The 52,262-nt window shown below is 41.8% G+C and carries 38 protein-coding genes, 1 tRNA gene and 1 pseudogene; 15 read left to right on the plus strand and 25 right to left on the minus strand.

Translation table 11 applies throughout. The features are described 5' to 3' along the window. Together H2O73_RS18500 and H2O73_RS18505 are read left to right on the plus strand one after the other, a co-directional pair. On the plus strand, positions 1-8,581 hold an 8,581-nt coding region (locus H2O73_RS18500; RefSeq protein ID WP_182110404.1), incomplete at its 5' end, for a T1SS-143 repeat domain-containing protein. A gap of 111 nt (positions 8,582-8,692) precedes the next feature. Beyond that, positions 8,693-9,334: a TetR/AcrR family transcriptional regulator gene (locus tag H2O73_RS18505; protein ID WP_182110405.1), complete on the plus strand. Its 642-nt coding sequence runs from the start codon at positions 8,693-8,695 to the stop codon at positions 9,332-9,334. On the opposite strand, the gene H2O73_RS18510 is transcribed toward H2O73_RS18505, so the two are convergent. Continuing rightward, positions 9,331-9,684 (minus strand): DUF3024 domain-containing protein, encoded by a 354-nt coding sequence (locus H2O73_RS18510; protein ID WP_182110406.1) that lies wholly within the window; start codon positions 9,682-9,684, stop codon positions 9,331-9,333. The two genes, H2O73_RS18505 and H2O73_RS18510, sit on opposite strands and share 4 nt — an antisense overlap. A gap of 188 nt (positions 9,685-9,872) precedes the next feature. On the opposite strand from H2O73_RS18510, the gene H2O73_RS18515 reads away from it, so the two are divergent. After that, a complete protein-coding gene (locus H2O73_RS18515; protein WP_182110407.1) occupies positions 9,873-10,688 on the plus strand; it encodes a phosphate ABC transporter substrate-binding protein in 816 nt (271 codons plus the stop codon). A gap of 58 nt (positions 10,689-10,746) precedes the next feature. On the opposite strand, the gene H2O73_RS18520 is transcribed toward H2O73_RS18515, so the two are convergent. After that, positions 10,747-11,424 (minus strand): MaoC family dehydratase, encoded by a 678-nt coding sequence (locus H2O73_RS18520; protein ID WP_182110408.1) that lies wholly within the window; start codon positions 11,422-11,424, stop codon positions 10,747-10,749. Positions 11,425-11,743: 319 nt separating this feature from the next. On the opposite strand from H2O73_RS18520, the gene H2O73_RS18525 reads away from it, so the two are divergent. After that, positions 11,744-11,834, plus strand: a tRNA-Ser gene (locus tag H2O73_RS18525). Between the two features lie 156 nt (positions 11,835-11,990). Here the strand turns inward: H2O73_RS18525 and H2O73_RS18530 are convergent. Both H2O73_RS18530 and H2O73_RS18535 read right to left on the minus strand, forming a co-directional pair. Next, positions 11,991-12,503 (minus strand): peptidylprolyl isomerase, encoded by a 513-nt coding sequence (locus H2O73_RS18530; protein ID WP_182110409.1) that lies wholly within the window; start codon positions 12,501-12,503, stop codon positions 11,991-11,993. Between the two features lie 192 nt (positions 12,504-12,695). Further along, positions 12,696-14,684 carry an LTA synthase family protein gene (locus tag H2O73_RS18535; protein WP_182110410.1) on the minus strand — a complete coding sequence of 663 codons (1,989 nt, stop codon included), beginning with the start codon at positions 14,682-14,684 and terminating at the stop codon, positions 12,696-12,698. A 259-nt stretch (positions 14,685-14,943) separates the two neighbouring features. On the opposite strand from H2O73_RS18535, the gene H2O73_RS18540 reads away from it, so the two are divergent. Then, a complete protein-coding gene (locus H2O73_RS18540) occupies positions 14,944-15,669 on the plus strand; it encodes an SDR family NAD(P)-dependent oxidoreductase (protein WP_182110411.1) in 726 nt (241 codons plus the stop codon). Positions 15,670-15,915: 246 nt separating this feature from the next. After that, positions 15,916-19,482: an ATP-binding protein gene (locus H2O73_RS18545; RefSeq protein ID WP_182110412.1), complete on the plus strand. Its 3,567-nt coding sequence runs from the start codon at positions 15,916-15,918 to the stop codon at positions 19,480-19,482. A gap of 119 nt (positions 19,483-19,601) precedes the next feature. Here the strand turns inward: H2O73_RS18545 and H2O73_RS18550 are convergent, their stop codons facing one another. The 14 genes from H2O73_RS18550 to H2O73_RS18615 all read right to left on the minus strand — a co-directional run bounded on the left by H2O73_RS18550 (position 19,602) and on the right by H2O73_RS18615 (position 36,961). Then, on the minus strand, positions 19,602-20,234 hold the full coding sequence (locus H2O73_RS18550; protein ID WP_182110413.1) for a LuxR C-terminal-related transcriptional regulator: 633 nt from the start codon (positions 20,232-20,234) through the stop codon (positions 19,602-19,604). 127 nt (positions 20,235-20,361) lie between these two features. Then, positions 20,362-21,729, minus strand: a complete 1,368-nt coding sequence (locus H2O73_RS18555; protein ID WP_182110414.1) for a phosphohexomutase domain-containing protein — start codon at positions 21,727-21,729, stop codon at positions 20,362-20,364. 13 nt (positions 21,730-21,742) lie between these two features. Then, positions 21,743-23,215, minus strand: a complete 1,473-nt coding sequence (locus H2O73_RS18560) for a mannose-1-phosphate guanylyltransferase/mannose-6-phosphate isomerase (RefSeq protein WP_182110415.1) — start codon at positions 23,213-23,215, stop codon at positions 21,743-21,745. 2 nt (positions 23,216-23,217) lie between these two features. Then, positions 23,218-24,324 (minus strand): alginate lyase family protein, encoded by a 1,107-nt coding sequence (locus tag H2O73_RS18565; RefSeq protein WP_182110416.1) that lies wholly within the window; start codon positions 24,322-24,324, stop codon positions 23,218-23,220. A gap of 1 nt (position 24,325) precedes the next feature. Continuing rightward, complete coding sequence (locus tag H2O73_RS18570) at positions 24,326-25,681, minus strand: alginate O-acetyltransferase AlgX-related protein (RefSeq protein WP_182110417.1); 1,356 nt, start codon at positions 25,679-25,681, stop codon at positions 24,326-24,328. A gap of 2 nt (positions 25,682-25,683) precedes the next feature. Next, complete coding sequence (locus H2O73_RS18575) at positions 25,684-26,304, minus strand: alginate O-acetyltransferase AlgF (protein WP_182110418.1); 621 nt, start codon at positions 26,302-26,304, stop codon at positions 25,684-25,686. A gap of 9 nt (positions 26,305-26,313) precedes the next feature. Next, a complete protein-coding gene (locus tag H2O73_RS18580; RefSeq protein WP_182110419.1) occupies positions 26,314-27,363 on the minus strand; it encodes an alginate O-acetyltransferase AlgX-related protein in 1,050 nt (349 codons plus the stop codon). 8 nt (positions 27,364-27,371) lie between these two features. After that, complete coding sequence (locus tag H2O73_RS18585; protein ID WP_182110420.1) at positions 27,372-28,790, minus strand: MBOAT family O-acyltransferase; 1,419 nt, start codon at positions 28,788-28,790, stop codon at positions 27,372-27,374. A 3-nt stretch (positions 28,791-28,793) separates the two neighbouring features. Then, entirely contained in the window at positions 28,794-30,308 is a 1,515-nt protein-coding gene (locus H2O73_RS18590) for a right-handed parallel beta-helix repeat-containing protein (protein ID WP_182110421.1), read from the minus strand. A 3-nt stretch (positions 30,309-30,311) separates the two neighbouring features. Then, positions 30,312-31,646, minus strand: a complete 1,335-nt coding sequence (locus H2O73_RS18595) for an alginate export family protein (RefSeq protein ID WP_182110422.1) — start codon at positions 31,644-31,646, stop codon at positions 30,312-30,314. Further along, entirely contained in the window at positions 31,643-32,974 is a 1,332-nt protein-coding gene (locus H2O73_RS18600) for a tetratricopeptide repeat protein (protein WP_182110423.1), read from the minus strand. The genes H2O73_RS18595 and H2O73_RS18600 overlap by 4 nt, the downstream gene beginning before the upstream one ends. A gap of 2 nt (positions 32,975-32,976) precedes the next feature. Further along, on the minus strand, positions 32,977-34,125 hold the full coding sequence (locus tag H2O73_RS18605; protein ID WP_182110424.1) for a PilZ domain-containing protein: 1,149 nt from the start codon (positions 34,123-34,125) through the stop codon (positions 32,977-32,979). A gap of 45 nt (positions 34,126-34,170) precedes the next feature. Next, the gene (locus H2O73_RS18610) at positions 34,171-35,643 is read right to left on the minus strand and encodes a glycosyltransferase family 2 protein (protein ID WP_182110425.1); all 1,473 of its coding nucleotides are present in this window, start codon (positions 35,641-35,643) and stop codon (positions 34,171-34,173) included. Between the two features lie 7 nt (positions 35,644-35,650). Then, positions 35,651-36,961 carry a nucleotide sugar dehydrogenase gene (locus H2O73_RS18615; protein ID WP_182110426.1) on the minus strand — a complete coding sequence of 437 codons (1,311 nt, stop codon included), beginning with the start codon at positions 36,959-36,961 and terminating at the stop codon, positions 35,651-35,653. Positions 36,962-37,664: 703 nt separating this feature from the next. Between H2O73_RS18615 and H2O73_RS18620 the strand changes: the two genes are divergently transcribed. Both H2O73_RS18620 and H2O73_RS18625 read left to right on the plus strand, forming a co-directional pair. After that, positions 37,665-38,348 (plus strand): hypothetical protein, encoded by a 684-nt coding sequence (locus tag H2O73_RS18620; protein ID WP_182110427.1) that lies wholly within the window; start codon positions 37,665-37,667, stop codon positions 38,346-38,348. A gap of 293 nt (positions 38,349-38,641) precedes the next feature. Continuing rightward, a complete protein-coding gene (locus tag H2O73_RS18625) occupies positions 38,642-39,040 on the plus strand; it encodes an NUDIX hydrolase (RefSeq protein ID WP_182110428.1) in 399 nt (132 codons plus the stop codon). 296 nt (positions 39,041-39,336) lie between these two features. Here H2O73_RS18625 and H2O73_RS18630 read toward each other — a convergent pair whose 3' ends face one another. Further along, a complete protein-coding gene (locus H2O73_RS18630) occupies positions 39,337-40,560 on the minus strand; it encodes an HlyD family secretion protein (protein ID WP_182110429.1) in 1,224 nt (407 codons plus the stop codon). After that, positions 40,554-40,883 (minus strand): MFS transporter, encoded by a 330-nt coding sequence (locus tag H2O73_RS18635; RefSeq protein ID WP_182110430.1) that lies wholly within the window; start codon positions 40,881-40,883, stop codon positions 40,554-40,556. The genes H2O73_RS18630 and H2O73_RS18635 overlap by 7 nt, the downstream gene beginning before the upstream one ends. 108 nt (positions 40,884-40,991) lie before the next feature. On the opposite strand from H2O73_RS18635, the gene H2O73_RS18640 reads away from it, so the two are divergent. Beyond that, a complete protein-coding gene (locus tag H2O73_RS18640) occupies positions 40,992-42,002 on the plus strand; it encodes an AraC family transcriptional regulator (protein WP_182110431.1) in 1,011 nt (336 codons plus the stop codon). Here the strand turns inward: H2O73_RS18640 and yjeH are convergent. After that, the gene (gene yjeH, locus H2O73_RS18645; protein ID WP_182110432.1) at positions 41,992-43,248 is read right to left on the minus strand and encodes an L-methionine/branched-chain amino acid transporter; all 1,257 of its coding nucleotides are present in this window, start codon (positions 43,246-43,248) and stop codon (positions 41,992-41,994) included. The genes H2O73_RS18640 and yjeH overlap by 11 nt on opposite strands. 225 nt (positions 43,249-43,473) lie before the next feature. On the opposite strand from yjeH, the gene H2O73_RS18650 reads away from it, so the two are divergent. The 5 genes from H2O73_RS18650 (at position 43,474) to H2O73_RS18670 (ending at position 46,967) form a co-directional block, all read left to right on the plus strand. Beyond that, positions 43,474-43,923, plus strand: a complete 450-nt coding sequence (locus tag H2O73_RS18650) for an Lrp/AsnC family transcriptional regulator (RefSeq protein ID WP_182110433.1) — start codon at positions 43,474-43,476, stop codon at positions 43,921-43,923. Further along, complete coding sequence (locus tag H2O73_RS18655) at positions 43,916-44,836, plus strand: LysR family transcriptional regulator (protein ID WP_182110434.1); 921 nt, start codon at positions 43,916-43,918, stop codon at positions 44,834-44,836. Before H2O73_RS18650 ends, H2O73_RS18655 begins: the two co-directional genes overlap by 8 nt. 93 nt (positions 44,837-44,929) lie before the next feature. Then, positions 44,930-45,544, plus strand: a complete 615-nt coding sequence (locus tag H2O73_RS18660; RefSeq protein ID WP_182110435.1) for a LysE family translocator — start codon at positions 44,930-44,932, stop codon at positions 45,542-45,544. Positions 45,545-45,549: 5 nt separating this feature from the next. Continuing rightward, complete coding sequence (locus H2O73_RS18665; protein ID WP_182110436.1) at positions 45,550-46,536, plus strand: Gfo/Idh/MocA family protein; 987 nt, start codon at positions 45,550-45,552, stop codon at positions 46,534-46,536. Positions 46,537-46,565: 29 nt separating this feature from the next. Further along, positions 46,566-46,967, plus strand: coding sequence for an OsmC family protein (locus tag H2O73_RS18670; RefSeq protein ID WP_182110437.1), 402 nt, complete (start codon positions 46,566-46,568; stop codon positions 46,965-46,967). A gap of 32 nt (positions 46,968-46,999) precedes the next feature. On the opposite strand, the gene H2O73_RS18675 is transcribed toward H2O73_RS18670, so the two are convergent. After that, positions 47,000-47,497 (minus strand): L,D-transpeptidase family protein, encoded by a 498-nt coding sequence (locus H2O73_RS18675; protein WP_182110438.1) that lies wholly within the window; start codon positions 47,495-47,497, stop codon positions 47,000-47,002. Between the two features lie 386 nt (positions 47,498-47,883). On the opposite strand from H2O73_RS18675, the gene H2O73_RS18680 reads away from it, so the two are divergent. Next, positions 47,884-50,016, plus strand: coding sequence for a GGDEF domain-containing protein (locus H2O73_RS18680; RefSeq protein ID WP_182110439.1), 2,133 nt, complete (start codon positions 47,884-47,886; stop codon positions 50,014-50,016). A gap of 25 nt (positions 50,017-50,041) precedes the next feature. Here the strand turns inward: H2O73_RS18680 and H2O73_RS18685 are convergent, their stop codons facing one another. From H2O73_RS18685 to H2O73_RS18695, 3 genes and pseudogenes are all read right to left on the minus strand, one after another. Next, positions 50,042-50,209 (minus strand): hypothetical protein, encoded by a 168-nt coding sequence (locus tag H2O73_RS18685; RefSeq protein ID WP_182110440.1) that lies wholly within the window; start codon positions 50,207-50,209, stop codon positions 50,042-50,044. Positions 50,210-50,337: 128 nt separating this feature from the next. Continuing rightward, positions 50,338-51,960: a BatD family protein gene (locus H2O73_RS18690; protein WP_182110441.1), complete on the minus strand. Its 1,623-nt coding sequence runs from the start codon at positions 51,958-51,960 to the stop codon at positions 50,338-50,340. Beyond that, positions 51,954-52,262: pseudogene (locus tag H2O73_RS18695) on the minus strand (hypothetical protein); the annotation flags it as partial. The gene H2O73_RS18690 and the pseudogene H2O73_RS18695, both read right to left, overlap by 7 nt.

Raw genomic sequence — 52,262 nt, forward strand, 5'->3', positions numbered from 1 at the left:
GCTGACGTTAAATGCTGATGGCAGCTACAGCTTTGAGCTAAAAGCCCCCATTGACCACGCTGACAGCGAAGCGAGCAAACTACTCAACTTCGCAATTCAAGCGCAAGACCAAGATGGTGACATCAGCAGCATCGTGTTGCCCGTGACGGTTGTTGATGATGCACCAACTTTAAACAGCATCTCTGCGGCGACTGATGTCGATGAAGATGATATACCGGTGGTGGGCTCTGATATTACGCCAGAGTCGAACAGTACCGGTGGCAGTTTTGAATTTACGCCAGGCGCTGATGGCATCAAATCGATTGTTATTGCTAACCAAGCTGATGTACTCGACTCACTTAGCTCGGGTGGTGAAGCCTTAAAGTGGAGTGATGATTCACCTGCGCAAAGTGGTACTCAGTTTACTTACACCGCTCAAACGACCTCAGGTGACAATGTATTCACCATGGTGTTTGATACTGCGAGCAAAACATATCTATTTACGTTAGTTAAAGCGTTAGATCATCCAACAGGTGACGGACAAAATAGTTTAGATCTTGGTTTCGAAATCAGTGTCGTCGATTTTGACAATGATAAAAGCGCGTCACTTCCTCTTGATATCACCATCATTGATGATATTCCAACCATAAATACTGTTCAGCGTCTGGAGGTTAGTGAAGATGACCTTGGTGATGGTTCAAGCCCTAATTCGGCTGATTTAACGGACATTGGTCAATTTGGTACGACTCAAGGTGCTGACTTAGTCGTAAAATATACGTTGGAATCAACCGCGGATCCTGTTGCTGGGCTTAAATCGGGTGGGGTCGACGTGACTATTGGCAGCCCACAAATTGACAGCGCGACCAATCAACACGTTTTTACAGGTAAAGCTGGCAATGTAGATGTATTTGAGCTGACGTTCAATGCAGACGGTAGTTACGATTTTAAACTGTTGGCTCCAATTGACCATGCCAGTGACTCTGATCTGACGACGTTGAGCTTCAATGTATTAGCTCACGACCAAGATGGAGATACGAGCGCTAAAACGCTATTGGTTGATATCAATGATGATAAACCGACTCTTACTGGCGTGACGGGCACGACCAGCGTAGATGAAGATGATATTCCTCGTATAGGTTCAGATGGCAACAAAGAGAGCACTACCATTGGCGGGCAATTTACCGTTGTTGAGGGAGCGGACTCTATTGCTGACTACCAGATCACCAATCTTGATACCTTGCTCGATCAGCTTTCTTCTGACGACCAAGGGCTAGTGTGGGCAACGGTTATCGAATCAGGTGATACGGTTACCCATACCGCAGTGACTGAAACCGATGGTGAGCCAGTGTTTACTCTGGTTTTAAACAGCGACGATAACACCTACTCATTTACGCTGCTTCAGCCATTCGACCATGCGGCAGGGCAAGGGCAAAATCTGCAACCAATTAGTTTTGATGTGAAAGCGGTTGATTTTGACGGCGATGAAACAGGTGAAACCACATTAACCATTAACGTTGTGGATGATGTACCAAGAATCGTTAATCGCTCAATTGAAGTGACGGAAGGTGAAACAAACAGCACCAACACTAATATGTTTGGTAAGCCGGGTGCTGATGGTGCGGAAATTACACTGGTAGAAACCCAAAGTACTGCCGACTCACAGATTCGCTTTAAATTGGCGGATGGAAGCTACGTTGAAAGTTTAGACCCGAATGGTTCAACCACCACGGTCACTGTTGTTGAAGTGAGAACCAATACATCAGGCGTGACTTATTATGAGGACTTAGGTGTACTTGAAATTCGCCCTGATGATTCACAGCGAGGCAAATTCCTGTTCACCCCGGTAACCGATCTGACTCATGACGGCGGTGAACTATCATTTAGCCTCAAAGTGACGGCGACAGACGGAGATATGGATACTTCTGTCAAAGACTATACCGTGACTATTTTTGACCAAGATGCAGAAATAAAAACATCAACAGTAACTAGCTTTGAAGACTCTGGTCGGTCTGATTCCTTGAATTTTAATCCGGCTATCGACAATAGTAATACGCAAGATAACCAATCAACGTTGCCCGTAGAGCCAAGTAAAGTCACGTTAACTGTCGACTTATTTGATATCGATAATGATGAAAAAATCGGCGATGTAGTGATTGGTCCGGGTAACTATAACGGTCAATTCTATTTTTATGATGCTGCTACCGCGACCTACAATGCGCTAACGGTGCAAGGTGATGGCAGTTTGTTGCTAGCGAGTGGTGATGTCGTTCAAACGATAGATGCTTCCAATGTTGCGACGTTAGATAACCTCTATTTTGTGCCTGATCGAAATTATTCGTCATCGTCATCCTCACCTTCATCTGATCCTAGTTTTGAAGTGCCAATTTCTGTTTCCATTTTGAACAATGGAACCGCCGATCACACCATTAGTGCTGATTTGACTATCGATGTTAAGGCTGTGGCGGATATTGCCACCTGGAATGCAACGAACACGCAAGACCGATACACCTTAGTAGAGGATGCTGAAAACGCAACGTTAAAACTTGAGGCTTTAACTCAAGATGGTAGTAACCCAGAAAGCATCACTTACCGATTAGAGGTAACGGCTGGCGAAGGTAAATTCATTCTTGAAGATAGTGCTGGTCAAGAGATTGTCGAATCATCCCCGGGCGTTTACTTGATTGAGGCAGAGGACATTGATGATGTCCAAGTCAATCCAATTGATCATTTTTCAGGTGCCATTACTTTTGATGTATATGCTGAGACTAAAGAAGGCAGCAATGCATACGCTGGCAAAGAAACCGCAGAATCTGCAGTTCAAGAACTGGTTATCAATGTAGAACCTCGCGCGGACCAAGGTTCCTTTAGCGTTAATCGTATTACGATTTTCGAAGATAATGCGGCAAGTCAAAATACGATTGATCCAACGACAGACCATTTAGATTTTACTTTGGATAAAGTGATCGCGTTAGGCTCAACGGACGATATTGATAGCGCCAATGATAATTCAGAAACGCAGTTTGTTCAGTTGAGCAACTTTGTTGAAGAGGGTTCGCCAAATACGCCGCTAGACGGTTACGAAGTACGTTGGATTGGCCAAGGTGATAGCCCTATCGTTGAGGTTTCCCCTGGCGTGTATCAAATTCCTCAATCAGCATTGCCATTTGTTGAAATTCAGCCACCTCTGCACAGCAATGAGAACTTTAGCTTTGATGTTCAGGGGTTTGTGAAAGATACAGCCACATTGATTGATGCATCCGGCAACCCTTATCAAGATGTGAACATTGCAGCAATGGCTGACCCTAAAACAGTCAATGTTACCGTTAAAGGCGTTGCTGATGTTCCGTATTTGCCTGATGTACCAGATGAGCCTGCTGCTGGTCCAGAGCTAGGTAAGTGGTATCAATACGATGATGGCTCAGGGCTATTTGGCGCTCAAGTCACCATTGATGAAAGCACTGAGGCTGGGATTAACTTTGCGGTACTGTCTGGCGAAGAACGTGACGGCATATTTGATCACTCAGAAAGCCTTTCTGTACTGTTGTCTAATATTCCAGCAGGCGTCGAGTTGTTCGATGCCAATGGTGGATCAATTGACTTGGTCTATGCGGGTGGACCAGCAGATGCCCCTATTTACCAAGCAAATATTACCGAAGCGCAATACGATTCAGGTATCACTATTCGTCCACCAAAATACTCTACAGATGATTTTGTTATTGATGCTAAGGTTGTCGTAACAGAAAACGATGGTCACGTTAGAGAAGTGGAGGGTGTTCTAAAGGTTAATATTGAACCTGTCATTGAAGCTGGCGGTGATACCAATACTTATGACACGGTTGAAAGAGGCAGAGAAGACACCTTTATCACCGTGCCTTGGAACGTCACTAATAACCCTAATGCACCATCAAGCATTGATGCACCAGACAGCAAGCCGACAGCGAATGGTCGAGATTATGAGTTTGTTAGCAAAATCGTTATCACAGACTTTCCTGCGGGTAGTGATGTCGAAATTGATGGTAAATCATGGAGTGAATACCCTAATGCGACCTTTGATGGCAGTACCTTAACTATTACTGGGCTGGATCAAAGCTCTATTGCTCCAATTATTAGTGTGAAACCGCCAGTAGATTCAAGTGTTAATTTTAACCTCAATAGCACCATCACGGTCAATGAAGTGGATGAAGATGATCCTACCCTGATCAAAGAGGCTGAAGTTAAAGGCGATATCGCCATCATTGTTGTTCCCGTTGTTGAACAAGATGGTACTTTGAGCATCGAGGACAAGAATGGCAACGTTGTTACTGTTATTCGTGATGATCCAGACCTGACAGACAATATACCAGGCGATGGGAAAATTAATTTTACCATCAATGAGCCCAATGGTGATGCCCATGTTGTTGTCTTTGAGGATCTTGACCCAAGCTCCGTAGAACGTGTTGACCAAGTTGTGGTGAGATTTGTTGTGCCAGACGGTGAAGATTTTGATGCGGTTATGGACCAACTCTATGTCTTTGGTGGTATCAATAATGGTGATGGTTCGTGGACGATTGTCGATGAAGATAACTTTACGATTTCAGCGCCAGATGGTTTGAAATACAGCAACGGTTCAGCAACAGAGAACACTATTGGTGTTGAGTTTGTTACCCAAGTCGTTGATGAAGGTGATGAAAACGAAGGCAGTGCTCCAAGGGAAGTCAGCACCGAGATAGACCTTGTTTTCCCATCAACCGTTATACCAAACTCAAGTGTTGCCGCTGAAGTCGAATTTGATACGTTGGCGGTAGATCCTACCGCTATCATTATCGGTAAAGAAGATAATCAATTTGATGTGAGTTCTCAGCTATCGAAAGTGTTCAAACTGAAAGCGGGTACCGCAGATGATGTTGCCGACCAAGTGACGGTGGTCATTGCTGCGTCAGATATTCCAATTGAGGTTGATGGTTTGGTTATATCTGGGGCTCAATATGACTTTGCTAATGAGCTGTACGTATTTGCTGCAGAAGTCACTGATTCGGGTGAGCTTAAGTTCCCCGCAGGGCTTCAATTTATTACACCCGATGATTACGCGGGCGATTTCTACATACCGATGACGGTGGTCACCACTGATACCGAATCTGGAGATGAAAACTCCCTCAAAGTGGATGTTCCGTTTGCAGTTAGCCCATTAGTTGATGTGCCCGTTGTCGACGGTGGTACATCACAGCCGGGTGACAATGATGTACAGCCGACAGTTAAAGTGACAGCAACTTCCGTTGAAAAAGGGACTGGTGTTGAGGTTTCAAATGAAGGGTTGGAAGATAACCTAATCAAGTTAGTGCTTGATGTTAAACTGGCCGACGAGCTTAACTCAGTGACCGAAGGGCGTGAATCGCTGACTAAAATTGAGATTGAATTGGTTGATTCAGATTTAGGCTATTTTGCTGATATCAATGGCGTTAAATTGTCAGAGACTGAGCCGGGCAAGTTGGTGATTGAATCAACGGACCCAACCGTTATTGAAAACGCCCTTAAAGAAATCTATTTTGTGCCGAAGGAAAATTACCCAACCGGTAATAATATCAATACGATAGATATTACCATTAAGGGTACCGTCACCGATCAAACCGATTTTGATCAAACGTCGACAAATCAAACACCAGATCATCAGGCAGATTTAACCTTCACTGCCGATGGGTCATTTAAAATCACCCCTGTTGTTGATGCGGTGACAATGCCAAATGACTCAGATATTACAGTTGTCGGCGACGAAGATACCAATATCAGTCTGAGCGTCGCAGGCGCGGGTCTGATGATTGATCTGAATGATACCGATGGCTCAGAAGTTTTCCTTTCAGCCCAACTGACCGGATTACCAGATAACTTTATCATCGATAGTACATCAAGTGATTTTGTGGTGAAAAATAACGGTGGTGGAGAGTGGACAATACAGTTGGTAAACCCAAATGCGACAAGTATTGATCTATCCAGCATTGTGATTACGCCTGCGAGCAATTTCAGCGGTAAAGCGGAAATTGGCATTGTGGTGTATACGCAAGAGCAATTATTGGGGGTACCGACACCGCACCAAGGTAAGTTCACCATTGACGTGACCCCTGTCGGAGATGTTGTTGATACCGACCCAGTCGCTTCGGTTTCTGGTAACGAAGGTGAAAATATCGATATCGCAATCAATGCCAGCGTGACCGACAAAGTCGATCTACTTCCTGGGGAAACCAACCAAGATCAACCTGAAACACTCTTGATTACGGTCGAGAACGTTCCAGATGGTGGCGAGATCTACTTTGCCGATGGTACGACATTAGGTAATAACCTTGGTGGGGGTGTTTGGCAACTAGAAGTCGATTCTCAAGATATTGATAAAATAGTGTTTAATTCGGGAGAGCAAAACCAAGGTACTTGGGACCCAGATAAACTGACCATTAAAGTGCAATCTGTAGATACCAAGCACAATGGTGATCAATTCTACGGTCCGATTACTGAGTTTGATGTCGATGTCGTGGTTGAAGCGGTCAATGACCGACCTTACTTTGATGGCATTGGTGATTTGCAAACAGAAGAAGATACAGTAGTTGCGATTAATGGCTTTACCATCAATGACATTGATGCAACGTTAGATGACCCAAGTGCAATCTATACGCTTACACTGAATGTAGATAGTGGCATTGTGACACATAATGCAGCAGTCGCGAGCGGAAATGGTTTATCTATTACGATGTCGGGTGATGACACAATTACTATTGAAGGCACGGTTGCGAATATTAATAAGGCATTGGCTGAAGACCTAGTGCTCTTTACGCCAGAGCTTAATAGCAACAATATTGTTGACCCTAATGGCGTGAAAGTGACAGCGACGGTGAATGATAATGACAATCTAGGCATAGATAACGGTAGCCCTGAAACCTCTCATGAAAACCAGGCTGAATTTGTTATCAATGTCTCTGAGGTCAATGACAAACCAATTGCTGTCGATGTTGATTTGGGTTCAATCACTGAAGATACATCCATTCAAATCACCACGGCGCAGCTAATTGGTCCCGGTTTGAGTAGTGATCCTGATCCGGAAGGTCAAAATCTTGTGGTTAAATCGATCACGGTTCCAGCCGAGCAAGGGGAATTGATTGCGAACCCAGATGGTGTTTCATGGACATTCAAACCAGCCCTCAACTTTAATGGTGATGTGAGCATTACTTATGTGATTGAAGATGATGGTACTGATAACGGTTCAGCTAACTTCTTAACGGATACGGGGACTATCTCTATTACTGTTGAGGGAGATAATGACGCGCCTGAAGTTGATGTTGTTTCGGCAACGTCGCTTATTGATGAGGCAAGCAGCCAACAGATCTCGGGAATTACCGTTAGCGATGTGGATTATGTCGACGCTTATGCAAGCGATTTAATGAGCGTTTCATTAGCGGTAACGTATGGTGAACTCAGCGTCATTCTCCCGCCTTCAAGCAACATAACTGTTACTCCGCAAACAGGGAGTTCGATTACCTTATTGGGACCGCTTGCCGAAATCAATGCCTTGCTTGATACGCCAAACAGTGGTGAAGGGGTGATGCTTGATGCTCGCTATGCAACGTCAGACTCGCTTCTTTTAACGGTCACGGCGACAGATTCGGGTAACCCGTCGGGTATGCCACTGACCACTAGCAAAGAACATAGCATTAGCATCAACCCAGTGGCGGATGCCCCGACGTTATCAGTTCAACCTGGTTTTGATTATATTCGTCATATTTCGGCAAACTTATCAGCAAGCAACAATGGTATTGCAATTGTTGGTATTTTGGCGGCGTTAACCGATATCAATGAGGTGTTGAGCTTAGAGTTGTCACAAATTCCAGCGGGTGCAACACTGAATACTTCATCGGGTGAGGTACTCGCTATTAATGGTGTTTACTCGATTCCTGCCGACGAAATTGACAGTATTGAAATTGTTGGAGCAGAAGAGGGTAACCATACCATTCAAATTGTTGCTGTCTCGACTGACGAGGGAGAAACTGCTCAGTCTACGCCGCTTGATATTGAATTAAACATCATGCCTGATGGCAGTAACATCAACCAAGCTTCAGCGACTGATGACGTGCAATTGTTGGGTGATAATTCAGGAGTCGAACTGACGGCGGGAGAGGGTGATGACCGAATCGTTGGTGGTGATGGCAATGATGTGCTTATTGGTGGTGAAGGTAACGATACCATTATAGGTGGTGCTGGCGACGATATTATTGAAGGTGGGTTAGGCTCCGACATTCTAACGGGTGGTACGGGCGAGGATACCTTCGTTTGGCATTCAATCAGCAATGGTGCAGTTGATACTATTACCGATTTTACCGTTCAAGAAGACAAGATCGATTTGCGAGATGTTTTGCCTGAGCTTAAGTCACCGTCAGTGGATATCAACGATCTCCTCGATCATATTCAAATTGAAGTCACTAACGATGATGTGACCTTGAGTATACATCCAAGTGGTATTGGCGTAGGCAGTGAACAAAGTATTGTGGTTGAAAACTTAGCTCAAGAATTGACTCTTGATGTGACCGACCAACAACAAATGCTCTCTACCTTGATTGATGAAAATATCTTCGTACATGATGTTTAATTCAGCATGACAAATAAAAAGCACCGCTTGCGGTGCTTTTTATTTATAAGCAAATACAAAATAGCAATACACACGTATAATTAAGGCTTATCAATAGGATAGGTATAAAAAATGACCAAGCGTAAAGCTGGTAGACCAAGCAGTAAGACGGAAACAAGAGAGCGACTAATTGAATGTGCTCGAGAGCTATTTACCGTCATGGCTTATGATAAAGTCTCTATAAGATTGATTGCTGGTAAAGCAGGTGTAGACAGTGCATTAATTCGCTACTACTTTGGTAACAAGGAAGGGCTATTTGAAACAATGCTAAGAGAAACATTAGCCCCGCTGAGTGAACGCATGGAAAATATGCAGCAAGGCGCCAGCCAATGTAACCTGCTTGATATCATGCGCACCTATTATCAAGAGATGACCAAAACACCAGAGTTTCCGCGTTTGATTTTACAGGTAATGAATATGCCTGAATCAAAAGTACAGAGAAGATTATTGGAAAAGGTGATTGTCGATATTTCCAAGCCTATGCAATCAGTTATGTTTGATAATCTATTGGAAAATGGTGTGCTGCGTGCCGATCTTGATCCAAAGTTATGTCGAGTTTCTTACCTATCACTAATGGTATTCCCATTTATCGCGCCACCGTCAATGTTGGCAATTCACGGTATCGAATTAACGGACGAATTTTTTGCACAGCTTCTAGAACACAATATTAAGCTAATGACTGGCGGAATGTTTCAAACTGAGAAGGTCAGCTAATCATCCCAAAATAGAGATTTAGGGTCTTTATCTAACTCACGCATTATTGCTGTAAGATCAGCACTTTGGGATAGATATGGGTACGGTAACCAGTTCTCATCGTCTTGATCATCCATAATGAATAGACGCCATAAATTCATATGACTATCCCAACAGATTTTCGCCACTTGTGATGAATAGTCACAGTGAGATGAATCAAGGAGGTAGTGCTGTTTAATAAAAATAACGCCATCTTCAATAGGCTCGAAACTCGCTTTGCCTAATTCAGCGGGAAGATTTTGGTTGCGGCAACGGCATATTATTTCGGCGCGGCTTTCCACTTGCCTTTGAAGCAAACTCACTAATCCCATATTGACTCCAGAACTACAGGTTGAATGATTATATTATGGCTTACAAATGAAAACGTCTGTATGCCCTTTCACAAAATTGTCATCAAATCGCCATATGCTAAAGCGAATTATGGATCGCTAAATTGATTAGTAAGAATTAATTAGTGAGTTCATAAATTGAATGAACAACCTAATTTTTGGAGCCCACTATGATTCGAGTCGTGCTAGCCGCACTAATTTCTTTTTCTTTTTTGCCTTTATCTGCCACAGCCAGTGAAATTAATGTTTCAGGCTCTACATCGGTTGCACGTGTAATGGATGTTTTAGCGGAACAGTATAATCAAACCCATCCACAGACCTATATTGCCGTGCAGGCTATTGGCTCAACCGCTGGTATCACCCTTGTTAAGAAAGGGGTCGCCGAAATAGGAATGAGTTCTCGCTATCTTACAGAGCGTGAACTTGATGAAACAATTACGGCAAAAACGATTGCGATGGATGGTTTAGCGGTGGTTGTTAACCAGTCTAACCCTGTGTCAAATATCACACGTGAGCAGCTATACGATGTCTACAAAGGCAAAATAACGAATTGGAAGCAATTGGGTGGTGAGGATAAAACCATCGCAGTGGTAACACGAGAGACATCTTCAGGCTCTCAGTACAGCTTTGAAAGTTTGTTGGGGTTAACTAAAATCGTCAATGGTCGAATGGTGTCTGACATCAGCCCTGATAATTTGGTTGTTAATAGCAACAGTATGGTGAAAACATTGGTGAACCATAACTCGCAGGCTATAGGGTTTGTTTCATTAGGTTCGGTTGACCGTTCAGTGAAGGCGGTACAATTTGAAGGTGTCGACGCGACAAATAAAAATGTTGTTGAAGGGCGTTATGAATTGGCGCGCCCGTTCTTGGTGCTATATCAAACAGAGAAGCTTGACCAAGAGGCGAGAACATTTATTGACTACTTAAAAAGCTCTCAAGCTAAGCAATTAATTAATGAGTATGGCTATGCCGCGAGTAAATAAAGATAAAGCGGAGTAATAATAAAGGAGAACCTAGGTTCTCCTTTTTTGCAAACTGTGCTTAGAAATGAAGTTGAATTACGGAAATAACTACAGCAGCAGGGCGGCGAACGCCTTCAATTTCAACTTTAATTTCACGTTCTATCTCAAGCCCTTTACGAATGGGTGTGACTTTCGATAACGTACTTACTGCTCGAACGTTATTACCCGCTTTTACAGGGTATGGAAAACGCACTTGGTTTAAACCAAGGTTGACAACCATTTTTGCTGTTGGGAACAACGTGTTCGTTGGATCAACACTGTCTGTCATTTTTGGTAGCAGTGCCAATGTTAAGAAACCATGCGCAATCGTAGTCTTAAATGGGGACTCACTTGCGGCACGCTCAGGATCTGTGTGGATCCATTGCATGTCTTCAGTTACTTGAGCAAATTTATCAATACGCTCTTGCGATACATTGATCCAATCACCTGTGTGAATTACACAGTCGAGTTTGCCAATCAAATTATTGTAAACGGCTTGCGCTTCTGGTTTCAGCTCAATTGGTGCCGGTTTCGGTTGTTCATCGTTAACTGCTGGGCGTTGAAGATCACGCAAGCGAGTAAACAAGTGGCGGTTATTTGCTTTATTTAGGAACTCGCCCCAGTACTCGCGCACGACAGGGGACATCCAAAGCATGAATTCAGACTGATGCTTGGATTCGTGTTCACTACGATGTTTAAATAAGTCAGCGACTTTCATAAAAACCTCAGATAAAGACTATAGACGGCACTAATTCCGCTAATTTTGAAGCACTTCACAAATATCTGCAATCACTTTCGAGCGTACGCTTGTTCGCCCAAGGGTGTTATTCCATTATAATTCAATGAATTAATAATAAAACACTATTTTATTGTATTGTGACGGAGTAGAGCTTTTACTTGACAGAGCCATATGTGCAACAAATTGCTCCAATAGAAAGCGTAGCATATGTGAATGGTTGCTTTCTGACCGCTTGAGTGTTTTAGGTAAATTATTGCTTTACAAGCTGTTCAGGTCTCACTAATATACATGCCGAAACGGAGAGATGGCTGAGTGGTTGAAAGCACCGGTCTTGAAAACCGGCGATGGTTAATAGCTATCCTAGGGTTCAAATCCCTATCTCTCCGCCACTTTCAGAAAAGCCCGCTACATAGTAGCGGGCTTTTTGCTATCTAGACGTCGAGAATGAGAACCCACTTTAAGTTCCACGGTCTTGATTGAATTTAGCAGAGTAGCTGCCGGTATTTAATGGTTGAATCAGTACCGACAGCCGAGAGCGTTTGAGTTTATTTAACAGTGACTTTTTCTATCACAACATCCGATACTGGCATGTCTTCATGACCGAACCTTGTACAGGTAGAGATTTTTGCGATTTGGTTTACTACGTCCATACCCGCAGTGACGGTGCCAAAGACGGCATAACCCCAGCCGTAATTGGTTTTTCCTGTGTGATCTAGGAAGTCGTTCTGTTCTAAATTAATGAAAAACTGTGCAGTCGCGGAATGCGGTGCATCAGTTCTTGCCATAGCAATAGAGCCCGTTACGTTCTTTAAACCATTGTAAGCTTCATTTGCGATAGGAGCGTAAGTTTTCTTCTCAGCCATATTCATGGCAAAACCATCGTCTCGCATTTCGTAACCACCACCTTGGATCATGAAACCATCGATAATGCGGTGAAATAGCGTGTTATCGTAGAATCCCTCTTCGCAGTAACGTAGGAAGTTCTTACAAGTTTCAGGTGCTTTTTTATGGTCAAGTGTGATTTCAATATCACCGTAGTTGGTCGTTAGAATAATCATAATTCAATGCCATTAAGTTAAAGAGTCGGCAGTATAGGAAAATGCGCAATGAAATTGAACTAAGTAAGGTGTTGAGCACGAATTAAATGGTGACCAATTTGAGAAAATGTATTGAGTACGAAAAGGATCGTTAGTGGAAAGTTGGTTTTCTAAATAGAAAGAAGGGGAGCATGCTCCCCTTTAAAATGCAGATTAATTGGCAATAAAGCCTTTTAGTTGGGCGTTGATGAAGAGGTCTTGTAACTTGACGTACTCTTCATCTATGTTTGGTGTTGGGTTTGAAACCCCCTCGGTTTTAACAGACAAGCCATCTTCAGTTGTCCAAGGGTAAAGAACACCCGCATTCGAGTTATAGGTAGCACCTTGCTTTGTTAACGTTATTCCGTTGTTGTACGCATAAGGTGTTTCAATATCATCTATTGCCAATAGGTTACGTCCACCGAGTGAGACATATTCGGCATCAGATAGGCTGTAAGCATACAGTGTTGGGAAGATATCACGGTGAGAACCAATTCGGTTCTTCTGATACTTATAATCTGAGTGCTCAAGAATGGATTTAGGAACATACAAGTAAAATGGTACGGAATGTGCGGTTCCTAAATCTGCTGGCAACGAAATTGCGTAGTCACGGAGTCTGTGATCGCCCGACGCGGCAATGAGCGTTTTCTCACCTAAATCACTATTTTTAATATCAGCTACAAATTCACCAAGCGCGTTAGTAGCATACTGATAAGTCTCATAGATCTTTCTTGATTTTTCTTCATCAAGTGAAACTTTGTTCATCGCATGCTCACTAACCTCGATAGTGTTTGGCGAGTAGTTGCTAGGGATCTGGTACGGAGGATGATTGGTTTGTGTTTGGACCATAATCATCGTCGGTTTAGTACTGTTTTTCAGGATCATTTCCGCGAACTTGAATGTGTACTCATCCGTCGCACCCCAAGTATTCGCATGCTTTTGTGACTCAGGAAAGGCTTGGTAGATGTCTTCTTCTGAGTAGAACTCATCAACCCCTTGGATAGGTAAGTAGTATTTTAGATTGCGCCAAAGTGGGCTGCCACCGGTAATGTAAACGATGTTATAACCTGCTTTTTTATAAGGCAAAAACGCGGTGTCATGTAACGGTGTTTTTTGTTCACTACCATGGCTGATCGAACCAATATGGCTGTGGAAAAGCATCATTACGATACTGTTGATGGTTCCGTCCGTCCCAGAAAGAAAACGTTCGAAGCTAAAATCGTTTTCATAGTGTGGGCGAAGCGCACCCAGTAGATCGGTGCCTTTATACTTATCTTCAACAAGAAGATTTGTTCCCATGCTTTCCATTAGAGCGAAAACAACATTTGGTTTGTTCTTTTCTAAGTACTCATTTCGCTCAGTATGATAAACCGGGTTGACTTGCCCAAGTACTTTTTGCATCTGTTGCTGATACGCAAGCTTAGAAACAGGCTTAAATGTCGCACTTTTTTTATGGTTGCTGCGGGCCCAATCGAGCGCCAAAAATCCATTCGGAGTGACTTTGTTAAGCACTTCGTAGCTTGAAACGTTCGCGTGGTATTGCTTGAGTGGAAACGTGCCGATTGAACCGCGAGCGAAGACAAAATAAACGCAAATAGTGACGATAATAGACAGTGCCATTATGAATGGATTTCGCTTCGACCAATGTCGAGCATCAATCACTTTCCATAGTTGTTTAATGCATTTGGTAGCCAGCCACATAACGACTAGAGAAGCGATCGATGCCGATATGATGGGATAATCTTGCCACATGGTAAGCAGTACGGCAGAGGTGTCATCTTCCACTAATCCAAAGATAAAGATGTCGAAGTGATTACCGTAGGTTTTGTAGTAATAATAGTTACCAATCGATACCGCGGCAGCTAAGAAGAAAATCACACTGCTGTATGTGGTTAAACTGCGTTTTACGTAAGTAAAATACTTAGTCCCAGCGGTTATTAGACCAACAAGTAATAGCGGCGCAAAGGCGATGGTTGCAACACGCATGTCAAATCGAAAACCCGTAATGACTGACTGGAAGTAGTCCGGTAAAACGTTTGAAATTGCTGATACATCACCAATGGTAAAGGTAAATATTTGGCGAAATAATGAGAGAAGAAGGGCGAATAGCGCGACTTGAATCCAAATGATTCTGATTAATTTACGACTGTTTTCTTGATACATATTACCGCTAAAACCGAGTTATTGACATGTTGGTGCACAGAGCGAAACTCAAGTGTACCTTTTTGTCGAGGCATTTTGTAATGTTAGTTACACGGCATAAGAGAGTGAAACGCCAAAAAAGGCGATATTCTAACCGTTTTAAGCAGAAAACAAGGTTTCGCTGTCAGCTATGCGGTGGTCAATCCCCCAGTTCTAAAATATCGTTTCTTCTATTTACGTTGTAGAATTGCCACTAAAAACAATCAAACTAGAATTGCGTATGTATCAAAATAAAGTCGTTATTGTTACGGGCGGTAGCCAAGGGATCGGTAAACATTTAGTGCAGGGTTATTTGGCGTTAGGCGCTCAAGTAATTGTGCTTGATATTGTTGTTCCAGAAAACGTAAAAGTGGATTTCTATCAGGTTGATCTTGGTAATGTGTCGATGGTGGATCGTGCGTTTGAGAGCATTGCTAAGCAATACGGGCATGTACACATACTGATCAATAACGGCGCAATCGCGAATTTCAACAAGCCGATTCAGCAGTTGTCGTATGAAGAGTTTTCAACAGTCATCGATGTCAATCTTAAAGGTGCCTTTGCTTGTGCTCGACATTTTATTTCTCTCAATGAGGGGCAAGATTACGGTCGCATTGTTAACGTGGCTTCTACTCGGTGGAACCAGAATGAATCAGGATGGGATGCATACGGCTCATCAAAAGGGGGGTTAGTATCAATGACCCAATCGATGGCAATATCACTCTCTGAAACACCGATCACCGTCAATGCGATAAGCCCTGGCTGGATTCAAGTGGCAGATTATCAACAGTTGCTTGATTGTGATCATCAACAGCATCCATCAGGGCGAGTCGGTAAGGCGAAAGATATTGTTAATGCCTGCCTGTTCTTAACGAATGTTGAGAATGATTTTGTCAATGGACACAATTTAGTCGTTGATGGTGGCATGAGTAAAAAGATGATTTATCAGGATAGCCTTCAGCCTTAACCGTAGTAACTTAATCAGAAAGCAGAGCGCTCAATGTTACTCTGCTGTTTTGATTTGAGGCTAGTAGCCTTCGCACTTGAACCCGAGAACGAAAACACAAAGCTGCAATGAAGTAACACAAAAAATTGAGGTGTTACTTCATTGCAGCTTTTTGTCATGTTAATAGAAATAATTGAAGCTTATTTTCCTGAAAATATAATTATTTACAGGGATAATGACGCGCTTATTTTAACATGGATGTTCATCATGAAAGCCGTATTCTACTTTGTGATCTCATTATATTTTATTTCGACCCAATCTTTAGCAACTACATCACTGCAAAAAAGTACTGAAATACAGCCTATTCGTCATACTGGTGAGCTTACTGTCGGTAGGCAGTATGATGTACATAACTATCTGTGGAGACCGGCAAAAGAGAGCGAGAACAATACAACATACCAAGATATTGTTGAGCAGTTTGCCGAATCAATAGGCGCTAAGGTTAATTATCGTTATTACTCTCATAGGGATGATTTACTTGCGGCACTATATTATGGCGAAGTTGACATGGCGATTGGCTACGCCGAAACCAAAGAAGCATCCCAGTATTTTAATTTTAGCCGACCAATATTTAACATTCGCTCTGTTACATGGTTCCATGATTCGGCATTGAGGAATAAGCCGAAACAAAGTTTGAAGTGGGGCTGTGTCAGAGGCTCTGTGTATTGCGAACTATTACACAACGATGGTTTTACTGATGTCGCTATGTACAACACCCATCATGTTTTGATGCGCTCTCTTGCAAGTGGCGAGATTGATGTGACATATACCGATGTACTTTCTGCCGAGCAGTATCTCTCAGTTCGTACCGCAGGCGAATGGATGGGCGATCTTGATAACTTTTCAAACTTGCCGACATTCTCTGCTTCAATATTGACGGTGAAAAGCAACCAAGTCTTGCATGATCAAATAGAAAGTTACCTATCGGGCTCTGAAGATTCCATTCAAAGAAATCAACGAACTCTAATAGATCCTCTCGGCGAGGAGATGATGCTGAAAGCGCTTAACCTAGAGTATGGTCACAGTGTTATTCGTTATAGTTTTGAAGGTAAGATGCGCCCATTCTCCTATCAAGAAACGGGTAGTAATTATCAAGTTGGGTATATACATGATTTGATGTCAATGCTCTCAAGAAAAAGTGGTATCCAATTTGAATATGTCCCATCAGTTGGACGAAACCCAGTTGAGATGCTTAAAACAGGTGAGATAGATATTCTGCCTGGATACGTTGCTGACAATACCGGGGAGTTTATTTTTACTCATTCATTTGGTGCTGTTGATTGGACTTATGTTGAATCAAATACAAAAACAGGGAGCGGGAAAACTGCAATTTTGGATCGTTCTGGTCGCTTAATTATGCCGCAAGCAAGAGCGAAATTTGAAGATATGCCAATATTTTTCAAAGATCTGGATAGCTTGCTTCTACAAATGAAAGAGGGGAATATTGATTATGCTTATATCCCTTCCTATGTTGTTGACTATTATGCGTACGGTAATAATAACAATATTTACAGTATTATATTGAATTCGAACGCCCCTAAGTTAGGTATAGATTTAGGATTCACGCTGAATGCCGGCAGTACACTGCTGCAATCAATCATGAACGACATCTTAAAACTGGTCAGTTCAAATGAAATAGAGATGCTCCATTTAAAGCACCATAAAGTTATCGCGCAATATGGTTATGATAAGTCGAAAATTACGATTGTCGCTTTGTCTATTTTATCTCTGTTTTTATTGGTGGTGGTGGCGTTTCAAGTTAAATCAAATCGCCTTTCAAAGTCATTGATGAAAGCGGATGAAGTTGCATTACAAAATTCAAAACGTCTTCAATGGCTCAGTGATTTACTCGATCGATTGCCGAGTATGATCGCAATTTATGATGCTGATGGTGAGATAGCGTTGTCTAACAAGGCCTTTAATCAGCATGGTAAGGCGTGTTCGAGCTTCAAAAAGGGGCGTTGTTTATTGAAGAATCATGCTCAGAGCCGAGCTGGGTCAGAGAGCGTTGTGTGCCAGTGCCGTTTTTCCAAACGTTATTTACGTGTGATTGAGAATGAAATTAGCGGCATGAACGATGATGGTCGTTACAAAATGATGGTGTTTGACGACTATACCATTCTTGAAAAACAAAAAGACGAACTGAAAGCATCAAATGCCAAAGCGCTAGAGGCAATAAAAGCTCAAGACCTTTTCTTGGCAACTATTAGCCACGAGTTGAGAACGCCAATAGCCGCAATGATTGGCTTAATGGAGTTGATGAGTTCCAAAGTTGAAAGTGAAGAAAATGTCGAACTGTTATCAAACGCTCAGCTTTCTGCGAGCCGTTTAAGATTGCTGGTGAATGATATTCTCGATATCTCGAAAATCAGAGCGAATCAATTTCACCTTGATATACGTAATGGCAATGTTTATTCAGAATTATCTTCGTTGCTGAGAACTTATGAGTCGAATGCTTCTATGAAGCATTTGGAATTTGCTCTTAATTGGAAGCCGACGCCGTATGTAAAAGCGAAATTTGACTGGCTTCGGGTTGCACAAATATTAAACAACTTATTGAGCAACGCACTGAAATTTACACAGACGGGACGCATAGTAGTCAACGTTGAGTTGCAACAACATCAATTGATTGTTGAAGTTAACGATACCGGTTGTGGCATGAATGAGGAGCAGTTATCTCATATGTTCACACCGTTTGCGCAAGGTGATGTTTCAATTACACGTCAATATGGCGGCACTGGCTTGGGTATGACGATTGTGAAGAGTATTGTCGATATGATGTCCGGTGACTTGAGTGTCTCAAGCCAGTACGGTGTGGGTACGACAATGCGCGTTACTCTTCAAACAGAGAATACGTCGATGTTTTCAGCTCAAGATCTGTCGGCATCTTCGAGTAACAAAATGATTCTTAAATGGCTGGAAACGTGGGGAGTTGATACAACACACGAAGAAGATACTATCCGTCCAGTTGCTGGCTGGAACAATATCTACCCTGATTTTATTTTTAATGCTTTGCATAAAGCGAGTCAGCAATTCAATGTTCAAGAGATATTGAATCGAGAGTTTATTGGGCATGTATTGGTTGTCGATGATGACCCTATCAACAGATTGTTATTTGGTAAGCAGTTTTCCAAGCTCGGAATTGTACCTGCGATGGCAAATGATGGTGCAGAGGCTTATGAGTACATTTGTGATCATTTTGAAAAGATCGATTTGGTGATCACAGATTGTCATATGCCAAAATTGGATGGATATGAGCTAACACGACGTGTTAAAGAGAGTCCAGCTTTTAGCCAATTACCTATGGTAGGTTGCACCGCAGAAGATTCAAAAATTGTGGTAGAAAAGGCAGCAAGTGCAGGTATGGATTTTGTGTTGTATAAGCCATATTCCTTTGAAGAGCTTGCAAACGTAGTCGCGAAATACCTTGAACTTAAACAGGTTGATACAGCCCAAGTAGTGCCGCATAGCCAGTCGGATTTTTCGTGGTTGGAAGAGCATTTACCATGTGATCAGTATGAGATGATGAGTATCGTAGTTGAGTCGTTTAAGCAGGAAAAAGCACTTATCGAAAGCGAGCAGGACTTGAAACATGTCGTACATCGCTTAAAAGGTTCTACGGCTTTACTAGAGCTTACAACCCTGACGACATTGACTAAGCAGTGGGAAATATACTCAGAAAACAATGAGCAAGCCAGCACCTCTGAGATTCTAGCCGAGTTGACGCGTTTGATTAGCCTATTTGAAAAATGGCTAAATGATCACAAGATCTAGGCAATAACGAGCCTAGAGATGTGCTTATAAACGTTATTTAAAACGCAGTGACTTGTTAGTTTCTGCGTTAATTCGATTATCGAAATACCTTTGTTGTATTGATGAAAAGAAACTCAAAACTAATCGAGCAAATACTTGTTGGCCCATTGAGTGGCTTGGGCTCTATTTTTAACATTTATCTTTTTATAAATATTGTATACATGCGTTTTGGCAGTCATTGGACTAATACTAAGAGAAATTGAAATATCGGTATTTGAATGACCGTCAAGTATCATTTTTAGAATTTGCTTTTGTCGTGCTGTTAGCTCACCAATAATCAATCTTTTCTTCTCATGGTAGCCCCTAAAATGATGAATTAGTTGTGTACTCAATTCCCGAGATATCCATATTTCGCCCTGGATCATTCGTTTAATACCTGTAACTAAAAACTCTAGGGAATCAGATGCCTTGAACGTACCTACTACAGATGGCCAAGACAAAAAATCGCTATATTCAGTGTCTGGTTTTACATTGAGCAATATAACCATGCAAAGTGTTGGGTTTTCTTCAAGCTTTAGCTTTAGCTGATTAAGCTCACTTTCATCGGTTGTGAGATCGATAAGAACAAGCGTAGGTTTGTTCTCGCTTTCGATAAAATTGATATGAGTAATTGGTTCCAGGTTCAGTTCGCTGCAAATGACACGAGTAAACGCGGCATTCTGTAGTGATTCATTTCCAATATAAAGAATCTTTTGTTTCTGGTTGTTTTTCATTGTGAGAATAGTGACGCAATCTATTAGTTGAGTAATGGGCTATATGCAGGTGGTATTTCCCTGATATGATAGGCAATACCACCTAGGTGTTTATTTAGCTAGTTTTATGAAGACTATAAGGCTGTATTTAGGGCCCAGTTATCATTTCAATCAGTATTTTGGTCTTCTCTTTCATTAATTGTATATCTCCTCTGCTTTCTACATTTAGCCGAACAAGCGGCTCTGTATTAGAGGTTCTTACATTGAAGCGCCACGTATTTAAATCGATACTGATGCCATCTGTTCGGTCAATATTAAATCCATCTTTTCCAAAGTGGGCTGCAATCAATTCAATTTTTTCAGCAGAGTCTTCTATTGTGAGGTTAATCTCACCAGATGAAGGAAACGTTTTAACTCGGTTCTCAATAAGATCCGATAGGGTAGCTTTGCTGTGACAAAGAAGATTTAGAGTGAGTATCCAAGGTATCATGCCACTGTCACAATAATAGAAGTCGCGAAAATAGTGGTGGGCACTCATTTCACCACCGTATATTGCGTCTTCCAACCTCATTCTTTCTTTGATGAATGCATGCCCAGTTTTGGATTGTACTGGTCGACCGCCGTTTGCGGTGACGACATCGATGGTATTCCATGTTAGACGAGGGTCATGGATTATTTTACTACCTGGATTAGAGTTGAGGAATGCTTCAGCCAGTAGCCCTACAATATAGTAGCCTTCGATGAACTGACCTTTTTCGTCAAATAGGAAGCAGCGATCGAAATCACCGTCCCAAGCGATACCAAAGTCTGCATTGTTCTCCAAAACAGCTTCGCTCGTTGCAGCCCGATTTTCTGGCAATAGTGGGTTAGGAATGCCGTTGGGAAACTCACCATCTGGTTGATAGTTAACTTTTATAAATTCGATAGGAGCATTGATTCGCGTTAATGCGCCTTCAATAACATCAAGAAGTGGACCAGCTGCTCCGTTTCCTGGATTCAGGATTATTTTTTTAGGAGTAAGTGCTTTTCTATCAACAAACTGGAGTAAAAATTCAGTGAAATCCGCCTTAATACTTTGTTGCGTAATGCTTCCTCTTTTTTCAACGGTTGCAAACTGGTTGTTTTCTGCCAGTCGCTTAATGTCATTCAGACCCGTATCACCACTAATTGGCTTACTGTCTTTTGCGACAAGTTTCATCCCGTTGTAGTCGATTGGGTTGTGTGATGCTGTTACTTCGATACCACCACAAGCATTAAAAAACGGTGTGGCAAAGTAAACTTCTTCCGTCCCCGACATGCCAATATCAATGACATCCGCACCGCCATCATTGAGCCCTTTTGATAGTGCATTTTTCAGAGCACCGCTAGACAGGCGGATATCACCCCCAACAACAACCATTTTTGCGTTTAGATGTTGTGCATAAGCCCGACCGATACGATAGGCAACATCTTCATTCAGTGATTCGCCCAGCTTCCCTCTAATATCGTATGCTTTAAAGCATGTAAGTTCTTTCATACCAATATCCCTATTATTTAACAGAATGCAAAAATTGCATTGGCTGCATTAATCCTGCGTCGTGTTTCTCTGTAGTACTTCGTCCATAGAGATCTTCCACACGTTCGATATCGTTATCACCAAGGTATGAACCTGTTTGGATTTCAATCAGTTCCAACGGGATCTGACCATTATTGGTCAAGCGGTGATAGGTTGCAGGCGGAATATAAGTTGACTGGTTTTCGGTGATCACGAAAGAATTGCTATCGACGGTGACAACAGCACTACCTTTAACAACAATCCAGTGTTCAGCTCGGTGATAGTGGCGATGGAGCGATAGGCTGTCACCAGGGTTGATAGTGAGTTTGACCACTTTGTAGCGGTTGCCATTATCAATACTGTCATTAAACCCCCATGGGCGATAACTCTTAGTATGATGGCTACCTTCATTCCGCGCGTTACTCTTTAGCTTTTCTACCACGTGTTTCACATCTTGAACGTAGTCTTTATGTGAAACCATTACGGCATCTTTAGTTTCAATAACAATAGTATCTTTCAACCCGTTTACGTTAACTAATCGGTGGTTAGATTTAACCAAGCAATCTTGATTGTGTTCGCCGATAACATCACCTTGATAAACGTTCCCAGCATCATCTCTAATGTCATCTCTTTCTTCCCAAAGGGCTGACCAACTACCGACGTCATTCCATCCGGCGCCTAGTGGTACGATAACTGCGTCTTGCGTTTTTTCCATTACAGCATAATCAATTGAGATATCAGGGCAGCGGCTAAAGACAGTGTCGTCGATTCGATAAAAGTCTAGGTCTTTGTACTTTGAATTGATCGCCGTTCGGCAATAATCAATGACTTCAGGTGAATGAGTTTTAAGCTCGTGTAATACAACACTTGCTTTGAAGAGAAACATCCCGCTATTCCAGTAGTAATCGCCTGACTTTAGGTACTGCATTGCAACTTGTACATTGGGTTTTTCAACAAAGCTATCTACAGTGAATGAACTATGGCACGATGCCTCGCCTGCCTTGACATAGCCATAACCAGTTTCAGGACCTGTCGGTTCTATGCCGAATAGAACAAGTTGCCCTTCGGATGCGGCTTTTGATGCTTGCTCAAGGGCATGATGAAATCGGTCTTTGTCACGAATAACATGATCGGCTGGAAGTACGAGCATTAACTCTTCGCCTAGCCCCATACTTTCTAGTTCAAGTGCCGCGAGCGCAACTGCTGGTGCTGTATTTCGACCCATAGGTTCGAGAAGGACAGACCGAGGTTCGCACGCAATATCAGCAAGTTGGTCTTTCACTATAAAACGATGGTCTTCACTACAAATGAAAATTGGAGACTCATTAGCCCCATTAGGTAAGCGCAAAACGGTATCTTGCAATAAGGTGTATTCACTCACTAAGCTTAGAAACTGTTTCGGAAAATCTTTACGAGAAAGAGGCCACATTCGCGAGCCGCTGCCACCTGATAAAATTACTGGAACCATGATTAATCCCTTAATGGTTTATTTGTTAGAGTCAAAAATAAAAATTCCAAGTCTCCACCTAGTCGAGTTGAGCGGAAACTGGACGTTATTGACATTACTTTTCTAATTTGTGCTTCTTGAGAAGGAGAGTAGGTAAGGTAAGGGGCTAGCCATGCCGTGCGACCTTTTATGGTTATTTCTGAATCAACCTGTTCTAGTCCGGTTTTTTGTTTAAATAGGTCATCGCCTAAAGCATGACTAAATAGATTCTCCGTCAATAGTTCGATTTTTGAACGATGCTGTTCATACAGCTCTGGATTGTTTTCGAAAACGAAAAGACCGACCATAGCGAGAGGTTGCATCGCATAGTTATGATACATAGCTGCACGAGTTTCTCTTTTTAATTCATTAGGTAGGAAGCCATCATTGTCGATTTGACCAGATGCATAGACAAATACATCTTCGGCCCATTGATATAGATCTGTGTCGTGGAGCACTGCCGCTGAGGCTATAACCGCCCATGCCGCCCAATAGTCATGATTATTTATTTGGCTGGGTTTCCGGTTGGAATAGTCATGTTTGACTTGGTAGGCGAGTGTTGAGATCCAGTTCTTTATCAGTTTATCTGTGGCATCAGGTATTGAGTCAGAATAATTCAAAGAGACTTTTAAATACGAACTAGCAATAGATGCTAAAGCCCATTTTTTTACAGCCTTACCCATATGATTTATTTCAGTGTTGTTCGTCAACGAACTTTGATCTGCCCAAGTTGATACTGATGAAAGATAACAGGTCAATTCTTCTGAGGTCCCTCCTTGGACGATCCTGTCACTGAGCTTCACTATATGAAATGTAAATTCATTTATAAGCGCCGTACTTTCTTCATATTTTTCGTCAAGTTCTTTAACGACGGTACTTTTACTTTCATCGTCTGGGCTGTACTTGCTATTAAATATGAGCGTGCCTTGATAAGGCGGTATGTATTGGCATTCTGATTCAGACACATCAAGCTCATTGTGTAAAACGTATTCTGTTGGTGTAGATAGTGTTTTTTCAGCTTTGCTTGTTTTACATCCAAAGAAAGCAATGCAGGTAAATAATGCCAAGAAATGGTAGCGATAATTAAGCACATTAGCCCCTAAATGAATTACGGCAAATTTTGCCTTGTAAAGTTAATGGGGATGTTTCACTCGAGTAAGAGGCAGAAAGCAAATCAATGGCGAGTACCTTACCGCGGTAATCCCAATCTTTGTTTGCTAGCTCAAAGACGAAGCGCCCATCAGCGGTAGCTGGGTCAATTAAATCGATTGAAAAATCATAGTTAAAACCTGATTCAAACCAAACTCGGAACTCCATTGAAGTCGCTAGAGGATCGTTGGTCTGAATATCCATGATGAGTTCCGACGCTTTAAAGTCGAATAATGCATCATCGAAAATAATTTCTTTCTTACCGCGGTGCGTAGTTTTGCTTGAGAACGTTGTTATTGATTCGCTTTCTTCACAACCATTGTTAGCTAACGGTATGATTTGTCGAAGGTCTTTGTAACTCGCAGGATTACTATAGGAAGGTAACTCCCAGACAACGATCTTTGGTGTAGTTGCATTGTCCCCTCTAGCTTGAAAGTAGTTAAGCCAAGAACCGTATTCACCTCCGCCAGCAATGGCATAATTTAGGACGTCGCGTTGAAGTGCGTGCTTTAGGAAATTATCAAAATGATAGTTGTCATTTGCAGAATAACTGGTGCCGATTAAGGCTATATCTGGTATTAGTGACTCACTAAGTAGATCGATTTCGACATCTGGTGTAGTTTCGTATCGTACAGCATGCTCAGTAGGCAACTTATACCCGCACAGTTCGTACATGGCTTGGTCAAAAAATGATGATGATTTGACATTCATGCCTATTGCATAAGTAGATACTGTTTGCGCAGGTATCCCTTCTAAAAGATCGCCTTTACTGAGTTTGTTAGCGATGTTTTCAGCCGTCACTTTGGCACCTTCGGGGCGCCAATGGATATCACGTTTGAAATAAAAAGCGGGCTCGACTGAACTCATGCCTTGTGAAAGGTCTGAGGTCATAAAACCAATTGAATTGAGTTTTGTTAATTGATTGCGATAGGCGTTGATTAGTTCTTGTTTATTGTTGAAATTACCATGTTTAAATTTATCTTTTTCAATCGTACGAGGAGGAACGAGAGCGATATAAATATCGTCAATACCTTCTTTCTTTAACATTTTACGAAAGCGCTTTAAGTCTTTTAGATCTGACTGAATAAACTCGTGGCTCAATTCTCTTGAACCACCGTTCATCCAACCATCACTATCTAAGACGAGCGGAAACGCCGCGCTGGCGAGATCATCGGAGTAATTCTCTTTGACTGCTGCCGCCTCACATAAAGATGTAATCATGGTTATTGGGTATTGAGGAGTTGCGCTAATGCTCAAACTTAATGAGCACGATACAAGGAGTACAATATAACGTATCATAATTACCACTCACTCTCCGCTATAATTAACTCTTTTCCCATCAATCCGTCATAAATAATTACTTCACTATTAATCCCTCGCTTTAGAATTAATTGTGGAGTTGGTAGTAAAATGTTTTTATCAGTGTTTACGTTAAAAGCAATTTTCATTGGGTTGACAGACCTTGATTTAAAACTATTAGTCTCAACTTTCTCTAAGACAGTTTTATTTGATTTTCCTGCACCTAGAGTTAATGGTGTTTCTGATAGGTTGAATAGGGAAATTTTTGCGGAGCGATTATCTGCATTTCGGTCTTGGACTATATATTTCAAATCATTACCTACAACAAAAAAAGACAATTTGGTTTTGTTAGGTATAGTTACATTGATTGAGTTGCCACCTACGCTAAAATTATATGTTCCACTGTCAATAGGTACGTAGTTAGTAATTTCACGAGGGTTTGAAGTGAATACTTTGATACCATCGGCATGCATTGTGCGAGTGTGGTTTTCAATGTTGATTAAACGGACAAAACTAGAGTCTTTAGAGGGTTTCTTATCATACAGTGCCTCGTCATTAGCATTTGTCGCAAATGCTAACAACATGGAGGATAGGCATATTAAGGCGTTTTTTACGAAGTTCATGATATATCCTTATTTTGTCGCGTAAAAATCTTTTGATTCGAAATAACGAATGGGGATTTCCCAGAGAACGATTTTAATATTGGTGCTAGAGAAATTGTTTTCTGAAATGAATGCTTTCATAGGTTCGAAAGGACCCTCACCTTCAGTCGAGAGGTTGAGAATGTCTTGCTTAGAAAATTCTCGTAGGAATCCGGGGAAATTCCAGTTTGAATTCGCACTGTAACTGGTTCCTACAAGTGCTATTGGTGGCTCAGAAATTGGTGAAAACAGCAAATCTTCTTCACTAGTTGAAGCGCTGCTGGTGGTGAAAGTCGTGAGTCGATCAGGCTCTGGTCCAAACTGATCGAAGTAAGGTGCAACTGGAATAAAATTGAATAAGTCACCTCTAAATACAGTGGATGTTTCTTTAACGGTATTGAAATCTTGTTTGCCAAATAGAGGAATGGATTGAGCAATCTCTCTTGCAGCGATTTTCGCGCCTAACGGAGTCCAGTGAGTGTCCGTCTTGAGGAACACTTGCTGGTCACTTTTAGATCTTGCCAATTTTGAATATAGGTCGATGACAAAAACGTCTTCTTTATTCAGTGCAGAGGTTACTTTTTCTCTCAATAGCTGACCGCGAGACAATTGTTTCGGGGCGTATTCAGAGTAAACTTCAGCTTTTTCTGGAATTAGTACAACTTTTAGCGCGATATTGAATTCGGAAAGAATGGAAGCTACGTTTTTCACATAAGAAATATTTGGCTTGACCCTCGATTCTTGCTTAGGGACATAGTACTCCTCACTACTGAATAGCCAGCCATCTTTACCCACAACAACACCTTTGTATCCTTCTTTAAGAAGCGCGTAGTCGATAGCAGCCCAAAGCCCTTTTGACCACTTAGATATGATGAGTGATTTTTCAAATTGAGCTTCCAATTCACGCGCTTGAGAGCCATCGAATAGGTGATGTTCCTCACTGATGTTAGTTAATTGAAACTTTTTCAGGTTCCACGTGGTTATGGAGATGATTATTCCAGTGACGATTAATGTCGTCGCAATGTTCAGATAACGGCTCATCAATCCCCCTAAAATTGGAAATAAAGAAAAGGTGAGTAGTTGGATGCAACTAGTTTGCTAACTGCCATGACGAAGATTGGCAAAAGTAAAACTGGCTGCGCGTAGCGCGTAACGTGTTGAGGAATTAGCGAAATGTTTTGCCTCTTCATATTTTCTAGAGCCACGATGAGTAATGCGGCAATTAAGAAAATAAATGAACGAGTATTTATTTCACCAAATGTAGATCCTATTGGTACTGCATCGTGTATTCCTAGCATGCTTTGATAAAACGAAACGGCTATAGATAGGTCATCTGCACGAAATGCAATCCACCCTATAATTACAATAAACATTGTGACGACATAGCGAAGTAATCTAAAAGATGACGGTTGAGTTGCGGAGAACATTTTTTCAATCGCTAGTGCTGTACCGTGTAGGGCTCCCCAAAAAACAAACGTCCAATTTGCACCATGCCAAAGACCACCTAATAGCATGGTTAGAAATAAGTTCCGGTAAGTGGTTATTTTTCCACCACGGTTTCCACCAAGAGGTATATAGAGGTAATCTCGCAACCAGGTTGATAGGCTTATATGCCACCTACGCCAAAATTCAGTAATGCTTAAACTGACATAAGGATGGTCGAAGTTTTGAATAAATCGGAACCCCATCATTAACCCAAGGCCGCAAGCCATGTCACTGTAACCAGAGAAATCGAAGTAGAGTTGAATGCTATAAGCAAAAGCGCCAATCCATGCATCAAAAGAAGATATTGCAGCAGTATTAAATGCAGCATTGGCGATCGGTGCGACAGAATCAGCAATCAATACTTTTTTGGCAAAACCAATCATAAACAGGCACGAACCTTCGCTAAAAATGCGAATATTGTGCTCACGGTGTTCGAACTGATCGGCAAGATCCTTGTACCTAAGAACTGGTCCAGCGATAAGTTGAGGGAAAAGTGCTATGAATGCAGCAAAGTCCACCAACCTTTTCGTTGGCGGGGTATCTCCACGGTATACATCTACAACATAGCTAATTGCTTGGAATGTGTAGAATGAAATACCAATTGGTAGAATGATATCTGCTAGTGGTAGAGGAGATGCGCCTAGTTTATTTAGCAAAAGATTTAGGTTATTAATACCGAAGTCAGCATATTTGAAGTAACCGAGCGTCGATAAGTTCCCTATTATCGCAACAACAAGTAGTGGCTTTGCTTTATTGGTTGTTGATGATTTTTGATTTCTCGATCGTGCTATATAAATACCAAAGAGGTAGTTCCATAACGTGACGCCGATAAAAAGTAGTAGAAAATCCACTCGCCACCAAGCATAAAAAGCATAGCTTCCAAGCAATATAACCCAAGATCTATGCTTGAATGGCGTAATATAGTAGATACCTAGAAATACAGGTAAGAAACAGAACAAAAAGAATACCGATGAGAAAACCATGTTCTATTCTTCCTCTATTGTCTTTGACAGTTTGAGGTAATGGTTCTTTCGGTGGCTATTCAAAATCTCACGATTATATGGCGACAAATCTCCTTTAAATGGTTTGCCGGGTACATCGCCATTTTCACCAAGCATGACTTCGGCGATCTTGGCATATTCAAAGTCCCTTACATTTATTGCGCCACCAGAGTTTGCGAGTAGTTTTCCCCCGCGAACGTCAATTGAAACCTTAGTCGTGAATGGGTCAAGCTCAAGGTCCCTGTGTGTATGTTCACGTAGCTCATTGATATGACCATATATGCCCGCTCCAAGATTGCCAAATACGGTGTTATCGTACAGTCGGACATGTTGACTATTACGAACATTTATTCCGTGCTGCTTGTTATCGTAAAAGATGTTGTCCCAGACGAGATTTAAATCACTTTCTTGAATTGTTAATCCATCACCACCATTGTGGTAGGCGGTATTTCTCGCGATCACATTATTAAGAGATGTACGGTCGAGCATAATACCTGAGCGGTTATTATTATAACTAACATTGTCAAAAATAAAGCTGTTATTGACTTCCCTAGAGATAATAATTCCGTGTTTTATTAACGTACCCCAAGTGCGGTTTTTAGCGATAATGAGTCGGTCAGAGTAATCGTGTGGATCAATGCCATAAACTACATTTTTGATATATTCATTTTCTAGAATTACAATGTCTTGTGCTTTATAACAATAAAAGCCATAGTACATATCGATGAATTTATTTTTCATCAACACACCAGTTGCTTTATTTCCACGAATCCAAGGCATGAGTTTGAGTTCTTCTTTACTAAGGTAAGAAGATGTAATGGTTATGCCATATGCTTTGATGTTGTTATAGCCTAAGCTCTCGAACGTAGAGTTGTAAAAGTACGTTCTAGAACCGTTCCAACCTGTATAAAAAGGACGAAAATCCTTTTTATTACCAGTCCAGGTTGAAGGGGTTTGTGTTTTTTCACGCCACGACTTTACAGTGCCTGACAAAACGAAGAACTCTCCGCCACCGACGAGAAATGTTCGTCGTTCTTCAGAGAGGCGTAGCTCTTTTCCTTCACTTATCAATAGTGCAGCATCGCCTTTAATAAGAATTGGGAATTTGGCGGTATAGGTATCTACACCATTCTCGTTTGATTGAACTAATGCATTGGGAAATGCATTAGAGATATCTTGGAGAGTTGCAAGTCCATCGCTTACTACCAATACCTTTGGTAACCCTCCTTGCGCTTTTGATAAAGCATGTATGTTTGTAATTAGTCTATATCGTCTAATGAGATGTTGTTCAGGTAGTCGCTCTAAAGCTATCTCGGCCTTATCGCTCCACTTATCCAAGTGTTCGTAAAAAAACTCTTTGTTATATTGGGAAACATCCGGTAATTCTGGGTACGCATAAGGCTCAGACGGCTTTATTTTTACATTATATGTAGCGAGAGAAGGTTGCGTTAAGCCTAAGTAAAGGCACAACGAAAAGATGAAAGCGCTTGATTTTGACATGGCTTATAGTTCCACCGTTATTTCTAAACTTATCCGAGTTTCATCGTCGTAGCTCTCTAGTGCATCACCAGTTATAAATTGGGATGTACTGAGTTTGACTCTTCCTTTGTTGCCACTACCCAAAAATTGCTTGCTGCGGTAGATGGCTTGGAAATCCAGCCCTGTGCCGATGTCTTTCTGTGTTCCAGTCGTTTCAAGTGCACGATTGCGTCTATATGCCGGAGTATCGCTATCAGCACGAAGATATGATGATATTGCGCCGTTTATGCTCCACTCATTGGAAACCTGATACGAGGAGAACAAAGACACAGTCGCAAGATTGGATAAGCTGGCATCGAGTGCATAGTTAAACTGGTAAGCTTGATCACGAGTACCTAGATATTTACTTTTATTTGATTGATAACCAGACTGGAAATAGGTGCTTTTACCATCGTTAGACCCAGAAGCATAAGCGACGGTTGATCCGATGAAGAAAGGGACGTCTAGCGGTTGTATGCGAATGCCGCCTAATACTGAAAACGCATTGTTTTTGCTTCTTTGCCATGAGTCATCTCGATTGTTGAACGTGTCGCCTGTACCAGTTAAAGCTGTCGCTTCAATTAGGTAACCAAGGTTGCTTGTAACGTCGTCGATACTCAGCCAGTTATGACTTCCACCTAAACCTAGCCAAACATAATTACCATTTAGCGGACCTATAAAGCTATCAGACATCTCATCTGTTGCAATATCTCGATGTTGATTAACGAACAGGGTGTTTAAGTGTAAGGAATGATATGGCATCCAGTCATGTTGTAGCCTTCCCCATGCAGCGAACTTGCCTTTATCTTCGATATTTAACGTTGTCGATGTATTGTAACTAGTGAGCTGCTGTCCTAGGCCTAACTGCCAACTAGTGGTTGTAGTTTCGACATGCCAAGACAGTGATTCAATTTCATCATCGATCCAGTAAGGCGACATTTTTATTCTTTTCAGTCCAAAAGTGATCGCGTCTTTTTTATAGCCAGTGTGTCGGTCCTTTTCCCACCATGCTTCACGTAAGCGGAATATGGCGTTGTCTTCATCGTCTGTAGATTGATTGATGAGGTCATTATCAAGAGCATTTAGCGCTTCTGAACTGTCAGTGAGGATGGCACTTGCTTTTACAAAAACAGAATTAAGACTATTAACTGCCGTTAAATAGCTGGCGGTATATTCAGCTTTGTAAACGTCTAGATCACTTTGAGTTGTTGAGCTGCTCGTGGAGCGACTTTCAACACCAAATTTAGTATTTTGTTTGAACTCTGCGTGAGCAGGTATTGCCATAATGCTTAGAAAAATGGCGATTCTTATATTTTTCATGGTTTGGCACCCAGTCTAAAATCTTGCGTATTCAGGTGACGAACAGTTTTTTCTGACTCAATACGATTTGAAAGGTCTGATGGTATTTTTGGTAAGAGTTCATCTAAAATTTGCTTACTCTTCAATGAGTTTGATAATTCAAAATGGACTGATGCAAAAATAAAGGCAGTCGTCGGTTCAGGCATTATGCCGTTACCGTTTTTGAATATTTGCGCAAGTGTTAAGTAAGCTTTGTTGTCCCCAGATCTAGCTGCATTAAGTAACCATTTGATACCTTCTTCTAGATGCTCTTCACCCACAGCCCCTGATAAATATGTTTCACCAAGTAAACGCTGCGCTTCAGGAAATTCAATGGCTTCTTTCCACTGCCCAATCGCTTTTTCATAGTTTTGACTAGTGGCTAAACCTTTTAAGTACATTTGACCAAGAATGAGATGTGCCTTGGTATAACCTGAATTTGACAACGTATTGGCTTGTTTGGTAATTATCACCAAGTCACTTTCTTCAGTCCCCTGCATTTGAATTTTTCTTTTGGCGACGCCATACCATATATCAGGTAGGTCAGTGCCAATTATTTCTGCGAGAGATACATATAGTGGTATGTTAGGTGCTCCATAACGTTTGTTCTTCGCGATATTGGCTATGTTGCTTATCGATTCGGCGCTCAGTTTGTTAGTGTCGTAATCGGTGAGTAGCTTATTACGAACATCTTTCATTAAGTCCAAATCATTACTTTTTAATGCATGTATGAGTTCCAGTTTTAAACATCTACTACGAGTTAAATTATCATTACTGTTTATTGGACAGGCATTAATGAGATCCGGATATAACGGGGTGACATCAGAAAGATCTATTGCGTATCTAATGGCATCGATTTCATTGTGTTGTAGAAGATTGTTTACCAATGGAACTAGCTCATGAGAGTCGTATTGTTCGTAAAATTTACGATACAAAGAGACCAAGAGAGGGAAGGCATCTCCTTGAGCATTTTGACGTAGCCACAATGAAGAATAGAGCGCGTCTGCTTGTTCTATGTCAGCGTTATTGATTCGCCATTTAAAATATTCTAATTCAGCAAGTGGATAGATTTTGATGCTTTCACTGTACCAGTGTGTCGCGTTTTTCTTATCCATTTCATTAGCATATATGCGCGCCAAGCTTAGCTTGGCGTCGTGGTAGCCTTCGTTTGCTAACTGTATTAGAGCACTTTTCCCTTCATCTAATTTGCCTTGTTCGTATTGCTGAACGCTTCTGGTTGCATCTTTTACGGCACAACCAGAAAGAACGAGCGTCAACGAAAAAATACTAGTTCGGACGTTCAAACCCACAATTACTCTCCAGCTCTGCTATTGCTAATTAGACCAGCTAAGCTAATTTTGTGTGTACTAACATGAACTGGTTGTTTCAGACGCTTATCTTCAAGGGGGGTATTTGGTGTGATTTCTGCTGTGACATAGCCTGAACCAGTGTCATTTACGAACATTTCGATGTTAGTAACTTTGCCTTGTTGAATCTTCTTGCTACCAGCTAGCGTATAATCAAGCTCTTGTCCGAGATCAACCGCTTTTAAACTTTCGTATGGAAAACTGGCGCTAATTAATGGCTGTGAATCCTTTGGAGATAAGCTGAACATTGGTTTGGATTTACTAACAAACTGACCTTCGGTAAATAGGCGCTCGAAGACACGGCAATCACAAGGACTTTTAATGTCGAGGTACATTTTTTGTTGGAGAATTTCAGAAAGACGTTCAGTTGAAAGATCTTTACGAAGTAGCATAGGTTCCATTAAATCATAAAGAGGGGATTCAATTGTGGCGATAATTTGTCCCGCTTTTACTTGTTGACCTTCTTCTACTTTGCTAAAAACACGCCCTTCTCGAGGCATGTAGATATTGTCATAAGGTAAAGTTATGGTTGCCGAAGTAGAGTTTTCTACCCAATAAACATTATAAATATTCGTAATCAAATAGCTAAACGCAATCAATCCAACGCAGAAAAATAACGCGGTACCGAAAATACCCTTAAATTTACCAAAGCCGGTTAATGGAGCTTGAACTGAGTTTTTACGTGGTTTTGCAAAGTTCTCTCGATTTATCGTGGAGAGAAGATCGCCAGCTTGAATGACCTCGCCAGATAGATACTTGGTGATAATAAGACGAATAGTCGAAATTTCTTGTCGACCAAGGTCTTGAAATTCACAACCGATACGACCGTTGCCCGGGTCATTCACAACGGTAAAACGTACTGGTACGTTGAAGCTAAAGTCGAGAAAGTTGAAGCTTAGACGACCAGAATATATCTGATTCGGTAGGAAATCAGCTTCTTGATCATTGATACCGAAGCCACTTGATGAAAGGTTGTCTAATTCAAATGTTTTGTTGTCGCTATTGTCTAGAACAATAGAAGCCGGAATTTTTACGCGCGCGTGTCTGCGCTGAACTTCTGTTTCGTGAACTAGTGCTGGTTGATCAACTGCCATGTTTAATTCCTAGAGAGATTGTCCGTTAGATATTTATTGTTAGGCTTACACAAGGGTAACGATGACTGCGGCAAATATGCTAACAGCCGAGAACGTTGCTATTCGGGTAGACCATTTGGTAAAACGTGCTTGAAAAGAGGCGTCAACTTGAGTGAGCGTCGTTTTCTGTCGGGTCCATGATTGGCGATTCAATCGGAACACAACGTAGATCTTGATCAGTGCGCCAAAGATCTGGTTGAAATAGAGCATTATTGGGTAAGTTGGACCAATTTTATGTCCGGAAGTCAGTAACAAAAGCGTAATGAACGTACGTGTAATTGAAATCCATAGGATATAGACTACCAAATAGCCGATATGGTATTTAAACGCGGCATAAGTTGCAGCGGATAGCCCCAAAATGCTTGTCCACATTGAGATTCGCTGATCCCAAATGACGTAATAGGTAAAGAAACCTAGGCGTTTGGCACCCAAAGAGGTAGCTCGAGCGTTTTGTCTTAGATTGTTGCCATACCATCGGAACATAAGCTGCTTGGCTGATTTCAAGAAACTCTTGTTTGGTGGATGCTCGACAGTCTCAATGATGGCATCTGGAACATAAAATGTATCCCATCCTTGCTTCATCATGCTGAACCAGCTTGATTTATCATCACCAGTTAAGAACTTAAATGTACCTAAGCGCCAGTGTTTGAGGTGATCATTCTCCACATCATCAATGAAATGATGTGAGGTTACGACGCTAGCTCTAAACATAGACATTCTTCCAGTCATCGTAAGTACACGCTTAGAAAGCGCCATTGAACACATAGAGATATGGCGTTGTGCAAAACGTAGCTTGTGCCATTGGCTCATCCAGTATGAGCCCTCGACTTCACAGACTTCGTTTGTCGTTAAGGCACCTACATTAGGATAAAGAGAGAAATAGCCAATAGATTTAGCAACACAGCCAGGTTGCAATATGGTGTCGCCATCAACAACGGCGACAAGTGCTGTTTCGTCGGGTATATCGCGTGAAATAGCTCTGAAACCATGTGCTAAGCCATCGCGTTTCCCTGTTCCTGGTATGCGTACCATGCGCAATGCGACGCGATCTTCTGGGGGAGAGAGTTCATCCCAAAGTGCAGTCATTATTTGCTCATCACATTGCTCAACAATGGAGGCAACGATCGTCGTTGGGTACTTTGATACGATCGCTTCTTCGATAATAGAACGATAGACTTGGGCTGTTGTTAATGCATCTATACGAAAACTCGTCACCATCAAATAGATATGGGATGGCGGCTGCTCGGATAATGCTTTCACAGCTCGTTTTCTCTGGAAAGGGAAAACAAGAAATAGGAAGATCCACCCACGAATGAAGTGAATGAAGCCGATACTATAACGCCAGATACCAATGGCACCGATGATAAAGATAAAGTCTTGGTGATCTGAATTAAAAACAGACTGTGGCATGAGGCTGGCTAGCCCCAAGATGAAACAAAATAGAAATAGCCAGCCTGTGAGATCTTTGATTGTCTTCATCTGAATACTACCAACAGATTCCTTGTTGCTCTGTATCGGATGTGTCTGCAATAAGACCATGTAGATCAATAACTTTAGTACTATGCGGAAGATCACCAAGAATAGATTTGTAGCTCTCGTCGCCGTTACAAATTAAAACAAGCTCAGCATTTAATATCGCTGGTACAGGTGTATCTTCGAGTAGTGAAGAAATGTGGGGAATATGGTTATTAATGTATTCTTTGTTAGAGCCATGAACAGAAGCATACTTGACGTTTCTATCTAGAATTGACAAGTCGTAGCCCTTACCAAGAAGCTTTTCTGCAAGAATTACAAAGGGGCTTTCACGTAAGTCATCGGTGCCTGCTTTGAAACTAAGCCCCAGCATCGCAACTTTGCGAACTTTTGACTCTTCGACCATGTTGAATGCGCGAGTAATATGTTCTTCATTACTTTGCATAATGGATGAAATAACAGGAGTCTCAAGGTCCATTTGCTTAGCGCGATAGCTTAAAGCTCGTACGTCTTTTGGAAGGCAAGAGCCGCCAAAAGCAAACCCCGGTTTCATGTAGTAACTAGATAGGTTGAGTTTTTTATCTTCACAAACAACCTTCATAACGCGTCTACCATCAACATTAACTGCCTTAGCGATACTACCAATTTCGTTAGCAAAACTGACTTTAAGAGCATGCCATACGTTGCAGCTATATTTGATCATTTCCGCTACGGCGATATCTTCGCAGATAAATGGCGCATCTAGATCACTATATAATTGTTCAAGAATTTGAGCTGTGGTGTCGTCTAAAGCACCCACGACCGTCATTGGTGGATTGTCATAATCGTAAATTGCAGTACTTTCACGGAGAAATTCAGGATTGACGCCGACTCCGAAGTCGTCACCAGCGGTTTTACCAGAGTATTTTTCTAGAGTAGGAATAACAACGTCAGCTACTGTCCCAGGTAGAACCGTGCTGCGGATAATGACTGTATGGCGGGTGTCTTTATTTTTGATTACTGAGCCAATTTCTTTACAAACTTCTTTAATAAAATCAGTATTTAGGTTGCCGTTTTTTAAACTCGGAGTAGGGACACAGACCATTGACACGTCACTGTCAAGCACAGCTTCACGATAGTCAGATGTCGCTGTTATAAAATTATTCCGCACTCCTTCTGCCAATAATTCATTTAATCCTGCTTCAACTATTGGAGATTTTCCGCTCGCAATCATGGCTACTTTTTCTTGAGAAACATCAACGCCAATAATGTTATTCCCACGTTTTGCCATACAAGCAGAACACACTGCACCGACATAGCCCATTCCGAATATACTTATTTTCATTAAATACTCTTCCCTAGAAAAACGAATTATTTCGCTCTGTGAATTGGTCATTGGTAAATTATTTCGGGTCAGAGTTTAACTAAGTCAAACAATTGGCGTAATACGAAAAATGCAACCTATTTCATTTATGGTATCTAATGTGGTGAGTAAGATTAAAGGACATTCAACTAGATAATTAAAAATTGCGATATAAAATATCGTCTAATGCTGATTGCAAGGCGTGTGAATGCGAATTGTTTGTATTATTGTGTCTGGAAGTGATTGTTTTTAAAGTTAAAGTCGTAGTTAAGTATTAGTCACTTGTTGCTTTTACTTAGATTGATGAGACTAAAGTCAAGTTATTTGGTGCAATTTACTCAGCATTTCATTGAGAGTTATTATTTATATAAATCACGATTGGAAAATAGTGGTGTATTAAATTTGATACAACGTGGAAAAACTAATAGTTTTAGTAATAGCATTATAGGATTGATGTTGTTTATTTTGTCTATTAGTAGTAGAGCGAACAAATGGATCCTACTACTATAACTCTCAATAGGGTCTATTTGGTTTCAAGAGCAATGAATCTGGACGGTGTAGATCATGAGAGTGTGAAATAGCTCTTTTATGCAAATAAGACGAGTTTGGACTAGCATTAAATTAATGATCAACTGTTATGTTTGATTTGTATATGAGATTCGTTTTTAACGGTTAGGTAATAAGAATGAAGTCTAGTGCTCAAAATAAACAGCACACAGCAGGGCGTACTCGTATCTCTGAAAACGCTAAACGTACGTTTAAACGTTGTGGGCAATATATCGTCTTCATTTTTTTTGTAAGCATATTCGTGAACGTGTGTATTCGTTTAGACGTGATTGTCCTAGGCTCCTCTCTGAGTGAGACATCAGTCACTGAAATTGCGCAAATCGCGTTGTTGGTTATTACCAGTGCATGCTTCTACAGATTGAGCCAACGTGAAGTTAAACTTAGGCATGCTGCAATACTAATGGCGGGATTTTTCGCTGTACTGACCATACGTGAAATGGACCATTGGTTTGATATTGTCTCACATGGCTTTTGGTTCTACCCCGCATTAGCCGTTACGGTGGCAGTACTTTGTTATGCATATCGAGGTGGTGTGCATACCGTGAATGAGCTTGCGACGGTGTTACGACTTTCTCATACCAAACAGTTGATCACTTGGGTTATCTTGTTGCTTGTTTTTTCAAGAGTGTATGGCATGGGAGGTCTCTGGCAGCAAGTGATGGGTGAACACTACATTAGAGAAGTAAAGAATATCTCAGAAGAGGGAATCGAACTGCTTTGCTATAGCTTTATCGCAATGAGTGCCGTTCAGATTTACTCTAAATTTACGATGGCTAATCGTGAAATGGCAGGTGATAGATAGTTCAGCTTAATGTACACCTTGGTGTTCTTCTCTTAGATTTTATTTTCCTATCCAAATTAATTTATTTAGCCATTATTATATTATTTTAATCAGCTAAATAAATATTCTCGACGCCAAAAACAGACTATTTCGTTAATTTGCTATCTATGTACGGGTATTATTTATGTCTATTGCCTAACATACACTGGTCAATCTATCTAACGTGTTGTGTCTGCAATTTATAGCCTCAAAGGACAAAGATAAGTGCTACAGGTTTGCTTTGATACGACTGATATCGAACCAAGGAGAATTAAGTGAAACATTTGGCAATGGCTGTGGTGGTTAAACAGGGTAAAGTGTTAGTTCAAAAACGCTACCGCGCTGATAAGGGCATGATTTTGGAGTTTCCTGGTGGGAAAGTTCAATTAGGTGAAACGGGGACTGATGCCGCCATTCGAGAGTTGAAAGAGGAAACCGGGTTAAGTGGTCTTGCTCACACCGCGACTTATACCAAAGTAAATGAAATGGGCGGACGCATTTATTTTGTTATTTTCCGTGCCAAAACGGAAGTGGAACCGAGTTTAGCGGATGCTTCGCGCTTGCAGGAGTTTAGTTGGCTAAGCCCAGATTCTATTCCACATGATGATTTTTATGCAGCAGATAGAGAGTTCATCAAGCAGTATTTACCGCAATATACCCTAACTCCAGCTTAATCCCCCTACTTAGATTAAAGAAAAAAGCCAATCACAATAATGTGATTGGCTATATAAAGTGTGAACAAAAAAGGGTTCACTAACAACGTCAGTTGGCTAGGTGACCCTCGGCTTAATAAGGGTCAGTTTATAATTAGCATTTTATGTGCCACTTTTTTCATGCGCATAAGTGTGCACAGCCTCTAGGTATAGTGTCTCAAATATGTGTTGCCAATGCATTTTGCAATTGCATTTTGCAACGGTATTGAAAATGCTACTGATAATAACCATAGTAATATCTGTCTGTCCGTTGTCCCTTATATCGAATAGAAGAAGTATAGCTGTGACTTCATGCGAATGATGATGCCGCGAATCACATCTAGGAAGGCGAGAAAACCAATAGGCTTTTCCGCACTGACCCACGCTAAACCAACGGAACCGACAGGTATGTCATAACCATCAGGTTCGTCGACTTTTAATCGAACAAAGTGATGTTTATTGTTGAGGTTTTTTCCAGTGGTACTTCGCACCGATTGATCAAGACCGAGTAAATTACTCTGTGACTCTCCTGTTGCCTCTACAATCCCTTCAACCTGAGCAGAAAAAATCTTACCTGGATAGATTGAGGATGAAAATTCAGCTGCTTGCCCTGGTTTGACGTTGCGTATAGCTTGGTGATTAACACGCATCAAGACATATTTCTCATCGGTATACATCTGCAGACGTGGAGCAAGGGAAACTCGTTGCCCTTCACGCAATATGAAGTTGGTGACAAAACCGTCTGCAGGGGCATAAATCTTAGTGCTGTCGAGATCCCATTGGGCTTTCGCTACATTTTGTTCTGTTGTATGCATATCACTTCGACGGCTTTCTACCGTGAGTTCTGCTTTGCCAATGGCTAACTTGGCTTTTTCTAATTCAACCTTCTTAGTCGCGATCTGAGACTCGATAGTCGCGATCGAGTGCTTCGCTTTGACTACTGTCGTCTGCTGTTTTTCAATATCGCTGTCAGTGATGGTATTTTTAACCACTTGGTTTTGCTTCTCATAGCGAGAGAGGGTGTTAAGCTGTAATTTGTAGTCAGCTTGGGCTGTACCGAGTTGTGATTTACTGGTCTGTAAGTCTTGTTTTAAAGATTGATAACTTGCTTTTGCCACTTCAACATCTTGATAAGAGACTTCAAGCGCGACTTGAGCGGAATGCTGAGCAACTTGCGCTTGGCGTAGCATGATCTGATATTGTGTGTCATCAATTTCATAGATCAACTGGCCTTTAGTTAGCGTCTGATTCGGCTCAATATGTATTTTCGTGACCTTGCCTTTAACGTTAGGTGAGTCAGGTCTTAGCTGTATATGAGGTGATTGAACGACCGAGCCACCAGAGAGATCCATAGGTGTGAAGTTGATAAGACCAACCCAAACAAATAGCAGCCAGCTCGTTCCGCCAAGATACGCGAAAGATTGAGTGTATTTGTTCCATGGCATACCAACAAAACGGAGTAGGTAGATAAATAGAGCCCAAATAGCTAAACCTTCTAACATTGTGACTCCTCTGGTTTGTTGTTATTTGTTGGAGTATCTCGCCACGTATCGCGGAAGTTGATGATAGCCTTTTCCATATCGACAAAGGCTAGAATAACGGCAATAACCCATACCCAATGCCAGATGAATCCAATCCATGTTAACGCGGTGATTAAGCCTATTTGGTGGTGATCTTTGCTGTGTGCTTTGTTAATCGGCAGTTCGTGGAAGCGCCAAAAACCATAGGCGCAGGCAGCAATAGTACTAACCAATACAACGGTGGCAAAAATATGCAGCGCAGTGTCTGCTCCGGTACCGACAAATGGCACGCTAACTAGACTCATGTAAGACTCCTCTCTATGTTCATGGTGAGGATTGTGATCTAGATTTGATTAATTTGTCTTTATGTGACAGATTTAGTCAATATGACGTCATTTGTGATTTAAATTGTAATGGAAAAAGTGCGCTTTATACGGGCTTTGGGGCTAAGAAATATTCATTTTCGGGTGATGAAACGTTATGGATTGGATGATAATTCTTTGGCGATTATCGATTCGGCACTCTCACAACCAATGACTTTGATTCCGGTATCTGAGGTTAATCGGTGGTATCAATCTTTGGAGCAAAAGAGTGGAAATCCAGACATTATCTTGGATGTTGCCAGTGATATACGACCAGAAGATTTAGGTTCTGTGGCGCGCTGGTTGTTTTCTAGCCTTGACCTTGCTTCGGCTATTCGTCGCCTCAATTATGGTATTTCAAGTCTACAGTCTGGTGCTTATCTTGTTGCGACGCAGAGTGGACCTATCATCAAGTGGACCTATCAAAACCCCTTTATTGAATATAATAATAAGGCTCATGATGGTGTTAGGGCGGCAATTTTTCTTTGTAAAATCATTCGTTATTACGCTGGTGATGAGTTTGTTCCTATGCGGGTCATGTTACCGGGAATACGGTCAAATCAGCATAAGTACCAAGAATATTTTGGTTGTGATGTTAGCTGGAATCATTCAAAAACTGAAGTTTGGTTCCCGGCGGATCTAAGGTTGGCAACTCGTTCGAAAATCCGAAGTGGCAAAAAGCAACTTGCTATGAGCTTTGCCGAGCTTGATGAATTTTTGAACATGCCAGAGGCGGGTGATGAAATTAAAGTGATATACGAAGTTATCAATTATAGCTGTCACTATGGGTTTCCGACCGTTGAGCGAGTATCCAGCCTTGTTGGCTTATCGCCACAGCAATTCCAGCGTCGATTGCATTCCGTTGGTATGAATTTTACCAATGTGTTGGGGTATGTATTAAGCAATATTGCAGTTGGTTTGCTTGGTAAAGGAATTGGCGTTGATGAAGTGGCAAAACGTCTTGGCTATCAAAACGTTGCCAGCTTCAATCGTATGTTTAAAAAACAGCGGGCTTTAACACCGACGCAATTCATACAGCGCTTAGAAGAGCTTAGGTCATAGCGATTTTGTTCTCTTCTTCAGGTTTGATTTTGCACACCAATAGAGCAAACAGAATGAGCGCATAAAGCATAGACCAGCCAACACACGCCATCATGATAGTGCAGGTTGCTAGTGAAATGTACGCCAGTACTCGACCAGCCCCTTTTAGTAGCTTGCATGCTGAAAGCATCGCCATAAAGTACACCAATATGAACACGCCATTCGCCAGTTTGACGAAGAATTCTAAATCAAGCTGAGAGAATTCACCAATAAAGCAGGAGATCAGCAATACAGCGCCGACAGCAAAGGTTGCGTTTGAGGGTACGCCTGATACCGACAAGTGGGCAATACGGCTGTGTGGTTTGTATTCCCGAGCTTGTGCCCACAGCATGCGTGACAAGCTTTGGGTATAGAGGTTAATACTGGCAAAACAAGCGGCGAAACCTAAGGCATTAATCCAAGGTGAGAGTGTTTCACCAAATAAGATATTAGCGAGGTAGGGTATTGAACCTGAATCGAATTGGGCGCTGCCATAGGCGTGAAACTTAATAATTACGACAGAACATGCCCAATATGTCGCACCAGCAATAATACAACCAATTATGATAGCGATAGGGAAATCGCGCTGAGGTGATTTGAATTCTTCTCCCATATGAGCAAATGCTTCAATACCAACAAAGCACCAGAACATAACCGATAACGCAGCACCAATGAGAACCCAGTCATTTTGAGCGACGGATGGCATGCTTATGTCTGATGGACCCACATCGCCAAACCACCAAAACGCGGCAACCAACCCCAGAATACTGACGGCAATCAAGCTTTGAATTCTACCCGATGATTTGGCACCTGAGAGGTTCACCAATACCAACAGTGCAACAGTGATGACTTGTGCGACCAAGGTATGATTCAAAGCATCAGGAAGTATTGGTTGCAAGAAACCGGCGGCAAGAGCCACTGCGGCAGGAACACCAACAGGGATCACACTTAGAAATAGCCACGCAATGCTTTTCTCTAGGCGTTGGTTGAAGGCCTGTCGAACAAAAAATGCCGTTCCTCCGGCGTTGGGGTAGCGTTTACCGAGTAGGGCAAATGTCAGCGCTACAGGGCAAATAGCCAGCAACAGTACCGCCCATGACCATAGAGACAGCGTGCCTGCGATACCCGCTGCGAGAGCCGGGACCATAAACAGTCCAGTACCAAGTAAGGTGGTAGAGAGCTGCCCAACCCCGGATATCAGTGTTATTTCCTTTTTTAGCTGTGCCATTGTTAGTCACTCACTCCATGTGTTCTTGTTGCCTAGCGCAAATAATTACTTTAGCAATAGGTTACGCGCCTTATGGAAATAGATCACCTAACAAAGTGTGCGATTCAACAGTCAGTTTGACTTATTTATTGTGGGAAAAAGTTATATTGCACGCTTTAAACACAATATTTATTCAGTATTATTGCTGGTACGCAGTAAGAATGGATTTGAAAGGGCAAAAATAACATGGACCAGTTTGACGAAAATATACTGACAATGCTTAAGCGTGATGCTCGTATCTCGGTGAGCGAATTAGCCAAGCAAGTAAATTTGTCTCGTTCTGCTGTGACGGCTCGAATGAAAAAGTTAGAAAATGAAGGTGTGATATTGGGTTATCACGCCAATATAGTGAAACCTGATAAAGCGGTGGTTATAAAAGCATACTTGGCTTTAAAATTTGATACCTCAAGTTCGACGAAACATTGCGAGTCGTATGCGGCGCATATCTACCAAATTGAAGGCATCAAATGGAGCCATGCGATAAGTGGTGAAACAGATATGATGTTGTATGTTGAAACATCAACAATGGAACAACTTAATAATATTCGTAATGAACTTCACGATATCCCAGAGCTGTATCAATTAACTACTCATACTGTTCTTACAGAGTTTTTTAATACCTTACACCATGATTAATCATATCAATCTAAATCTACTGCGTTCACTGCAAGTATTATTGGAAGAGTGCCATGTGAGCAGAGCCGCTGTGAGACTCAATCTCACTCAATCAGCAGTGAGCAGGCAGTTATCTCAGTTAAGAGAGCTGTGTGACGACCCACTGCTAGTCAGGAGTGGTAATCAGCTTGTCGCGACCCCGCGAGCCGTGGCTTTGTTAGACCGTGTGAATTTGGTAGTGACACAAGCTGACGCTCTGTTTAACGACATACCGTTTGATCCTGCGGTTTGGAAGCAAGAGTTCGTCTTTGCGTCCAGCGATTATGTCGCCCAATTTGTTGTTCCTCAGTTAATTTCTGTATTGGGGCAGCAGTCGCCATTGGTTGATTTTAGTTACCGGCTTTGGCAGCAAGACTACCTTCATCAAATGCAATCATCCGGTATTGATCTCGCATCGACAATGTTACCTGAACCGCCGGCGAACTTGTCGAGCATTAAACTGGGGGAGGATGGCTCGGTCTGTGTTATGCGTAGCCAGCACCCTCTCAGTGACATTGAATCTTGGTCCAGTCAGGATGTGGTCAGTTTTCCTCACCTCAAAGTAACAGGCGGCGGTGATAAAGATAGCCATGTTGATATGGCACTTAAAGAGGAAGGTCTGCAACGTCGCATTGCGGTAAAAGTACCGTTTTTTTCAACTGCGGTGAAAGTTATCGAAAATACTGATCTGTTGCTGATTGTACCAGAACACATTGCCTTGAATTTGGCTAGGGACTCAGCGCTCGTTTATAAACCTTTGCCATTTGAATGCTTGGTCCATCAATATTGGTTGATGTGGCACCCTAAGTTTGACCACGATAAGGGACATGAGTGGATGCGGGATAACGTACTCAATGTAATGCAAATATCACCTCGATCGATTGGTATGATTTAAAATCATAACCAAAATGATAAAGATTGATTTCAATTCATTGTAATTCGGCGCTACTTTACTAAGCAACAATTCAACTAACGCTATTTTACGATTATGACAACAACAGTTTGGTTATCTCTTTTTACGATTTGTTTGCTTGGTGCTATGTCTCCTGGACCAAGTTTGGCTGTGGTGGCAAAACACAGCTTAGCGGGTGGGCGCTCTAATGGCTTTGTTACCGCTTGGGCGCATGCTTTCGGCATCGGAATTTATGCCTTTATTACCTTGATTGGCTTAGCCGTGGTTCTACAACAATCGCCATTGTTGTTTAAAACCATCAGTTACGCGGGCGCCTTTTATTTGATCTATCTTGGTTACAACGCTTTGCAATCAAAAGGCGGCGTGGCAGCTAAGTTGGAATCAGGTCAGCAGACAAGCTTATTGCAATCGGCGAGAGAAGGCTTCTTCATCTCAATTCTTAGCCCTAAAATCGCGTTATTTTTCATTGCCCTATTTAGCCAGTTTATCGCGGTAGGCAGTGATGTGACGAGCAAATCAATTATTGTGTTAACCCCTTTTGTGGTGGATGGGTTGTGGTACACGCTGATTACGTTATTTCTCTCAAGCCCAAGATTTATTGATAAAATTCGCAGCAAAGCACAGTTGATTGATCGACTTTCTGGCATCATTCTGATTTTACTCGCGCTTCGCGTGCTCTTTACAGTGTAGGAATTATGATCAAACTTGCCGTTATAGGTACTAACTGGATTACTGACCAGTTCATCGAGGCTGCATTGATTAGCGGTCACTATCAACTATCCGCAGTTTGCTCTCGCTCTATGGAGAGTGCGAAGCAATTTGCAGAGAAATACGCAAAATTAACGCCTCAACCGATTTTGTTCGATGATTTACAAGCGCTGGCGGAAAGCGATCAAATAGATGTGGTCTATATTGCTAGCCCCAATTCATTACATGCCACACAAGCGATGCAAATGATGCGTGGAGGCAAGCACGTTATCTGTGAAAAGCCGCTTGCAGCCAATGAAACGTTAGCCAAGCAGATGTTCGCCGTCGCTGATGAAAATGGTGTGCTGCTGTATGAAGCGTTTATGTCGATGCATACACCTAACTTCAAAATCCTCAAAGCTCAACTTGATGAAATAGGACCAATCAGCAAAGCATTTATTAGCTACTGCCAATATTCGTCTCGCTACCCTAAATATTTGGCTGGGGAAAATCCGAATACGTTTAATCCCGCGTTCGCAAATGGTTCTATCATGGACATCGGCTTTTATTGTTTATCATCTGCTATCGAGTTGTTTGGTGAACCGAATAACGTACAAGCGCAAGCACAATTGCTGGCGTCTGGTGTTGATGGCAGTGGAAGTGTCATTTTAAGTTATCAAGGCTTTGAGGTTGTTTTACAGCATTCGAAAACCAGTGATTCGGCGCTTCCGAGTGAAATTCAAGGTGAAAATGGAATCCTACAAATTGAGATGATTTCAATCGGGCAAAAGGTGACCAAGAAATTGCGTGGGCAAGGATGGGAAGATTTGACGGTGGAGCAGAGCCATAATCCAATGCTGTATGAAGCACTCGATTTTGCCGAGCAACTCGCTAATAATAGAGTAAACCCTAGCGCGACTGAACGGTCGTTGCTGGTGGCAAAAATACAAACGGAAATACGCCGTCAAACGGGTGTCGTTTTCCCGCAAGATTAATTGCCCAATATTAAAAAAAGAGACAGTACATGCAAGCAGAAGTGAAGTGGATTGAGGATTTCAAATTTCTAGGTCAATCACAGTCAGGACATTCGATTGTGATGGACGGAAATGGTGGTGCCACTGCGCCAAGCCCTATGGAAATGGTTCTAATGGCTGCTGGTGGTTGTAGTTCCGTTGACGTAGTTGATGGTTTAAAACAAGCGGGGCAGAGCGTACACACTTGTATAGCGAAGCTGACAACAGAACGCCGTGAGACTGCGCCTCGCATTTTTACTGCAGTGAATATTCATTTTGAAGTGTCAGGCGATAACCTTGATCCAAGTTTGGTTGAAGAAGTGACGGCAGCATCATTAAACAAGTATTGCTCTGTCTGCTTGATGCTTGGGGAAGGTGTTAGCATGACCCATAGTTGGGAAATCATCGATTAAAAATAATGCCGAGCAATAGCTCGGCATTATTTTTAGGGTAATATTTCAATCGGTGTACCGCGCTTAACCAAAGCAAGTAACTCATCCATTTCTTCATTGGTGAGTGCGATACAACCGTCAGTCCAATCGAAGCTTTGTATATATCGGCTATTTTTCACTTCACCGTTTTTCTGACCATGAATCTTAATATCACCGCCTGGATGAACATTTAACCGTTGCGCATTCGCCATATCGGTTTCATTTGGGTAGCTAATATGGATAGAGCGATAAAACTGCGAATCTTCCATCACATAATCGAGTTTATAGACACCCTCAGGCGTTCGCTGGTCACCTTCATAGACTTTATGCCCAATGGGGCGCTTTCCAAGTGCAATGCGAAACTCGCGGACTACTTGATTGTTATCCATCAAATAAAGTCGGCGTTTTGACTTGTCGACTGTTACTTTATCAACCGTTACGTTATCAACTTCGGTTTGTGCCTGCGTTGGTGCCGCTAAAATGAGCAGTAAAAATGATATCCAGAGCTTCATTATTATCATTAGTTTGTTGTTAGTGGTTTAACTTAAGTAACTCGCCCTGCTGACAAGAATGGTCGTTCAAAAGCAAGCTCAACTGTTTATTGTCCATAATCATAACCTGCAGTTACAGCTAAGAGTAGTGGTTCTTCTGAAACTAATCGGCTGAAGGTTTAACTTTTTGATTACATTACGTGAGCAATTCCTAGTCAAAAAATGGAATGTAACAACAAAAATGGAAATAAGATCAAAAATTTGCAACTAGAATCATGAATAGAAAAACTCATACAAACGAACTGCGAGTGAGTTAACAGCACGCCTTAAATTTAATGTGATTGCATATGCTTCGATGGTAATTTTGAGTAGCGAAATTTCTTTCATTGATATAAGTAAAGGCTCTCATGTTTGCGCGCACATTACTAAAAGACGTTATGTCTGCTAGAAACCATAAGTTTCTGGCAAATTCGTTGTTTGATTATCTAGATAAGGTTGTTGAAACAAAGTCGATCTGCATCGTGTCGGAACAGCCTAATCTGAATGAAGGAAAGACGGTTTATCGAAAAGGTGATCCGATAGATCCTAGTTGCTACCCCGAGGCATTCTGGTCCTGGGTTGCCCAATTTGATACTTGTGATGGTTTGATTCCTCTCTCAATTGCCACTTGTCAGATAGAGCAGTTTAAGCTGTTTAATGAGACTGACTGTGAAACGTACGTCTTTGTTATTGATAACTACTCAGTGGCTCGTACTTACTTGATTGTTGAACAGGTTGACTCAGCTCAGGTGACAAAAGCGACAGAAGGGCATGCACTCGATTTTTTACAGATCATCGCTTCGAGATGGCAATGCTTGCGCGCTGAACTTGAGGCGAACAGAGAGTACCGACAACGTGATATTAAAGAAGCGAAATATCTTGATGTGATTCATCAGCGTGAAGAGTTCATTGAAGATATGAAGTTAGTCCAAAAAATCGCGGTTGAAATATCCAATCCAGAAACATTAGATGAATTACACCGTTTTGCTGTTGAAGCGGTCCGAGAGCAACTTGGATTTGATCGCTCAGCATTGATGCTGCTTGATATCAAAAAACGTTGTTTTAGCGGCACTTATGGTACTGATGAGGTGGGTGAGACTACGGATGTACACCATACTCAGTACGATCTCCACCAGTTGGAAGAAGCGTACATCAACGCACTGTTTGAGGGCAAAGATAGCTTAGTTGTTCTTGAGGATGCCCCTCTCTATAGTGATGGCACTGTGATAGGTCAGGGATGGAACGCGATGCTTATCTTACGTGATAATACTGACACGATCGGTTGGATAGCACTGGATAACTTTATTAATCGAGCGCCCATCACGTCTTATCAAAAACAGATGCTAGAGTCATTTGGATCGCTACTTTCACAGATATATATTCGAAAGCGACAAGAGCAAAATATTCGCATGTTACACGCGAGCATGGTGGAGCTATCTCGTTGTATGACTGTGCGTGACGTTTGTAAATCCGCCGTTACGTTTGGTATTAACAAACTGGGTATTGATCGTTTGGCGGTGTTTCTCACCGATGACAAATGTTCCTATATGCAGGGGACTTGGGGCACAGATATACAAGGTAATGTGGTTGATGAATCGTATTACCGCTCTGAGCTTGTCGACCGAACAATTGTGAGTAACGCTCGTTCTAATCCCAATGAAGTGGTTTTTGAGGAATCCGTACCGATTTACCATGATTTTCACATCGTTGGTTTTGGCTGGACAGCGATGACGATGCTAACCAGCAGTAGCGGCGAGTCGATAGCTTTTATTGCAGCAGATAACCTTATTCGTCGCTCGCCATTAACACATCAATTGCGTGAAGTCATACGTATGTTCGCCTCGAACCTAACAGAAGTGTTGCTGAGAACGCGTGCGCAAGAAGCGGTGCATGTGCTTAATGAAACACTCGAAATGGAAGTGAAAGCACGAACGAAAGAGTTGCAACAAGCCAATGAGCAGCTAGAAATAATGGCGAAAATGGATCCTCTGACTCGGCTTGGAAATCGTCGAATGTTGGAATCAGTATTGGAAGCCATTTGCATAGATAGTAGCGTGAAAGAAGAAAGCTTTGCTTTAATATTGGTGGACATTGATCATTTTGGACTCTACAACAATTGTTATGGTCATATGCAAGGTGATATCGCCTTAATGCGCGTTGGCGGAATATTACAGCAGATTGCGGATCAATCGCATGAAGATTTTTGTCGTATTGGCGGAGAAGAATTTGCGTTGTTAGTGGTGAATCAAGATGAGATGCAAGTCAAAGCGCTTTCTGAACGAATTAGAACTTCAATTGAAAAAGAAGGAATCGTTCATGCTGACAATGAAGAAAGGGGTGTTCTAACTGTTTCTGTTGGTTACACTGTCACTTCAATCAGGCGTGATGATTTTAATTTTGATGTGCTTTACAACCAAGCCGACAAAGCGCTATACACGGCGAAGGCTAATGGTAGAAACCGTATTTTAGGTTTCACAGAAGAAGTTGAACTCATAAAATAAAAAAGAGCAGCTCAAAGCTGCTCTTTTATGGAAATATTGAGAAAACATCGCTAGCGGAATAGCCGTATTGTTTTAAAATCTCAATCGCTTCTTTTCTATTTTCAGCTGAGACTTTGAGTTCCGCGATTTTTTCTCCATCAAAGTAGAGAATTCGATAATAATTGTCTAATTGCTCTTTTTTAATTGCAGACATGGCACTCCCCACAGAATTACCGCTAGTGACAATCCTCTTAATTATAGAAGGTTCTTCACTTAAGCGGCAAAGCTTCGCCTATTTCCTTTTAATATGCAAAAACTATTCCTTTATCGGGCATTGTGCGCTTAAAGTTTGGACAGTGTTGCGCTGTTTTCATTCGTTGAGCGACAGCGACTCAGTTTTTTAATAAGTTGGCGCAGTGTTTTATTGTTCCATTCTACGTGGTTGCCACCAAATTGAGATGAAACCATCTGTTGCAACTCGTGGTCAATTTGCTTCGCTATCGTTGGATCTTTATCGCGATTATGAGTGAGCCATAATTTGGCAAAATATTGGGTTTGAGCGATTTCATTATTCGAAATTGCGTTAAGCAGACTCTCTAGCTCATTATTTTTAGGTTCAGCTTTTGGGACGTCCAGTTTATGACGAGTTTTCATATGCCACGTTAGCGTTGCGAGCCAAAGAATGGCAAATAAAGCCGTTAGGTAGGGCCAAAATTGAAAGCCCTGCTCATTGTTGTTTGGTGCTGCGGTTATGGTGGGTTGGAGCGGAATATTCAAAGCTTCACTCGCGGGCTCAACCATGAGTTCTATACCGTCAAGCTGGCTGGTTTGAAAGTCAGTCGTAAGGGTATTGAACCACTCTATACTCACGGCAGGTAAGAGAGTCTTACCAGTACGCTGGGCAATCAATACTTGTTTTACCGTCATCTGCGTGCTGCCATCGTCAAGAGTCTCAAACCGAGGCTTTTCCGCGTATTGGCGGACAGAGTCAGGATAGCTGATCGAAAGATCTGGAAAATTTTCTGCTTTAATGCCTTGTATATTGACGCTTAGTTCTCGGGTTATTGAATCACCTAGCGCAATGAGCGTCGGCTGATCAATGGCGGATAATTCCTTTCCTTGAGCATCAAACCAAGTTTGAGAGAGCAATAACTGTGGGGTAGGCAGCCAGTTATCATTCGTCGTCTGAGGTTTTTCACTGACATCGATTGTAAATTGCTCAGGTGCTATTTGAATTGGCAACAGTTTTGTTGTTCCCGTTCGATTATCACCTAATACAAAAGTGGCTTCAAAACCGACGCTATTGAGTACAAAGCTTCCCGAGTGTTGCGCTGTAATCGTAAAGGTTTGGTCGACAATTGTGGCTTCGATGCCATTAACGACACTTTGGTATTGGTTTGCTTGCCCCGATTCTTCGATGGTAAGTTCAGCGTTTTTGGGTGGCAAAATTTGTACGTTCTGCAACCGTCTAGGATTGGTTTTAATGATTAAACGAGTTTTTAATTGCGTTGTTTCATTGGGATAGAGCTCGGCTTTTACCAGTTGGCTTTGTATTACGGCGAGATCATCTTGGTCGGGCAAGTCAGTATCTTGGCTCACCTGAATAGAGATAGGTGAAGATGATGAGCCTTCAACAGTAAATGCTGGAATCTTCAAGGTTCCAAGGTTTTTCGGTTTTAAGGCGATCGTCCATTCACTTCGGCTACTGCGTTTACCATTGACGAAGTTTAACGCACTGCTATAGCTAGGTTGTCCCAAGAAGAATGAAGGTTCAAGAACGCTGAAATCGAGACTATTTGAATCGACTTTTTCATCGTAAATGACGCGTAATTGGAATACCTCGGCTTTAGTGACTTGGTTGCTGGAGACTGTTGCAGTCAAATTTGCTGCATAAGCGGGTAAACTCAATAGCCAGCAGCCAATTAGAATGAGTGTTGAGAGAGTGCGATATTGTGTCATTACCATTGTTTTTTCGACTCTTTTGGTGGATTTTTATGTTTTGCTTGTAGAAGGAACTGTGCTTTTAATAATTGGCTAGGATCACGAGCCAGTTCTACTTGTTCCAGTTTCTTAAATTCATTGTCTAACTCGGAGCTGTCTACTTCGCTAGAAGCTTGCGCCAGTTCCGCTTCTACTTTGTCATTATCTCTATTCGAATCATCAGATTTCGCTTGACCCTGCTGCGCTGCTTGAGTCTCATCTTGCTGAGACTGCTGAGACTGCTGAGACTGCTGAGACTGCTGAGACTGCTGAGACTGCTGAGACTG

Origin of the sequence: Vibrio marinisediminis, from assembly GCF_014050145.1 — a bacterium.
Classification (GTDB): Bacteria; Pseudomonadota; Gammaproteobacteria; order Enterobacterales; family Vibrionaceae; genus Vibrio; species Vibrio marinisediminis.

Bases quoted from the DNA above. Each gene is read 5' to 3' on its own strand.
- H2O73_RS18505 (WP_182110405.1), top strand. From the start codon at position 8,693: ATGACCAAGCGTAAAGCTGGTAGACCAAGCAGTAAGACGGAAACAAGA.
- H2O73_RS18510 (WP_182110406.1), bottom strand. From the start codon at position 9,684: ATGGGATTAGTGAGTTTGCTTCAAAGGCAAGTGGAAAGCCGCGCCGAA.
- H2O73_RS18515 (WP_182110407.1), top strand. From the start codon at position 9,873: ATGATTCGAGTCGTGCTAGCCGCACTAATTTCTTTTTCTTTTTTGCCT.
- H2O73_RS18520 (WP_182110408.1), bottom strand. From the start codon at position 11,424: ATGAAAGTCGCTGACTTATTTAAACATCGTAGTGAACACGAATCCAAG.
- H2O73_RS18530 (WP_182110409.1), bottom strand. From the start codon at position 12,503: ATGATTATTCTAACGACCAACTACGGTGATATTGAAATCACACTTGAC.
- H2O73_RS18535 (WP_182110410.1), bottom strand. From the start codon at position 14,684: ATGTATCAAGAAAACAGTCGTAAATTAATCAGAATCATTTGGATTCAA.
- H2O73_RS18540 (WP_182110411.1), top strand. From the start codon at position 14,944: ATGTATCAAAATAAAGTCGTTATTGTTACGGGCGGTAGCCAAGGGATC.
- H2O73_RS18545 (WP_182110412.1), top strand. From the start codon at position 15,916: ATGAAAGCCGTATTCTACTTTGTGATCTCATTATATTTTATTTCGACC.
- H2O73_RS18550 (WP_182110413.1), bottom strand. From the start codon at position 20,234: ATGAAAAACAACCAGAAACAAAAGATTCTTTATATTGGAAATGAATCA.
- H2O73_RS18555 (WP_182110414.1), bottom strand. From the start codon at position 21,729: ATGAAAGAACTTACATGCTTTAAAGCATACGATATTAGAGGGAAGCTG.
- H2O73_RS18560 (WP_182110415.1), bottom strand. From the start codon at position 23,215: ATGGTTCCAGTAATTTTATCAGGTGGCAGCGGCTCGCGAATGTGGCCT.
- H2O73_RS18570 (WP_182110417.1), bottom strand. From the start codon at position 25,681: ATGATACGTTATATTGTACTCCTTGTATCGTGCTCATTAAGTTTGAGC.
- H2O73_RS18575 (WP_182110418.1), bottom strand. From the start codon at position 26,304: ATGAACTTCGTAAAAAACGCCTTAATATGCCTATCCTCCATGTTGTTA.
- H2O73_RS18580 (WP_182110419.1), bottom strand. From the start codon at position 27,363: ATGAGCCGTTATCTGAACATTGCGACGACATTAATCGTCACTGGAATA.
- H2O73_RS18585 (WP_182110420.1), bottom strand. From the start codon at position 28,790: ATGGTTTTCTCATCGGTATTCTTTTTGTTCTGTTTCTTACCTGTATTT.
- H2O73_RS18590 (WP_182110421.1), bottom strand. From the start codon at position 30,308: ATGTCAAAATCAAGCGCTTTCATCTTTTCGTTGTGCCTTTACTTAGGC.
- H2O73_RS18595 (WP_182110422.1), bottom strand. From the start codon at position 31,646: ATGAAAAATATAAGAATCGCCATTTTTCTAAGCATTATGGCAATACCT.
- H2O73_RS18605 (WP_182110424.1), bottom strand. From the start codon at position 34,125: ATGGCAGTTGATCAACCAGCACTAGTTCACGAAACAGAAGTTCAGCGC.
- H2O73_RS18610 (WP_182110425.1), bottom strand. From the start codon at position 35,643: ATGAAGACAATCAAAGATCTCACAGGCTGGCTATTTCTATTTTGTTTC.
- H2O73_RS18615 (WP_182110426.1), bottom strand. From the start codon at position 36,961: ATGAAAATAAGTATATTCGGAATGGGCTATGTCGGTGCAGTGTGTTCT.
- H2O73_RS18620 (WP_182110427.1), top strand. From the start codon at position 37,665: ATGAAGTCTAGTGCTCAAAATAAACAGCACACAGCAGGGCGTACTCGT.
- H2O73_RS18630 (WP_182110429.1), bottom strand. From the start codon at position 40,560: ATGTTAGAAGGTTTAGCTATTTGGGCTCTATTTATCTACCTACTCCGT.
- H2O73_RS18635 (WP_182110430.1), bottom strand. From the start codon at position 40,883: ATGAGTCTAGTTAGCGTGCCATTTGTCGGTACCGGAGCAGACACTGCG.
- H2O73_RS18640 (WP_182110431.1), top strand. From the start codon at position 40,992: ATGGAAAAAGTGCGCTTTATACGGGCTTTGGGGCTAAGAAATATTCAT.
- yjeH (WP_182110432.1), bottom strand. From the start codon at position 43,248: ATGGCACAGCTAAAAAAGGAAATAACACTGATATCCGGGGTTGGGCAG.
- H2O73_RS18650 (WP_182110433.1), top strand. From the start codon at position 43,474: ATGGACCAGTTTGACGAAAATATACTGACAATGCTTAAGCGTGATGCT.
- H2O73_RS18655 (WP_182110434.1), top strand. From the start codon at position 43,916: ATGATTAATCATATCAATCTAAATCTACTGCGTTCACTGCAAGTATTA.
- H2O73_RS18660 (WP_182110435.1), top strand. From the start codon at position 44,930: ATGACAACAACAGTTTGGTTATCTCTTTTTACGATTTGTTTGCTTGGT.
- H2O73_RS18665 (WP_182110436.1), top strand. From the start codon at position 45,550: ATGATCAAACTTGCCGTTATAGGTACTAACTGGATTACTGACCAGTTC.
- H2O73_RS18670 (WP_182110437.1), top strand. From the start codon at position 46,566: ATGCAAGCAGAAGTGAAGTGGATTGAGGATTTCAAATTTCTAGGTCAA.
- H2O73_RS18675 (WP_182110438.1), bottom strand. From the start codon at position 47,497: ATGAAGCTCTGGATATCATTTTTACTGCTCATTTTAGCGGCACCAACG.
- H2O73_RS18680 (WP_182110439.1), top strand. From the start codon at position 47,884: ATGTTTGCGCGCACATTACTAAAAGACGTTATGTCTGCTAGAAACCAT.
- H2O73_RS18685 (WP_182110440.1), bottom strand. From the start codon at position 50,209: ATGTCTGCAATTAAAAAAGAGCAATTAGACAATTATTATCGAATTCTC.
- H2O73_RS18690 (WP_182110441.1), bottom strand. From the start codon at position 51,960: ATGGTAATGACACAATATCGCACTCTCTCAACACTCATTCTAATTGGC.